Genomic DNA, 57,671 nt, shown 5'->3' with positions numbered 1-57,671 from the left:
CGCCTTCAGCTCCTGCATCAGGTCCTGGTTGTCCACCACCCTGAGCATCTGCTTGTGCTTTGTACATCTCTTCACTAGCTACTTTCCAAGCTTCATTGATTTTCTCAAGAGCAGGATCAATGACTGCGATATCTTTAGAGTCGAAAGCAGTTTTCAATTCTTCTAACGCTTCTTCAATTGGTTTTTTCTTATCATCAGATAATTTTTCACCAAATTCTTTCAACTGACTTTCCGTTTGGAAAATCATAGCATCAGCAGCGTTTAATTTGTCTGCTTTTTCTTTCGCTAATTTATCAGCATCAGCATTTGCTTCAGCATCAGCTCTCATGCGTTTGATTTCTTCTTCAGTCAGTCCAGAAGACGCTTCAATACGAATGTCTTGTGTTTTTCCTGTCGCTTTATCGCCAGCAGTTACGTGAATGATACCATTGGCATCAATATCAAACGTTACTTCAATTTGAGGCGTTCCGCGTTGTGCTGGTGGAATACCATCTAAATGGAAACGTCCAATAGTTTTATTATCGGCAGCCATAGCACGCTCACCTTGTAATACGTGGATCTCCACTGAAGGTTGATTATCTGCAGCTGTTGAGAATACTTGCGATTTCTTAGTAGGAATTGTCGTGTTCGCTTCAATTAACTTCGTCATCACATTACCCATAGTTTCAATACCTAGAGATAACGGAGTGACATCAAGTAATAAAACATCTTTTACATCTCCTGACAATACACCACCTTGAATTGCAGCACCTACGGCCACAACTTCATCAGCGTTTACACCTTTACTAGGTTTTTTACCGAAGAATTTTTCAACCGCCTCTTGTACAGCTGGGATACGTGTAGAACCACCAACCAAGATAACTTCATCAATATCTTCTTTTGAAAGACCTGCAGCTTTCATTGCATTTTGACATGGCTCAATAGTACGTTTTACCAAATCATCAATCAATTGCTCAAATTTAGCTCTGCTCAACGTTCTAACCAAGTGTTTAGGACCGCTTGCTGTAGCTGTTACATAAGGTAAGTTGATTTCAGTTTGTGCTGAAGATGATAATTCAATCTTAGCTTTCTCGGATGCTTCTTTTAAACGTTGAAGCGCCATAGGATCTTTACGCAAATCGATATCTTCTTCTTTTTTGAATTCGTCAGCTAACCAATCGATGATTTTCTCATCTACGTCATCACCACCTAAGTGAGTATCTCCTTCTGTTGACAATACTTCAAAAACGCCATCACCCAACTCAAGGATAGACACATCATGTGTTCCACCACCAAAGTCAAAAACAACTATTTTTTGATCAATTCCTTTTTTATCCAATCCGTAAGCTAAAGCAGCAGCAGTTGGTTCGTTAATAATACGACGCACCTTTAAACCTGCAATTTCACCAGCTTCTTTTGTAGCCTGACGTTGAGAGTCATTAAAGTAAGCTGGTACCGTAATAACAGCTTCAGTAACCGTTGTCCCTAAATAATCCTCAGCAGTTTTCTTCATTTTTTGAAGAATCATTGCTGATAATTCTTGTGGGGTATATAAACGACCGTCAATATCTACTCTTGGCGTATCATTATCTCCTTTTACCACTTTATATGGTACACGTTCTGCTTCTTTTTTAGATTCAGAATACTTATTACCCATAAAACGTTTAATGGAAGAAACCGTTTTTGTAGGGTTTGTTACCGCTTGTCGTTTTGCTGGATCACCAACTTTAATTTCACCACCTTCTACGAAAGCAATGACAGATGGTGTAGTTCTTTTACCTTCTGCATTAGGAATTACAACTGGCTCGTTACCTTCCATTACCGAAACGCAAGAGTTGGTTGTACCTAAATCGATTCCAATTATTTTACTCATAATATATGTTTTGTGTTGAATTATTAATTTTTTATTTCTCTTTGTATATGTCAATCATTGTGCCATGACAGAAAATGTGACAAGGTGTCATTTTTACAAAATATTTTGGCATAGTTATGAGCCTTTATCGCAATACATTCGTAATTTTACAATTCACCAAAAAAAAATCTCATGAAAAAGATCGCAACCTTATTATGTGTTATAGCCTTAACATTCACGGCCTGTTCAGGCGACCAAGGCCCTCCAGGACCTCCAGGACTGGATGGTATTAACGGCGGAATTATTACATCATCTGCTTTTGAAATAGATGTCAATTTTAATGCTGCTAATAATTTTTCAATCACTGAAAATTATGGCTTCGATGTCAAACCATCTGATGTTGCACTGGTTTATATTTTATGGGAAACCGATAACGGCACAGACATCTGGCGTTTACTCCCACAAAGCGTCGCTTTTGAAAGTGGTACTTTGGTATACAATTTCGACTTCACCCAAACTGATGTGCGTTTCTTTTTAGACGGCACGGTCGATTTAAATACATTGGATGCAGAATGGACCCAAAACCAAGTGTTTAGAGTGGTAGTCATTCCTGCTGATAATGTGGACGCCGTTGACGTTTCTAATCTAGACCAGGTCATGAAAGCGAATAACATCAAGAATTTTGATCTGAAATAATTTTAAATACATTATATATTAGTAAAGGATGTTTTTTAAAAGCATCCTTTTTTTTATACATATAATTTAAGGTCATAAAAGTGAATGTAATGATGATGATGCCAAATCACTAACTATTATTTAATTTTGGTAAAACCTTGTTCTTTCCGGCAGATTAAGCCTTTTCGCTTAAACTATATGGCGTTTATTTTTTACTATCTTCTCCTTAATAATGTCAGGTAAATTGACCTAATTTAAACAGTTTCAAGCAGATAAATTGTCTTCTTATTTCTGGGGCATTTCAATTCCGTTTTGAAGTAAAAAGAGGCTATCTTTGTACCTCTAAATCGTTTTCGTTAATGGAGTGTATTTCAGTATTCGACATGTTAAAAATCGGCGTTGGCCCATCAAGTTCCCATACTTTAGGACCTTGGCGTGCTGCGGAACGCTGGATTAAGGAATTAAAGGACAGCAAAAAATTTGATAAAGTTGAACGTATCACCGTAGACCTCTATGGCTCTTTGTCCTTGACCGGTAAAGGTCATGCCACCGATTATGCTGTTATTTTAGGTCTTTATGGCGCCGACCCTGAACGTATTCCCATCGATACTCTGGAATCCATCATCGCCACTGTAAAAAGCACCCATACCTTATTATTTAATAACGAAGTTGCTATTACATTCGACCCTGCAACAGATATCGTCTTCAACCGAAAGTTCTTACCCTTTCACGCCAATGGTATGAAGTTCACCGCTCTCATTGACGGTCGAAAAACAAGTTCGACTTTCTATTCCATTGGTGGCGGATTTGTGGTTAAAGAAGAACGCAAGGTTTCTAAAAAGAATCATAAGATTTTCGAAAACACCTTCCCTTACCCAATTCGGTTGGGGACAGAACTCCTCGCCTATTGTAAGGAATTAGATTTACCCGTGTCCAGTGTGGTCTTAGAAAACGAGAAATCCATCAGAGCTATGGACACGATCGATTTTGAGTTGCACCGAATTTGGGACACCATGTTGGAGTGTATGTATACTGGTTGTCACACTGAAGGGCATTTACCCGGCGGTTTAAATGTCAGACGACGCGCCTATGACATGTACGAAAACTTAAAAGGTGACATCCCCTATAACGATCCGCAGGAATGGTTGGAAACCATTAGACAAACAGAAGTTAAATTCAGACAGATTTTAAAATGGGTCAGCTGTTTTGCTTTAAGCGTCAATGAGGTCAATGCTGCCTTAGGGCGAGTAGTAACAGCACCTACAAACGGTAGTGCCGGCGTAATTCCATCAGTGCTCATGTACTATTTAGTTATTGAAAACCATGAAGGTGATTTTGAGCATATCAAAAAATTTCTTTTAGTTGCGGGAGAGATTGGTAGCATTTTCAAGAAAAATGCCACTATTTCAGCAGCTATGGGTGGGTGTCAGGCTGAAATTGGCGTGTCATCCGCCATGGCCGCAGCTGGATTATGTGAATTGTTGGGAGGTTCTCCTGAACAAGTTTTGATTGCCGCGGAAATTGCTATGGAACATCACCTCGGATTAACCTGTGACCCCATTGGAGGCTTAGTGCAAATTCCCTGTATAGAACGCAATGCGATGGGCGCTTTAAAAGCAATCAATGCTGCAGAGCTGGCGTTGAATACCGATCCTAAAAACGTAAAAGTGCCTTTGGATAAAGTGGTGCAGACCATGTGGGAAACTGCTAAGGACATGAATACAAAGTATAAGGAAACCTCCGAAGGCGGTTTGGCCGTAAGCGTGAATTTATCGGACTGTTAGTTAAATAAACCTAGTACTATTGGATTCTTTACACGAGTGGCTGTATGAATTCAAACTAGTTTGTAATTATTTTTACACTATATTTCGATCACCAAAAGCAGCGTTTCCCAAATACAGTTGATGAGTTACTCACCCTTTAAAATAGTGTTCTATATTATAGCCACCCTAGTGGTATTGTTTGGAGTGACTTATCTGAGCATCTCCAAAAGTCTCCCCAACGGAAAAACCCAAGAAGGGTTTTTTATGGGTGATGTTGATATCAAATTCCCCACACACAAGAGTTTTCTTGAAAACCAAGGTCAAGATCGTGCTAAGATTAAAAGTTTAGACAGCATCGTGACCAACGTAGAGAATTTGGTTAAAGATTTGGATAAAAATTCTAGTACTTCCAAACCAAGCATTCCTGATTTTAAAAAAATTGACACCTCTAAAGTACAGCGCATCAACTATCCTGATAACCGATCAGCTTTTATTTCACAATTGCGCGAAAATTTGACAAATAGCCGCGCCCGCATCATTCATTATGGCGATTCGCAATTGGAGGGCGACCGTATTTCTGGATATCTCAGGAATCGTCTGCAAAGTATGTATGGCGGATCGGGTCCTGGATTTGTGCCTATCGTTCAGGTTTATGAGCAAATAAGCGCTAAGGTGACGCCTTCTGAAAACTGGACGCGGCACGCTTATTTTGATCCCACCCAAGAAAAATTTTCACATAAAAAATACGGAGTGTATTCGTCGCTGTCACGTTTCACGGAAGCTTATGATTTTGTGGATGAGCTGCTGTTAGATTCCTTAACCACTAGAAAAGCCAGTATCACAATTGGCATTCCCAGCAAATCCTATGCACTGTTAAGAAATTTCACGTCTATCGGATTGCATTATGGCAATGCCTTAGCACCAACCACCATAAAAGTGTATAATGACGGCGCCTTAATTGCCTCAGAACACTTAATTGCGGACGGCGCTTACCATAACTTCAACATCCAACTCTCAAACACCCCTTCCAACCTTAAAATTGAATTAGAGAGCAAGATCAGCCCAGATTTTTACGGCCTCACTCTCGACGGCAATAGCGGGATCTCTTTGGATAACGTTGCCATGAGAGGCTCTTCAGGAACTATTTTTGCGGGAACGAATAGCGTCAATTTTCAAAACATGCTGCAGCAGTTACAACCCAAACTACTGATTTTTCAGTACGGCGGTAATTCCGTGCCTTATCTTAAAGATTCGTTAGCAGTCAATGAATACGCAGGATACCTTAAAAACCATATCAATTGGGTAAAACGTAAAAGTCCTAATGCCAGTGTTATTTTTATTGGTCCTTCAGATATGACCACAAATGACAATGGGCAGATGAAAACATACCCATTACTTCCTTATCTCAATGAAACTCTAAAAGACATTTGCACGACAATTGGCATTGCATTTTGGAGCATGTTTGACGCGATGGGAGGTGAAAATGCCATGCAACATTGGGTGGACCAAGGTTTGGCCGCCAATGACTATACCCATTTTTCGCCGTCTGGCACCAAAATCATCTCAGAATTGTTCTTTTTGGCCTTGTATTTAGATTTAAATGATCATCAATGAAACGTATCATAATTACCCTTTTTATAATCTTCACCTCAACTCTTTTCGGACAGAATTTTATTCTGGATAGTTTGACTCCCAAATTTGGGCACTTGATTAATTTTGAAGCGAATACTTTTAAAATGGCGGAAAACTCCCCGACATTTCATCAGTTCTTCGCTAAAATGGATTCCATTTATACCGGGAAAAAGCAAAAATTGCATATTTTTCATATTGGTGGTTCCCATATTCAAGCAGATATCTATTCCAATAAAATAAGGACTTACCTTCAAAACACCAATACAGTTTCTCAAGGCCAACGGGGCTTTGTTTTTCCGTATCATCTTGCACACACTAACAATCCCACCAACTATGAGATAAAAGCTACCAAAACAAAATGGCAAGGATACCGTTCTTCAATTAGAAAAGACAGCATTGCTTGGGGTTTGGCAGGGATAACTGCCGCATTCAGAGGGAAGTCAGATACAATTTATGTCAAATCCAATTACCGCAATTACACCAATCAACCTTATGAATTTAATAAGCTCAGGGTATTCTATAATACGTGGAAATCAGATTACAATTTGACCGTCCTTAACCCTGACCTGGTCATCTCTGACACTTTAAATCTCGATAAAATGTATCGGGAGTTTCGCTTTAATAAATTGATTGACGAAGTCGCTTTTTGTTTGGAATTAAAAGATTCCACCCAAACCGATCCTGAGTTTGCCTTAATGGGCATGGAATTCATGAATGACGATGAGGGCATTGAATACACCAGCATTGGCGTAAACGGTGGAAGTTTCGCTTATTTTAACCGAGCGGCCTACTTTGAAAAACAATTGCAACTTTACACACCGGATTTATTTATTATTTCTCTTGGCACCAACGATGCGTATATGCCTAAAAGCGAATTTGATCCCGAAAAATTTCGTGCCTATTACGAAGCTTTTATTCTAATGATCCAAAGAGCAAATCCTAACTGTGCTATTTTATTGACAGTTCCTAATGACGATTATTATAAGCGAAAAATTCCCAACCCCAATACTGCCTCCCAACAACAAGTAATCATGGAGTTATCGAAAAAATACAATATGGCGGTTTGGGATTTATACGATGTTATGGGCGGACTGGGTTCCTCAAATAAATGGTACCAAAATAAATTGATGCCCAAAGATCGGATCCATTTTACACAGTTGGGCTACAGCCTGAAAGCCGATTTATTTATGGAGGCCTTTATTAGTGCTTGGGCACAATCAACCCACAGAAACAAAGCGGAATTGTTGAAGCACTACAAAACATTAAATGAATAGGTTACAGGATATTTTTACGTTTTCGGAAGATTTTCCGCTGATTTTTACCCAAGCAAATTTTTGGATCTTTTTTGCCGTCGCCTATTTTTTGTTCGCACTGGTGCATAAAAAAATAACGCTGCGCAATTCTTATCTTTTCCTAATCTCGCTTTTCTTTTACTATAAAACCAGCGGGTTTTTTATCGGAATTCTCATTTTCAGTACGCTCGTAGACTATATCATCGGGCGGAGTATTTACAAAAGTGAACATCAAACCAAACGCTATATTTTGGTCACTATTAGTGTGGTAATCAACTTAACGGTGCTGTGTTATTTTAAATACGCCTACTTTTTCACCGATTCGTTTAATATGCTTTTCCAGACCAATTTTGAAGTGGTCAATTGGCTGGCCCATTGGGGTAATAGTTTTAACGATCAGAATTATTTTACGGTAGATAAAATTATTTTACCCGTAGGAATTTCGTTTTATACTTTTCAAACTATAAGTTATAGTGTCGATATTTTTAGAAGAAAATTAGTGCCTTTAAAATCTGTTCTCGACTTTGGATTCTATGTCAGTTTCTTTCCACAATTAGTCGCGGGACCCATAGTAAGAGCGGAAAATTTTGTCCCTCAAATCTCTCAGCCCACGGTGATTACCAAGGCAGATTTTAATGCTGGCAGCTTTATGATTTTAAAAGGATTGATCAAAAAAATGATCTTTGCTGATTTTATTGCCATGCATTTTTTAGACCGGGTATTTGATGCCCCTGAAATGTTTTCTGGCTTTGCAAATGTGATGGCAATGATTGGCTATTCGTTGCAAATTTATGGCGATTTTTCTGGCTATACGGACATCGCTATCGGCTTGGCCTTATTGATGGGCTTCAAATTGCCCATCAACTTTAATTCGCCCTATAAAGCCACTAATGCGGGCGATTTTTGGAAACGTTGGCACATTTCACTCTCTACTTGGCTACGGGATTATTTGTATATCCCGTTGGGTGGTAATAGGAAACGCACCGCTGCTTCCTATATCATCTTAAGTGTTATTTTATTGGGCGTGCTTTATGCCTATCAAGATTTAGTTGTGGTGGCAGTAGTCCTGACTACCGTTTTACTCATCTATATTTTATCGCTGTTTAACACCACTATAAAATCGCAAATTAATACTAATATCAATTTGATGCTCACCATGCTCATTGGCGGACTCTGGCATGGTGCGTCATGGAAGTTTGCAATTTGGGGCGGTTTGAACGGTTTGGGGATTGTGGTTTATAAATTTTGGCGAAAAATAAGTCCATGGGAAACAAATACCCAATGGTATGCCCGCTGGTGGAAAATTTTAGTCACCCTTACCTTTATCACCTTCACCCGAATATACTTTAGGGGAGAAAGCATGGATCATATTGCGAGGTGGTACAACCAGGTGGCCTACCACATGGATTGGCATTATGCTTTGGATATTTTAGTGCACTATCAAATGGTGTTTTGGGTCATGTTATTTGGGTATATAAGCCACTGGTTGCCGGAATCTACAAAAGCAACCATCGAAAGTTTATACGCCAAAAGTCCTCCAGTTGCTAAAGTGATGATTGCCGCCAGTGTGGGAATTATTTGTTATCAAGCATTTTCTTCAGATTTTCAACCGTTCATCTATTTTCAGTTTTAAAATTCGGCAACCATTTCTAGTTACAAAGGAGTGCATTTACTAGCGCTACTTGGGGATTTCCTTTCTAAATCTGATTTCATTTAAATAATCTCACTATTTTTACAGCAAGAAAACAAAATACTATGTCTGTAGCAAAAAAAGACTATAAAAGAATCACCGTGAAAACTTTGGTAGACATGAAAGCCAACGGCGAAAAGATATCCATGCTTACCGCTTATGATTATACCATGGCCAAAATTGTGGATGGTGCGGGAGTCGATGTGATTTTAGTTGGCGATTCTGCAAGTAATGTCATGGCGGGTCATGAAACTACCTTGCCCATTACCTTGGATCAAATGATTTATCATGCTGCAGGCGTAGTGCGTGCCATTGAACGTTCATTAGTGGTGGTCGATTTACCTTTTGGAAGCTACCAAAGTGATCCCAAGGAAGCCTTGCGTTCTGCAATCAGAATTATGAAGGAAAGTGGCGGCCATGCGGTCAAGTTAGAAGGAGGAAAAGAAGTGAAAGAATCCATCAAACGTATCCTAAATGCGGGAATTCCGGTGATGGGTCATTTAGGTCTGACTCCGCAATCTATCTATAAATTTGGAACCTATACGGTGCGCGCCAAAGAAGAAGAGGAAGCAGACAAACTTAAAGAAGATGCTTTGATGCTCGAACGCATTGGTTGTTTTGCCATTGTTTTAGAAAAAATTCCAGCCAAATTAGCCAAAGAAGTCGCCGAAAGTATTTCTATTCCTGTGATCGGGATTGGTGCTGGTAATGGTGTGGACGGACAGGTATTGGTATTGCACGATATGTTGGGAATGACCCACGAATTCCACCCGCGATTCTTACGCCGCTATATGAATTTATACGAAGATATGACCAGCTCTATTTCACAATATGTAAAAGATGTGAAATCGGTTGATTTTCCTAATGATGACGAACAGTATTAGGGTTTTTTAGTTGGCAGTTTTCAGTTTTCAGTAGGCAGTAAACAGTTTTCAGTTGGCAGTTTTCAGTAGGCAGTAGGCAGTAAACAGTTGACAGTTGGCAGTTGGCTGTAAGCAGTGGGTAGGTGATTGAGAGCTGGTGTTAGTGTAAATTGTCTTAACATAAAATCGTAAAAATATAGTGTCTAAAATACTTTCAAATAAAGATAATCTCCAAGTTCTTTACGAAGACAACCATATTATCATCATTAACAAGCGTGCAGGCGATATTGTTCAAGGTGATAAAACTGGGGACACGCCATTGAGTGAAGTTGTTAAATCCTACATCAAAGAGAAGTACAACAAGCCTGGCAATGTCTATTTGGGCGTTGCACACCGATTAGATCGGCCTACAACAGGTGTAATTGTGTTTTCTAAAACTAGCAAGGCATTACCGCGACTCAATAAATTATTTGCTGAAAAGGACGCCAAAAAAACTTATTGGGCATTGGTGAAGCAAATGCCTCCAAAAACGGAGGACACGCTGGTGCATTGGCTCAAAAAAAATCCTAAAAACAATAAATCTACGGCTCATACCAAAGAAATCTCTGATGGAAAAAAGGCCATACTCCACTACAAAGTTTTAAAAACGCTGGACAATTATTATTTAATTGAAGTGGCTTTAGAAACCGGACGTCACCATCAAATCCGCTCTCAATTATCGAGCATTGGCAGCCCTATTAAAGGCGATCTAAAATATGGTTTTGATCGCAGTAATCCGGATGCCAGTATTTCTTTGCATGCCAGAACCTTATCCTTTGTGCACCCTGTTTCCAATGACATGATTCATGTAGAAGCTCCGCTACCAAAGGATCCACTTTGGGATGCGTGCTTGTGATGCGCTGTATGAATTTAAATGCATCAGTATAAACCAAAAAAGGCTCGACATTTCTAACACTTTTTGTGCAATCAGATTAAAATCTTTAGCTTGACAAGGGAATCCTTACAGCAGTTCCAAAGCTTTTGATGCGCGTTTGGTGATGGGATATGAAATAGAAAGCACGGTGCCTTGATCCGGCGAAGAAATCAACTCAAAGTCCGATTCTACCAACGCTGCCCTACTCTTCATGTTTAATAACCCAGAACGCTCAGTAACAGCGTCCATCAAAAATCCCACCCCATTATCGGACGCCTTCATTTGCAACAGGGCGGGTTGATAATCTAAAGTAATGGTCAGTTGGCTCGCTTTAGAGTGTTTTACGGTGTTAGAGATAAATTCCTGTAAAATTCTGAATAAGATAATGCTATCCTTACTGTTTTCAAATGTTCTGACTTCACCAGTTACCATAAGATCAGCCTTGATCAATTTCAATTTATTGAGCCGCTTTAATTCATAGGCAATGGACTCCATAAAGCCTCTATTTTGAATCACCTCCGTATTTAAAGATTTGGATAAGGCTCTAACCTCACCCAAACTTTCTTTAATAATCTTTTGGGTTTCTATATATGGTTCTTTAATATCTGCACCAATTTTCACGCCCAACATTCCCAATTGCATACTGGCCAAAGACAGCAATTGCCCTATATTGTCATGAAGTTCCTGACCAATATATTTTAGAGTCTGTTCCTGTATTTCCACACGGGTTTGTGATACGGCTTCCTCAAATAGCTTCTGTTGTTTTACCTTATCCAAAAGCAATTTATTTTTTCGATGTTGAAAAATGATAAAAAAGACCACAATGAGTGTGGTTACAATTACCAAGACGGCAATCATATATATTAACAAATACCTTTGGGCATCTGTACTAATCAGTTGTTCTCCGGTTTGCACCATAATAAAGCAATAGTAAAAGATAAATACATACATATATTAGCGGCCAAATAAATTTGCCATTTTAAGATGACAAAGTTCCAATCGGCCGTGGAAAAATAAATTTCGTAAAACAACAACGGCGTCGTAATTAAATACCAGAGTAAAATGACGGAACTTATCCAAAAGTAGATGGATTTGTAAAAAGTCAATACTTTATCGCTCTCTAAAACTTCAATAAAATAAAAACAAACACATAACAATACCAAGAATGAACCTGCTACAAATATCCCTATCCGATTATTAGCGCCTAAAGTTTCTACATTTAAAAATAAATCTACTAATGCACCAATAAAAAACAAAGCCGCTGCCACACGCATAAAACGTTTTCTACCGGGATGACTCAAAATTTTGCTGTAAAAAAACATAAAAAATAGCGCCGTGCCTATACCCCATAATAGGGTATAATACAGATAGTTTTTTTCAAATACGGTACCTTCAATAAAATGATAGACATTTAAACGCGCAAAAATTACAGGGTAACTCCCCAAACAATCCACAAGGGCTGCATAAACTAAGAATCCAATAAAATAGCTTACAGCGGTTTTTTTATATTTTTTAAAACAAATCAGACCGGTCAACGCCGCTATTATTTCGACAGCATAATTGATTGTGAAATAATTTTGCCTGAAAAATTCATCCATTTTCTGATCTATTGAGGATAATTAGCACTTGGTGGATTGCCATTACCTCCCATATCTAATCCCTCTCCATCAGGTAAATCTCCGCTCCCATCAGCTATAGAGAAATTAAACATGGCGGCTTTAGATTTATGGGATATTCCGGTAGGTACAAAAAACATGGTCGTGTAGCCAGCTTCCCCATTGAGATCAGGATGTGCTCCTAAATAAATGCGGATACCATCCATCGTATGGCCTTGTTCCTTAGCCTGATTTTCAGCATAATTAAGATAGGTGCGCACTTGATCCAAGCCATACCATGACGACCGGTTATCACCTCCTTTTCTGTTTACAATGGAATCACTTATCAATTTGTAGCGGGTATTGTAAGCGGCATCCAAAATTTTTGCTTGTTCAGGAGAAATGAGTCCTTTAGGAGCATTGATGGTAAGATCGGTATCTGGTTTGGACAAATAAACATAGCTTACCAATGCGCCAATCAGAATTCCTATAATAAGTAAGAGTAAATTTTTCATATTTGGTTGGTTTAAGTTAGTTAGACACTAAAAATGAAATGAAATCGTAATATGGACCTCTAAACTATCAAGATTTACGCTTTAATCCTATTAATGAGCAATTTTAAATGTAAATTTTTCTCCTGGTGTTTTTTGTGATAACTGATTGATGGCCATTTCTGTAAGCTGTAAAATTCTTGGATATCCACCAGTAGTTTGACAATCGCGCATCAAAATTATCACTTGTCCTGCTGGGGTGAATTGCACCGTACCGGGTAAAACAGGCCCTGTTATGATGCTCTGCAATGAATTATCAAGAACCCCTTCTAATGGATAGGCCATTCTGTTACTATCTTTTGAAACCGTGAATTCTTGCTGTACTAAAACTTGCTGCTGGGATTTAGAAAGCTTTCCGAATTCCACGCCTTTAAAAACGTGGAGTTTATCAGTCTCAAAATGGGAAATCGGTGTTTTAACATGGGCATTTGAATGGTTATCTACTAAAGGTTGTGCAAGAATGTCTAGCTGATCATTTTTTGTAAGGCGCTGTTGCTGCGTGATGTGTTGGCACATGCTCCTACTCCCCATAATATTCGGAGATTGAAACCCTCCCAAAACAGCAATATAGCCTCTACACCCCAAAACACGTTGACCAAACGTGAGGACGTCTTGTTGTTTGATGTGGGTAACTGAATTATTCTCAATAGCCACTCCGTTTAATTTGGGGTAACTCTGCATTCCGGTGATGCAAATGGCAGTCGCGATGTGAAATTTCAAGGTTGGAGCCAATACTGTAAATTCTAAAACAGCAGCATGGTCCTGATTGCCTAAGATTGAATTTGCCAATGAAGCGGCATACTGATCCATGACACCAGAAGATGGCACTCCCAAATGTTGATATCCAAAACGACCTAAATCCTGAATGCTATCATATAAACCCGTTTTTAAAACCTCAACCATCATACACCTCGCTTTCTAGCTTATAATTGCCATTTTTAATACGTTCTATAATAGCAGCATGCCCCACTAAATCTATAGCTACAAACTGAATGCTATCTCCAGCATTTGCGAAACACGGATGTTCACTCTCAGGATCAAAAAATGTAATGGGCGAATTCCCAATAATGTTCCAACCTCCAGGACTTGCGTTTGGATAAATACCCGTCTGTTCACCACCAATACCAACCGCACCTTTTAAAACGTGAGGCCTCGGACGCTGACGCCTGGGCATGATAAGTCGGTTATCTAGGCCTCCTAAGTATAAGAACCCAGGTAGAAATCCTATAAAATAAACTTTGTATACAGCTTCAGTGTGCCATTGAATAAGTTCAGCTATTGAGCAATTTTTTGCGGCGGCTAATGCCTCTAAATCGAGCCCATATTTGACATCATAACAAACAGGAATCTTCCAGAGTTTAGATTGGAGCGGCTTACTTGCAATGACCTTATTCCTCAGCGATTTTAAGCGTTCAATCTCGTTTTTATAATCAAGTTCGAATGTATTATAAGCAAGAAGTAAAGCGTTGTAGGTGTTAATGACTTGAATAGTATCTTTAGAATATTTCAGAATATTTTCTTTATACCGCAGTAAATCTTTAAGAATTTTAGGATCAATTTTTTCCGGCCATTGAATCAAGATGGATTGTTCTGAAAAACGCGTATATGTCAGTTTATAAGAGCTCAAAATTTATACTATAGCAACATGATTTTGGGTTAGACATTCGGTCAACTGTTTTAAGTGGGACTCAGCATTAGGATGATCGCCATGAATGCATACGGTCTCCGCTTTTAGGGTAACCGTTTTACCCGTAATCGTTTTGACCTCTTTACGCAACACCATATCAAGCACCTGTTGGCAAACCTGATTTGAATCAGTAAGCAAAGCTCTAGTGTCAGATCGTGATACTAAGGTTAAATTTTCATTATAAGCCCTGTCTGCAAAGGCTTCCAAAACCACAGGAATACCTTCTTGAATGGCTAATTCTGCAACGCGCGATTGGTAAGGTGCATAGAGTTTGATCGTATTGTCAAATTGCTTCATTAAGTCCACCACTACTTTGGCATAACGCTCATCTGTATTGGCTAAATTATAAAGCGCTCCATGAGGCTTAATATGATCTAAATTTTCATTTTCAGCCTCTACATGTTTTAGAAGCTCTTGCACTTGATTTATTAAAGATTTTAACAAGGTAGTATCATCCAAATCCATAGGGACACGTCCAAAATTTTCTGTGTCAGGAAATGATGGATGTGCTCCAATTTTCACCTTATTTTGTTTTGCCAGAGCAATTACGGATAGCATTGTTTGTGCATCGCCAGCATGACCGCCACAGGCAATATTACACGAAGACAGAAATGGCATCAATTCCCTCTCATTATTTAGGCCTTCGCCAACATCTGCATTAATATCTATTGATTTTCTATTCATTAAAAAAAAACTAAGCCTTGAGACTACTTGATTCATAATTATCGATTCTAAATAATTTCAAAAACTTTTAAAATACTCTTTGCGCCTAAAAATAATGCCAATCCTAAAATGATGTAGCCAATAATATTCTGTACTACTGTGTTTTTATAGGCTCCTAAAATACTCGATTTGTTCATCACCCATAACAGAAACGCCGCAATAATTGGCAACAATAAACCATTGGTAATTTGGGCAAATTTGATAATTTCAATCGATTTGAAACCGATAGACGAAAACAAAACACCCAGGCCTAAAATACAAATCCAAACGGTTTTAAATTGTTTCGATTTCATATTGGTGGACCATCCTAAACAACCAGTTGTGACATAAGCTGCTGCTAGGGGTGCCGTAATGGCGCTGGTTATGCCTGCAGCAAATAATCCGATGCCCAAGAAATACTTGGCAAACTGCCCAAATAAAGGCTCAAGACCTATTGCCAAATCGGCCGCACTCGTTATGTTTTGGGCATCAATGGCGGCAGCTGAAATGATAATGCACATGGATACAATACCACCCAATACTACGGCTACGATAGTATCTTTACGTGCATATTTTAAATCCGTTTCATGATGCCATTTTTCCTTGACTAATGAGGCATGTAAAAAAAGATTATAAGGCACGACGGTGGTGCCAATTAACCCTATAATTGTTAGCAGGTTTGCCTCTGTGACTTTCGGAATAAATAATCCTTTAAAAATGGCGGACAAATCTGGTCTTGTGATGATCGCGGTGAGGAAAAACGCTACACTCATCAGAATAACGAATGTGACCAGCACCCGCTCCAAAACTTTATAATTTCCAATATACAAAACTAAAAATGCGATAGCACCGATAATCAGACTTAAAACATTTAAATTAAAATCGCCAATAGCTACTGACGGATTGCCCACAATGGTTTCCAACCCTAACACCCCACCACTAATATTTCCAGCCTCGTAGGCGGCATTTCCAATAACAATGGCGGATAGGATTAAGAGTATGGTGAGTCCTTTCAAAATAGGATTATCAATTTCCGTTCTAATAACCTCAGCGAGTCCTTTTTGAGTGACAATACCTAAACGCGCTGACATTTCCTGAAGCACTATCGTGGCTAAAATTGACAAGCCCATCGCCCAAAGCAATGCAAAGCCAAAATTAACACCTGCCAAGGTACACACCGTAACTGTTCCCGGACCTATAAAAGCAGCAGCAACAAGAGGACCTGGACCAATATTTTTGAACCAATTTTTAATCACGCGCTACGGTGTTTAAGGCATAAATGGCGAAACTACCTAACCAATGCCCGCCTTAATAACTGTCGCCTACTATACTTGGCAAGGAATACTTGATATGTGCATTTGCGGTGTTTTTTAGATGTGCATATTCTGGTAAATCTTTGGCTATTTCATACAAGCTCCACGCCCTAGAAAAATTAACGCCATCTAAATGCACCAATTTCCCATCAGTTCTGTCGCTCACAATCCCTGGTTCTAACTTAAAGTTCTTATCTTTTAGTTGTGGCAGAAAATCTGTCAACCAATGTTCAAATTCTTGTTTAGGCAACACCCGTTTCATTAATGCCGCTTCTTCAAAACATGGCGATAAAAAATCAAATCCGCTTGGTTCCCACGATAATGGACAATTAGCATCTTGTAAGTAAAAATCTTTCGCGCGTTGCACAATGAGCGCTATTAAAGTATCATCTCCTACCGTTACAGCATAATCATAGGCAAAAGACAATCCGAAAGCTGTATTAGGATGCTCGCCAACCCGAATTGGATAATTAAGCTTTGGCAAAAATTCGATGTATTTTTCAACGATTAGATCGGTTAAAGGTTGCAGATTGGACTCTAATTCTCTTGCCAATGGGGCATCCCAAGTATGTAATTCTTCAGCAAGTTTCAATAACCACGCCCAACCATAAGTGCGTTCATAACTTGTATTGTGCTTCCCAAAAAAATATTGGACTTCATTTTGAATATTTTCTTTTGAAATGTTTTGCTGAAGCATTGTTGCAATGTCTTCTGCATTCTCAAGCTCAGGAAATTGTTTTAATAAACTTACCAAACTCCAATGGCCATGTACAGCGGAGTGCCAATCAAAACACCCATAAAATGCTGGGTGAAGTGTTTTTGGCTCTTGTAAATCGTCCTTACCACCAATGGTTTGTCCAAGTTTATTAGGATATTCTGTCTGGATGCAATGGATTGGTAATTGCGCTAACCGATTGGCTTCTTCCAAATGAAGTGTAGGTGCAGTTACCTTTTCAACTTCTGCAGTAGTCGTTATTGATACATTTTCCTTTTGTTCTTCGGATTGTTTGCAGTTTAAAACTAATAAAAAAGGAATAGTGAGTAGTAATGATTTCATGAAGATTGTATGATTTTTAGTACAGTGCTTATAAGTTATGCTTAATAAAATATTTCAATTCATTATAGGTCAACCCAACCAGCCATCTCTATCCAAACTTCTATATTGAATGGCTTCACTAATATGAGACCCGTTCACCTCAGCCACACCTTCTAAATCGGCAATAGTTCTTGAAACTTTTAGAATCCGATCATAGGCTCGTGCTGATAAATTTAAGCGTTCCATGGCTGTTTTTAAGAAGTTTTTGGAAGCATCATCCAGAACACAATATTGTCGGATTTGCTTGGTATTCATTTGCGCATTATAATGCACGTTCTGATTGTCTTGAAAGCGTTCGGTTTGCCGTTCTCTAGCAGCTGTAACTCGTTTTCTGATATCTATAGATGATTCGCCCTTACGTTCATCAGATAATTTTTCGAAAGGGACAGGTGTTACTTCAATATGAATATCTATGCGATCTAAAAGCGGTCCTGAGATTTTACTCGAGTAGCGCTTCCTTTATATAGGATAATAACAATAATTTACAACATCGATTAATTTAAACTGAAAATAAATAACACACTTACTACTGACAATATAATTGGAATAATTACTAACCACATAACCATCATACTTGTGTTTTTTTTCATTTCTTCAAGAATAATTAATTGTTCCTTTTGTACTTTCAATATAAGTCTAATGACTTGATCATTATCCAAATTTTGCGAATTAAAGTCTATGCTTTCAAGTTCTGATGATATAGTTCCCTCTTTCAGAATAGTATTTGAAATAATATCCATCTTAAGTCCCTTTTCAGTGGGCATTTGTAAGATTCTATTCTTATCGTATGGACTTATTTTATTTTCTCTACTTAATTGATTAAGTTTTTGTACTAATACATCTCTATCACTCATATTTAAATAATTTTTAAGCTTAAACTTAAGTAGTTTTATGGTACAAATCAAAAATTATGAACGATTTCAAATTTTATCTTCTTAAATTTAATTAAAGTAAAATTCAATTTAAAAGACGTAATTATAATAAATATCTTAAAGAAATTAAATACTTTTTGGTTCTTAACTATTTAGACATTTATCTCTATAATAATTAAAAATCAGTATTACTTAACCCAACCAGCCATCTCTATCCAAACTTCTGTATTGAATGGCTTCACTAATATGAGAACCGTTCACCTCAGCCACACCTTCTAAATCGGCAATAGTTCTTGAAACTTTTAGAATCCGATCATAGGCTCGGGCCGATAAATTTAAGCGTTCCATGGCTGTTTTTAAGAGATTTTTGGAAGCATCATCCAGGACACAATATTGGCGGATTTGCTTGGTATTCATTTGCGCATTGTAATGTACGTTCTGATTGTCTTGAAAGCGTTCGGTTTGCCGTTCTCTAGCAGCTGTAACTCGTTTTCTGATATCTATAGAAGCTTCGCCCTTACGTTCATCAGATAATTTTTCGAACGGGACAGGTGTCACTTCAATATGTATATCAATGCGATCTAACAACGGTCCTGAGATTTTACTCAAGTAGCGCTGCATCTCTGCAGGAGAAGAAGTTACTGGCGCATTTGGATCATTAAAATAACCGCCCGGACTCGGATTCATACTCGCCACCAACATAAATGATGATGGGTAAGTTACGGTAAACTTCGCTCTTGAAATGGTCACTTCCCGATCTTCTAAAGGCTGCCGCATCACCTCCAAAACATCACGTTTAAATTCGGGTAATTCGTCCAGAAACAAAACGCCATTGTGAGATAATGAAATTTCACCGGGTTGGGGATAACTGCCTCCACCGACCAAAGCGACATTCGATATGGTATGGTGTGGACTTCTAAAAGGCCGTTGCGACATTAAGCCTGTATTGTCCTTAACGCGACCAGCCACCGAGTGGATTTTGGTTGTTTCTAAGGCTTCTCGCATGGTCATGGGCGGTAAAATGCTCGGTAAGCGTTTGGCCAACATTGTTTTTCCAGCACCTGGAGGACCAATCAAGATGATATTATGTCCGCCCGCCGCTGCAATTTCCATACAGCGTTTAATGGACTCCTGACCTTTCACATCGGAAAAATCAAATTCCGGAAAGTCTAGGTTTTTATAAAACTCTTCCTGAACATTAATAGTGGTGCGCTCAATCGGTTCGTTTTTATCAAAAAAATCAATGACTTGCTTTATATTTTCTACACCATACACTTCTAAATCAGAAACAATGGCGGCTTCTTTAGCATTTTGCATCGGTAATATAAACCCTTTATAACCTTCTTCTTGAGCCTTAATCGCTATGGGCAACGAACCTTTGATGGGTTGCAAATTACCATCCAAAGCCAATTCGCCCATAATTAAATACTTGTCTAAATGTTCTGCTTGAATTTGCCCAGTAGCCGCTAAAATCCCAATAGCTAAAGTCAAATCGTAACTGGAGCCTTCCTTGCGTAAATCGGCGGGCGACATGTTAATGATGATTTTTTTTCCCGGAATTTTAAAGCCGTTGTTTTGTAGTGCAGCGGCAATACGATAGTTGCTTTCCTTAATCGCATTGTCCGGAAGCCCAACCAGATGATAGCCTACGCCATTATCGACGTTCACCTCAACGGTAATTGTTGTGGCCTCCACGCCAAAAACGGCACTTCCGAAAACTTTCTTCAGCATAAAGTATTGATTTTGTTAAATGTAGGAAGAATGCTATTAACTACAAAGTGGAAAATAGCTGTCGCTATCAAAATATCTCAAGAATCATGAATTTTATGCATAAAAGTCATGCTTATTTTATTTTTAATCAAAGTACTAAATAGCATATCTTAGTTGTACCAATCAAATACTATGAGCACTATTAAACGCATCGGGTTTCTCCTAGGACCATTAGCTTTTATCCTGATCCTACTCTTTTTTAAACCTGAAGGGCTTTCTCCAGAATCCAGAGCTATTTTGGCCTCCACGGCTTGGGTAGCCATTTGGTGGATTACTGAAGCCATTCCTATTGCGGTGACGGCCCTCTTGCCAATAGTATTGTTTCCGTTATCTGGCGGATTGGACCTTGGCACCACTACGGCATCCTTCGGACACAAGTATATTTTTCTATACATAGGCGGCTTCATCATTGCCATTGCCATTGAAAAATGGAACCTTCATAAGCGCATTGCCCTGAACATCATCAATTTTATTGGTTCTGACATTAAGAAGATTATTCTCGGCTTCATGCTCGCTACCGCGTTTTTGAGCATGTGGATTTCAAATACAGCAACGGCAGTCATGATGTTGCCTATTGGCATTGCCATCATCACCCAATTAAAAGACAATCCTCAAACGGTAGCAAATGAGACGGATCTATTTGGAAAAGCCTTGATGCTGGCGATAGCTTACAGTGCTTCCATTGGCGGTATTGCGACCTTAATTGGTACGCCCCCAAACTTGATTTTAGTGGGCGTCGTATCGAATATTTATGATTACGAAATCACCTTTTTACAATGGTTTATGTTTGGATTGCCTATTTCAATAGTGTTACTGTTTATCAGCTGGAAATACTTAACGTCTTACGCCTTTAACTTTGATCAGAAGGAATTTCCGGGAGGCAAGGCAGAAATTAAACGTTTGATGACATTGCTTGGTAAAATAAGTTATGAAGAAAAAATGGTCGGGATAGTTTTTGGAACCACAGCCTTCTTTTGGATCACCCGGTCCTTCCTATTTGATAAACTCATTCCGAAATTGGATGATACTATCATTGCCATTATATTCGCTATTGTGCTGTTCTTGATTCCTGCAAAAAATAAAAAGGAAAAACTAATGTCTTGGGAAGATGCCGTTAAATTACCTTGGGGCGTGATCCTATTATTTGGCGGTGGTTTAGCCATTGCTAGCGGATTCGAATCGAGCGGCTTGGCAGTATGGATCGGCAATCAAATGACCACGTTTGCCGGATTATCGACTATTATTTTAATTCTTCTACTGATTGCGGCGATCAATTTTTTAACTGAAATCACCTCAAACACAGCAACCACGGCCATGTTATTACCGGTATTGGCACCCATGGCCGTCATTGTAGATGTTCATCCTTTTGTACTAATGGTAGGCGCTGCAGTTGCCGCCTCTTGTGCTTTTATGTTACCAGTGGCAACGCCGCCAAATGCGGTGGTTTTTGGGTCTGGGTATTTAAGAATCCCAGATATGGTCAGCAAAGGCTTTGTGATGAATGTTATTTCTATTATCATCCTCACCTTGTTTGTCTATTTTATGTTGCCCCTGCTTTGGGATTTGACGGTGGAAGGGTTTCCGGAGGCGTTGATAAGATGAGTTTTTGAAGACACGAATTTCACGAATTCACACGAAATTATCAGTAATTTCTTTGGATTGACTTAAAATGTGTTATTACTGAGATTATTTTTTTTCAAAAGTTGTTAATTAGAATGCTCCTTCACAAACTCTAATGCACGTGTTTCGGTATAATAGAATCCCCCGCGCTGTACAAATCCCACGTGACCACCATGTTTTGGCATTTCTAAATACAAATTTGGATTGTTTTTGGCCGCTTTTACCGGAAAACATTCTGGGGTTAAAAAAGAATCGTTGAGCGCATTTATGATTAAACTCGGGATTTTAATATGAGGCAAAAACTGCAAACAGCTGCTTTGTTCGTAATAGTCTAAAGCGTTTTTAAATCCGTGGGCTTTTGAAGTGTACACCTCATCAAATTCAGTGAGTGTGGTAATGGAGTTTAAAACATCATCTGATAATTTATCGGGAAAAAGTTGTTGTTTCTCCTTTAAACTGGTCACCAATTTCTTTTTAAAACGGTCGTGAAACAATTTATTTTTCAAGCTATGCAATTGTTTGGCCGAATGCTGTAAACTACAAGGCACGGAAATACCAATGCACGCTTTAATCTGAACAGGATGGTCCTGTCGTTCTCCCATATACTTTAAAGCGAGATTCCCACCCAAACTAATGCCATAAATATATATTTCAGCGTAGTGTTTATCAGTAATGGCGTGCATTACAATATCATGCAAATCTTGAGTGGCACCCGAATGATAGGCATAGTATTTCCGATTCGGTTCGCCACTACAGCCTCTAAAATTCACACTGACGGCATCAATACCATTCTGATTGAACAATTTTGCCGTTCCTGTAAGATAAGGGCGTTGCCCGTTGCCTTCCAATCCGTGGAGCAAGATAATCACCTTATCCGACTTTTTCTCGGAATAGCTCCAGTCCAAGTCGATAAAATCGCCATCAGCCAATTCTAATCGCTCCCGATTTTGCTCTAATGCTACGGTTCTGAACAATCCGGAATAGACAGTGGCTACAAATCCTTTTCGGAATAAAAATGGTGCTTTAAATGAAGAATCTATAACGGGCATTTTATAATGTTTTAAGAATTAAGTATTTCAATTGACACTAAAGATTTGAGACGTCGTCAACGCTCGTAAATTGGAATGTTTTGCCATTAAAGAGCCCTTTATCGCTGAGTTTCAAGGCAGGAATTACCAAAAGGGCCATAAATGATAAGGTCATATACGGGGCATGCAAGGTGCTTCCTAAGGTCTTGGCCATGACATCTAGATTGGCATAGGCTTTCCCAACCGTTTCCCCATCCTTATCGCTCATAATTCCGGCAACAGGCAATGGTAAGAGTTGTTCTTCAGTATCAGACACCGCACAAATGCCGCCTTTATGTTCAATTAAAAGGTTAACTGCTTTGCAGATGGCGGCATCAGAAACGCCTACGGCAATGATGTTATGGGAATCGTGACCCACGGAACTCGCAATGGCGCCTTTTTTTAATCCGAAATTTTTGATAAAAGCAATGGCTGGCGGTTGATTTTTGTAGCGATTGACCACCGTCATCTTCAAAACATCAGTTTCAATATTCGATACAAGATTGTCATCTTCAATTAAACTTTCTGCAATAATCTGATTGGTGACTAACTGACCTTCTAAGGCTTCAATCACCCGGATTTGTGTTGAAGATGATGGGAATCTAAAATCGCTGATCTCTTTTTTAGACGTATTAAAATTATTCAGATTTTGAAATGTTACTGTGTTGATCAACGATGTGCCTTGATCAAAAACCAATTCGCCATCACTATAAGTTTGTAAGGTTTTAAATACTTTTAAATCCTCAACTACAATCATATCGGCAGCATCTCCGATATGTAGGGTGCCAACATCCAATCCGTAGTGTTTTACCGGATTGATACACGCTACTTGTAAGATTTTAAAAACATCCATGCCTTTTGCAACCGCTCGTGCGCAAAGTTTATTGATGTGATGCAGTAGCAAATCGTCAGGGTGTTTGTCATCACTACAAAACATCATATGCTCAAAATGCTCGGGGAGTAAATCGATGAGTGCTTCAAAATTCTTGGCTGCACTCCCTTCCCGAATCAAGATTTTCATCCCTTTTTGGAGCTTTTCCAACGCCTCATCATAGGTAAAGCATTCGTGGTCTGTAGTAATGCCTGCATTGATGTATTTCGAAATATCATCACCTACAATTCCTGGAGCGTGACCGTCTACCGGCTTCTTAAAGTGTTTTGCCCATTCTATTTTTTTCATCACTTCAGAATCATCAAACAAAACCCCGGGATAGTTCATCATCTCGGCCAAATATTTGATATCCGGATTTTCGAGAAGTTTTTTAATGCCATCAGAATCGATAATAGCACCCGCCGATTCAAAATTGGTAGCCGGCACACAAGAAGGAGCCCCGAAATTAAATTTGAAAGGCACTTTTTTACCATTGTCAATCATAAATTCGACACCGGCTACACCGAGCACATTAGCAATTTCATGTGGATCTGATACAGTGGCTACAGTACCATGGGTTACTGCCAAACGGGCAAATTCGCTAGGCACCAACATTGAACTTTCTATGTGAATATGCGCATCTACAAAACCAGGAAGAATATAATGTTCAACACTGTGGTCTTTCTCGATAATGTTGGCGATTTTGCCATTTTCAATGGTGATTTCCCCTTTAAATATGCGTCTGTTTTCAATGTCGACGATCTGTCCTTGTAATGTCATTTACTGTAGTTCTATTTTTAAAATATTAGTGGTGTTCTCGGTGACTTTAAATCGGTCATCTGCACGTTTCCCCACAACCCAAACCACATCGCCAGCAGATTCTAGAATCCACACCTGCTCTTTTTCAATCAAGGATAGTTTTTCATCCTTAAAATATTTGCTCAACTTCTTCTTTCCTTTCATCCCTATTGGATAAAACAAATCGCCTTCCTCCCATCTTCTTAATATTAGTGGAAATATCAATTTTTCAGCATCTACATAAATAATGTTTAAAGCTGTTTCAGAAATCGTATCAATCTTCTCAAAAAATAATGTTCCGAAAGGTCCTATAACTTCATTCTCGTTTGTTTCAATAACTATAGCTTGTGCTTGAGTTTCAGAATCAATCTCACTCAACAGCAAAAAATCGCGGTCCTTGAGCAGCCTATGGGTTGATGAAAACACCTGTTTTCCTGATTGTGCATCTAATAAATTGACCACATCCGTCCAGGCCGTAAAATTAAAATCCTTTAAAAGTTGGTAGAGGTACGCTTTCGGATTGGATAATTTATTTAGTTTATGAACGTCCAATTTAATTTGACCGTCCTCAGCAACGGTCATTTTCTTCTGAATTCTTACCACACTATCGTCAATCAAGTCTTGACTGTCCTGCAAATTAGAGATGGTTGTTTGAAAGTTTTGGAGCAATTGCGGATTCATTTGTTTCAATATCGGGATGATATCATGACGCAATTTATTCCTTAAGTATTTCGTTGAGGCATTACTACTGTCTTCACGCCACGCGATGTTTTGGCCAATGGCATACACCTCTAGTACCTCTCGAGAAAACGGCAATAATGGCCTGATGAGCTTCCCCGATATTTCGGGGATTCCGGTTAAACCCTCCAAACCTGTGCCGCGGGTAAAGTTGATTAAAAACGTTTCCAAATTATCATCTGCATGATGCGCCGTAAGGATATAATCAAAATTAAGTTGCGCTGCCAATTCTTGAAACCAAGCATAACGCAATTCGCGAGCAGCCATTTGAATGGACAACCCCTGTTCCTTGGCGTAGGTTTCTGTTTCAAAACATTCGATAAACACTTCCATATTAAAATCTTCAGCCATCTGCAAGACAAACGCTTCGTCAGTATCACTCTCATCACCTCTCAAATTAAAATTGCAATGTGCCAAGGACACTTTTAAATTCAAATTTTTGCACAAATGCGTCAAGACCACACTATCCAATCCACCAGAAATAGCTATCAAGAGTTTACCGTCATGAAGCATATTCAAATTGGTCTCAAGATGTTTTTGAAAAGTTTCTAGCATCGGTTTTAAATATTAGGAGTTATAAATTTGGAATGGAGAACATCAGAATGCTTTCTCAGCACTGGTGCTCTCTAAATATAATTAATTTTCAAGCACTTCCTTCATTGCTCTCGCTTTAATCAGGCATTCTTCGTATTCTTTTAAAGGGTCACTTTTTGAAGTAATCGCGCTGCCTACAGAATAGGATACGTATTTTTTATCCACATTATAAAGAATACTTCTAATAATCACGTTAAAATCAAAATCGCCAGAAGGTGTAAAATAACCGATGCTACCAGAATATAAGCCGCGCTTAGTCTCTTCTAGGTCTTCAATAATTTCCATAGCCGAAATTTTTGGCGCTCCCGTCATACTTCCCATAGGAAACGTGGTTTTTAGAATCTGCACCGGCGGAATGTTCGCATCAACTTTAGAGGTAATGGTCGATATTAATTGATGCACTTGTTCAAACGTATAGAGGCCACATAACTCTTCAACGCTAACACTCCCTTTTTTAGCAGTACGGGATAAATCATTGCGCACCAAATCAACAATCATAATGTTTTCACTGCGCTCTTTCGGATTCTTCTGAAGTTCAGTTTTCAGAACATCATCCACAAGTTGATCTTTATGTCGGGTAGCGGTCCCTTTAATAGGCTGGGAAATGATCTTTTGATCTATTTTCTTTAGATACCGTTCCGGAGATGCTGATAAGACATAGTGCTGATGGTTCTTGAAAAATGCAGCAAATGGCGCTTTTGAAATAGAATTCAGTTTGGTATAGGTTTCTAGCGGATCAAGTTGCGCCTGTTTAGCATAAAATTCATGACAAAAATTAGCTTCATAGATATCGCCTCTATGGATGTGCGCCAACATGGTATTCACTTTATCAACATACTGCTCCTGCGTCAATCTCATTTGTATGCTGACCTTTTTTGATGGTTCCTCTTTCTCACAGAATTCTAGCGCAGCAATATCTTTTAAATCGGATTCAAATTCATCATCCACCATATTTAAATACTGCATCTCAACCACATCATCTTTTATAAGAAACAATTTTTTTGGTTGAAAAAAGAAGAGTTCAGGAAACTCTAAACCATCAGCATGTTCCGATGTCAGCTGTTCCAAATCATTTTTTAAATCGTAAGTCAAGTAACCAAAAATCCAATCCTTAGTGATGGTTTGGTATTCCTGCAATTGATCGAAAGCCTGATGACTATCCGTAGACATACAGGTAAACGCATCTACTGCCAGCACAACATCATAAGTGCTATACTGTTGCTGATGACTATTGGAATCCAACCAAACCACTTCCTCAAATTGCTGACTCCATTGCAAGAGTTGCGCTTTAAAGTTCGAGTTGGTACTTGTAAAAGTATGTCGTGTTCTCAAGGCTTAATTTTCCGAAGTAAAGTTAATCACATTCTGCAAACTTATTAAGAACTTTGTACTTTAGTTGAAAATATCAAGAACATGTTGAGCTTAAAAAATAGCCTGTTACAACTCACCATCAGCCCAATTGGCGCCGAGTTGCAAAAAATTTCTGCGGTACAGAATTCTCTAGAATTTATGTGGGACGGAAATCCTGAGATTTGGGCGAGTCATGCCCCTAATTTATTTCCTATAGTGGGCGCCTTAAAAGACAATACCTATATTTATAAAACCCAATACTATACGTTACCTAAACATGGATTTGTAAGGCACAATCCTGACTTTGAGGTAGCACATCAAAGTGAGCAAAAGCTGAGCTTGAAATTGATTGCTTCTGAAGCATCCCTAAAGAATTATCCCTTCAAATTTGAATATGGTGTTAGTTATGAATTAGTGGACAATACCATAAAAATCACCTATACCGTCAAAAATACGGATGACAAAACGATGTACTTTTCAGTTGGTGGGCATCCGGCATTCAAATGTCCGCTGTATCCGGATGAAGCTTACAATGACTATAGGTTAGATTTTGATCAAGCAGAAAATTCGGCCACACATCTCATTAATATGGACAATGGCCTCTTAAATTTAGAAACCGAGCCTGCTTTTAATACACCACACAGCATCCAACTTCATGAGCATATATTCGACAAAGATGCGCTGGTGTTTAAGGACCTGAAATCGGACAACATCAGTTTAACCAGCAAAACTCATGGTAAGATTCTTACGGTGCATTTTCCTGATTTTCCTTTCTTGGGGATTTGGGCCAAACCAAAAGCCAATTATGTTTGTATAGAGCCTTGGCAAGGCGTTGCAGATTCCGAAAACAGCAACCAACTGTTAACAGAGAAAGAAGGCATTGTAGCGCTTGCTAACCATAAGACTTACAGCGCTTCCTACACCATTGAAATACATAAAGCGCATTTAGTATAAGTTATTAATTAGCTTTAACTTTGCCGCTTGCTAATAAAAGTCTTAATGTGACCATTTCACGGTTACTTTGATGGCACAATTTGAACACTTTATAAAACCGAACACCTTGAGCTTTAAAAACCTGAACTTAAACACTCCATTATATAACGCCCTAGACGATTTAGGGTTTACAACTCCTACACCAATTCAGGAAGAAGCCTTTAATGTGGTGGCTTCAGGTAAAGACATGGTAGGTATTGCACAAACGGGTACTGGTAAAACATATGCTTATATGTTGCCAATTTTAAAGAATCTGCCGTATTCTACACAAGACAATCCGAGAGTGCTGATTATGGTCCCAACACGCGAGTTGGTCGTTCAAGTAGTGGATGAAATTGAAAAACTTACCAAATACATTAATGTCCGAGTCTTAGGAGTTTATGGCGGGGTAAATATTAATACCCAAAAACATGCCGTAGCGCAAGGTTTGGACATTGTGGTGGCCACTCCTGGTCGTTTGTTCGATTTAGCCGTGAGCCATGTTCTACAATTAAAATCCATTCAAAAAATGGTTATTGATGAAGTAGATGTGATGCTCGATTTAGGGTTTAGACATCAACTGCTCAACATTTTTGATATTCTACCGGAACGCAGACAAAATATTATGTTTTCGGCCACCATGACTGATGATGTAGATGAATTGATAACCAATTTCTTTATTGAACCTCAAAAAGTGACCATTGCCGTTTCAGGAACGCCGTTAGAAAATATCAGTCAAGTACGTTATAATGTGCCTAACTTTTACTCTAAGGTGAATGTATTGAAGCATCTTTTAGCCGATAAAGAAACCTATAACAAGGTGCTGATTTTTGTGGCTTATAAAAAAATGGCCGATTTGCTGTTTGATAAAATTGAAGAACATTTTCACGATGAAAGTTGCGTCATCCACTCCAATAAAACCCAAAATTACCGACTCAGGAGTATTGAACAATTTAGGGAAGGGACAAACAGGATCTTAATTGCTACAGACGTTATGGCACGCGGATTGGATATCGATCATATCAGTCACGTTATTAATTTTGATACGCCTAATTTCCCAGAAAATTACATGCACCGTATTGGACGTACTGGTCGTGCAGAACGCGAAGGACAATCCTTTTTGTTTTCTACGGAAGCTGAGCAGGAATTGGTAACGGATATTGAAGATTTGATGCAGATGGAAATTCCGTTGCTAGAATTGCCAGAAGGTATTGAAATGTCTACGGAGCTTCTTGAAGAAGAACGCCCACAATTTAAAGAACGTAATAATCCTTTAAAACGACGCGACGAAGATGCTCCGGGACCTGCTTTTCATGAGAAAAAAGAAAAAAATCAAAAGGAAAACTTAGGAGGTTCATACAGACGGGAAATCGTTAAAAAGTACAAAAAGCCGAAAACGAGAGGCGATAAAAACTATAACAGACGCAATAAAAAATAATAGGATAAGAGAATTATGAGACCAATTCCAGTACTTATATTAACCTTGGCACTCCTTTTTAGCCTACAGAGTTTTTCTACTAAAAAATGGGGCGCTACAGGTCACCGCGTTGTGGGTGCTATTGCAGACGATTATACCTCCAATAGAACCAAACGTCAGCTTAAAAAGTTACTCAATCATCAATCTTTAGCTTTTGTATCAACCTTTAGCGATGAAATAAAATCAGATCCCCGTTACAGGGAATTTGGAGTGTGGCATTACGTAAACATGTCTTTTGAGGATACTTATGAAACTTCGAAAAAAAATCCTCAAGGCGATTTAGTAACCGGAATAGCAGAGTGTAAACGCATTATTACAGATGATAATTCATCCGATGACGATAAGGCGTTTTACTTAAAAATGCTGATTCACCTGGTTGGCGATTTGCATCAACCGATGCATGTTGGTCGTTTAGAAGACAAAGGTGGCAATGATATTAAAGTGAAATGGTTCTACAAAGACACTAATCTGCATAGAGTGTGGGACAGTCAGATGATTGAATCTTATGGGATGAGTTTTAGTGAACTGTCAGAAAATGCAGATCATTTATCGAGAGCCCAAGTGAAATATTTACAAAAAGGCTCCATTGTTGATTGGGTGAATGAGACTCAAGTTCTTACAAAAGATATTTATAACGCCACTGAAGAAGGAAAAAACTTAAGTTATGAGTACTCTTATAAATATTTAAATACGGCCCGAACCCAAATGCAAATTGCGGGCATCCGATTGGCTAAAGTGTTGAATGATTTGTTTTAATTAACATTTTTGTGATGTGGAAGGTAATGAGACATCGCATCATCTTTTTGTCATAGGGCTTCCACGATTATGGGATTACTCCTAACCTCGAAATGATACTGCTCATTTTTGTCATGTTGAATGTAATGAGACATCACATAACGCTTCTCCCAAAAAGTACTCTCAATTATAGGATTACTCCTAATGTCGGAATGACAAATTGGAATGGAATGACAGGGCGTTTAAATCCCACAACTTTTTGACTTGATCCCCTCTCGCCCTACAAGATAATTTCAACATTAGGCACAAAAAAAGCCCTCAAATTGCTTTGAAGGCTTATATTCTGGGTGGAAGACCGGGCTCGAACCGGCGACCCTCGGTACCACAAACCGATGCTCTAACCAACTGAGCTACAACCACCATGTAGCCGCATCTTGCGATGCGTTCCTACCTATGCCGGTAGGACGGTGCAAATGTATATTATTTACTAATGTTTACAAAGACTTTTTGAAAAAAAATTACACTAAATCGAATAAACTTTTGACGGCTGGGTAACGTTCTACCGTAAAGCCCTCAGCGTGTTCAGTTCCTATCAATCGGCCTAAATCACGAGCCCTATAATCAATACTATCTGTAAAGTTTTTACTACTAATTGGCGTTTGAGGCGCTTCACTCTCAGGGTCAAAGAATTGCGTTTTGTAGGCATGCACCGCGGCAATCTTTTTATCTATAAATCCGGTGACATCTACCACCACATCTGGTTCAATGTTTTTCCATTGTATGTAATGGTATACAAATTTTGGACGCCACTGCGCTTGAGGCTGGCCATCCAATCCTGTTTCAATTTTCATCAGGCCGCTTAAAAAACACGCATTACTTACCAACTGACTGCCTTTACCATGGTCTATATGCCGATCATCAATGGCATTACATAATACCATTTCCGGTTGGTACTTCCTGATCATTTTAATTAATTGCAATTGGTGTTCTTGATCATTATTAAAAAAACCGTCGGCAAAGCCCATATTTTCTCTTACCGCCACCCCTAAAATTCGAGCGCCCTCTTCAGCTTCGGATTTTCTGGTTTCAGCCGTACCACGAGTGCCTAATTCGCCACGCGTCAAATCAATGATGCCAACTTTTTTACCATGATGTACTTCCTTCGCTATCGTCGCCCCACAACCCAGTTCTATATCATCAGGGTGTGCACCGAATGCTAATATGTCTAATTTCATTTCTTTAATTTTTATTCCAATCGTTTTGCTCTTCTGTGCTTAAGAAACTCCAAGCCACTATCCTACTTACCTTGTTCCCTTGAATCATATCCACTACCTGAAATTCTGTAGCGCCTAATTTTTTTAAAGAGGCCCGCATCGATTCGACATGGTTAACGTTAGATACCAAACTTGTAAACCAAAAGCACTGTTGTTTGTACTGTGAACTTTCGTATAAATAGGTATGCAAAAAAGCTTTCTCGCCACCGGCATAACATAACTCTGTTGGCGTACCACTGAAGTTTCTCACCACTTTGTCTCCCTCCTTGCCTAATCCTTTCAGTTTGATTTTAGTGGCTTCAAAAGCGTCGGCTTGGCTCTTATAAAATGGCGGATTACACACCGATGCCGTAAACCGGTCGGAAGGTTTGATAATCCCCTTCAAAATATGTTGGACATCAGGTTGTAATCGCAATGTAATAGCCGCAGCCAAATTATTTTTATCGATAATGCGTTGCGCAATCGGAAAAGATTTTTTATCAATATCCGTCCCTACAAAATTCCAATTGTAAATAGCATGGCCCAATAATGGATAGATGGCCGTGGCACCGGTACCGACATCCAAAATTGTAATGTCAGTATCAAGATCACTTCGTCTTAAAAGATCTGCCAAATGGTGCATATAATCTGCCCGACTCGGAATGGGTGGACACAAATTCTCGTCAGGAAATTCCCAAAACTTGACATTATAATGTGTGGCTAGCAATGCGGTATTCAAGGCTTTTACGGCCTCAGGATTAGAAAAATCGATAGTTTGGGTTTGATAGTCGTTTGTAAAGACATGAGCTTGAAGCGCTTGGTGGTTTTTAACGAGTTCATCAAAATTATATTTGGTGTTATGAAGCGAGTTTTTATGCAACTTTTTTAATTTTAAAGGTTTATGATGGTGATGAAATCTTTAATGTACCTATTAGGCGTTCTTCACCTTATTGATGGCTTGTTCAAGATCAGCAATCAAATCTTTATTCGATTCTATACCTACTGAAAAGCGAATCAGATTGTCGCTAACCCCAATGGCATCACGTTCGTCTTGGCTCAATAAGGAATGTGAGGTTTTATGCGGCGATAAGACCGTGCTTTCTACACCCGCCAAACTCATGGATGATTTAATCAATTGCAATTCTTTTTGAAAAGCCATGGCATCTAAACCGTCGGCTAATTCAAATGACATCATACCTCCAAAGCCTTTCATTTGAGATTTTGCCAAGTCGTATTGCGGATGAGATTTCAACCCTGGATAATATACCTGTTTCACAGCATCGTGATTGGATAAATATTTTGCCAACTTTTTGGCGTTTCGGTTTTGGGCCTTTACGCGCAAGGCTAAGGTTTTCATGCTGCGTTCTAACAACCAAACGGTCAAATCACTCAAACTACCGCCTAAGTTTTTAGCGACATTCCAAATAATTTTCATGTGGGCATCACTACAAGCGACGGCTCCCGCTAAAATATCTGAATGTCCACCTAAATATTTGGTGGCCGAGTGCATGACAATGTCAATTCCAAAATCGATCGGATTTTGATTTACCGGACTGGCAAAAGTATTATCGATAGTGGTGATTAGGTTTTTAGATTTTGCCAAATCGACCACCGCTTTAATATCCGTAATGGTCAGCAGTGGATTGGACGGCGTTTCAATATGGATGAGCTTGGTGTTGGGACGAATCGCAGCTTCAAAATCGGCCACCTCATAGCCATCCGTAAATGTGAACTCGATACCGTATTTAGGAAATTCTTCCCTAATAAAATTACTGGTGCCACCATAAAGGGTGTTTTGCACCACAATATGATCGCCATGTTTTAGAAACGCTAGGAACACAGTGCTGATAGCGGCCATACCACTTCCAAAAAGCATTCCAGCTTCGGCGTGTTCTAAGGCAGCAATCTTTTTTGAAGTAAATTCTTGATTGGGCGTATTAAAATAGCGCGGGTAGCGCTTGACGTCTACATTTTCAAATTCGTAAGAGGTTGACATATAGATGGGAGACACGGCGCCTTTAAACTGTTCATCCTTAATTTCGCCGATATGGGTACAAATAGTATTTAATCCGTAAATTGTTTGAGACATAAGATTTGACATTTAGTATGGTTTAAAATTACAAATAAAAGGCAACACATGCATGCAATGGCAGCTCGCTTTTTAAAGAAATAACAATTTGTTTACCTTGATAATTAGCGCTATCCCTTCCTTAAAACGTTGATTCCTTACTTATCATCCAAAACTATCTATCAATTTTAGGCATTGCAGTCCTTTTCCCATATATTCGTAATGCTATTAATTAATTACTTTCCAAATGCTTAAAGCCGTACTATTCGATATGGATGGGGTTATCGTGAACACTGAACCTCTCCATCGCAAAGCCTATCACCTCATGTTTGAAGATGTGAACATCAACGTTTCTGAAGCTCTATATACGTCCTTTACAGGGCAGTCCACAAGAGCTATTTGTGAAACTTTGGTTGAGCATTTCAATTTACCAATCAGTCCGCAAACCTTGATTGGTCTTAAACGAGATCATTTTAAATACCTCTTTGAAAATGATGAGGCTTTGGCACTTTTACCTGGAGTTTTTGATTTAATTAAGGACTATTATAATCGTGGACTGACCTTGGTATTAGCCTCTAGCGCATCTATGGAAAATATTAACAATATTTTTAACCGCTTCGAACTCAACCCTTATTTTGTAGCTAAATTGAGTGGTGCCGACTTAAAAGCCTCCAAACCACATCCTGAAATCTTTGAAAATGCAGCCTTCATTTCAGGCTATAATCGCCACGAGTGTATGGTGATTGAAGATTCCACCAACGGCATTAAAGCCGCTAAGGATGCAGGTATTTTCTGCGTTGGTTACGATAGTCTTCATTCTGAAGATCAAGATTACTCGCTTGCTGATTTGGTGGTGAGTGATTTTAAAGACCTTGCCTACCCTAAAATTTTAAAACAATTTAACGCTTTAGTGGCGCAAAAATAAATGAGCTTGATGATACAGGCATGACAAAAGGTTACTCCTGCTCTTAATCAAAACATCAGTCAAATACTTTTAGTCTAAATAGTTTTGAATTAATTTTCCTGACTGCTTCTGTTTTTCAGTAAGCGGTTTTGTTCTTCCATCAGCTCAGTAAGGTGAGACAACAACTCTATATCTTTAGGAGTTTTAACGGTTTTATCTTTAGGATCTTGCGCTTTATTTTTAAGGCTATTTAAAAATCGGACCAAAATAAAAACAGTAAATCCGATGATTATGAAGTCTAAGAAAGTTTCAAAAAGTTCACCATACCCTATAGCTACTTCATCAGCAATTAACTGGCCCTGTGCATCGGTTACTTTATCTCTTAAAATAAAACGTCGATCCTGAAACTTTAACCCATCTGTCATTAAAGACAAGGGCGGCATCAGCACCTTTTTTACTAAGACATCTATTACTTTATTAAATGACGCGCCAATGATGATTCCGATGGCCATGTCCATCATATTTCCCTTTACGGCAAACTCTTTAAATTCTTTAAAAAATTTCATCTGTTTCTAATACTATTTATAAACAATGTGAGTGTTTAAATGGTTGAACGTGAACAGCCACAAACAACAGTATGTTTATGGCTGATTCCTGAACTCTTTATATTTTAGTCTTTATTTTTTATAATAAATAGCGTATTTTCTATAAGCTAATATGGCCAATACCGCTACGATACCTAAAGTAATTGCGATAAATTTTAAACTTACAATCTGGTCGCCACTGGCATAAGCATGCAGGCCGGACAAATAGAAATTCACTCCAAAATAGGTCATCATAATACTCGCAAAAGCAATGATGGACGCTAAATTAAATCCGAAACGGCCTCGAAGTCCAGGGACCAATCGCATATGGATGACAAAAGCATAGACCATAATACTAATTAAGGCCCAGGTTTCCTTTGGATCCCAACCCCAGTAACGTCCCCAACTTTCATTGGCCCACATTCCTCCTAAAAAGTTTCCGATGGTCAGTAACACCAATCCGGTGGTTAAAGCCATTTCATTGATAATGGTCAGCTCTTTAATGCTGAGCAACATCTTGTCTTTATTCTTTTTATTGGTCACGATCATCAGGATTAAACTTACCGTTCCTAAAATCATTCCCAATGCGAACGGTCCATAACTCATCACAATTACTGCGACGTGAATCATTAACCAATAACTATCCAATACAGGTTGTAACGTGGAAATTGCAGGGTCCATCCAATTCCAATGCGCCACCATTAATATAATTGCAGTCACAAAGGCCGTGGCAGCAATGGTAAGGTCACTTTTTCTTCCAAAAGCCAATCCAAAAAACATTGTTGCCCAAGCCACATAAATCATAGATTCATAGGCATCACTCCAAGGTGCATGACCTGATAAGTACCAACGTACACCAAGGCCGGCGGTATGCAATATAAACAAGCCTAAGATGATAAAAGCGAACACCTTAACACCTATATTAATTATTTTATTATCACCTTTAAATATTTGAATAATCAATATAATAAACATTAAAGTACCTGCATACATGTACCAACTGAACAGATTTTTAAAGATGTCATATTTATTATAGGCAATTTCAGTTTTCACCTTTTCATCAGAAAGCATGACTTCACTGCCGTATTTTTCTTGCGTCTTTTTAATGCCCATCAACACATCTTCAGCTTTAGAAAAATCGCCATCATATTTCGCTTTGTTCAGTGTTAATAGATAAGCACTGAATCCATTATTCATAAAGTTACCTAAGAGCGAATCTTCAACCTTCTCTCTATAATTTCCATCCCTAAATTCTTTAGATGAAATCCATTTGTTGTTGTCATCGTTAGGCACTGGGAAAATCTTCATCGCCCGGCCTTCTAAAGCATTATGCATGAGATTGACCCGCTGATCAGCTTCTTTGAATTCCTTTTGCGACCCATTAGGCACCTGTGCTCTATAGGCATCATTCAGGTATGGTTCTAATTTGTAAGTCCCATCTGGGGTGAAAAAGTCAATAAAGGCAACGTGCTTTATATCTGTCGAGACACCAATAATACTTCTAATGGTATCCGCCTTGATGGGTGCTAAATATATAATCGGAACATTATACCACAATAATGGACTTTCCTGAATGGAGAGCATGATTTGGTTGGCATCAAATTCTTCATAAGTGTCGTGCTTACTTAGTTTTCTCAACAGCTCTGAAGCATAGGTATCCATTGGCATCATACGCCCACTATAATCCTGAACTACCAAATGTGCAAATTTATCAGCATGCGCTTTTGGCGTTATATTTGCCCTAAGAACAGAATCTATTTGCGCCTTACTTGGTCTGCCATGATCATGTCCATCATCAGGAGAATGTGTTTGTGAAAATCCGACAGTGGTAAACCCTAAAACAAGAATGGTGATGAGTTTTCGTTTTTGCTTCTTCACTTTTTCGAGCATCTTATTTAAATCAGCAAAACGGGTGTTTTTATCAAACCAGATTGCCATCAACCCTATATACAGCAGAAAATAGCCAATATAAGTGATCCAAGTACCCCAGAAATCGTGGTTTACAGAGAGAATTGTTCCTTTCTCGTCGGGATCAAAACTTGCCTGGAAAAAACGATAGCCTCTATGGTCTAAAATATTGTTCATGTAGATATGGTAATCAAAATCACCCTGCTCCTTGTCCAAGACAGTGACTTTACTTTCATATGAGGAATAACTTTTCTCGGTACCAGGGAATTTCTGTGCAATAAAATCGTTCAACTTAACTTCAAACGGCAGTTCTATTAATTTAGAACCATACTTTAAAGCCACAGTAATATTTCCGAATTCAACTTGTTCAAAAGGGTTGTTTTTAAACGGGCCACCTAAAACATTTACGCGCTTTGTTTCGCCATTTACGGTCACTTTCATTACAACACCATCTTCATCACCTTTCAACATTTCAGATTTCTTAACCACATCAAAAACACCTTTAACAACAGGCTTAGGAAACACCATTGACATGTTGCCAATTTGATAACGCGATCTCAAAATGAGGGGTTGCACACTGTCTTTCACCACAATGCCGGTAGCGCGTGTCGCCATGGTCATGTATTCCCCTTCGTAAGGCGATTCTATAGTCAATCCGTCAGGAGTGCTCATAATATTAATCGCACCCGGAGTTGGCTTATCTAATGCCACTAAAACATTGTGTAAATTCTGAACTTCACCAGCCTTTAAAAAGTGATTGTGGGGTTGACCTTCTCCGGCTTCTACAATCTTCAGATATGATTCGCCAGATTCGTCAGGAATCACGTCAGTCTCTGCACCTTTAATATATTTTTCAAGTTCTATAGAAACTGGAATATTATTATAGTCGGTCTCTGCTTTAAATTTATTGTTCAATCGGTATGAAAAATCGACTTCACGCTCAATAATCTTGCGTTGGGCCATCCCGTCTACCATAAAATCGCCGTCGATATATGCCGTGACGTAGGTTTTTTGTGATAGGAATTGTTTTTCTGTTTCCCCTTCTCTAATAGCAATCATCCCTTCATAACCAATGTATCGGGTCACAAAAGCACCAAAAATGATCAGAACGAAAGATAAATGCAGGGTTAATGTGGCCCATTTTTTCCAACGCAGCAGTCGGTAGCGGAACATATTACCAATAAAGTTGATCATAAAAACTCCCATAATGGCTTCAAACCACCATGCATTGTAAATCAAATGTCGGGTGTATGGCGTTGGAGAGGTCTCTTGGTTGGCATCTAAAAAGGTTCCGATGGCCATGGCTAAGGCAAACACAACAAATAAAATGGCTGTTAATCGGGTGGAAAATAGAATATTAGCTAGTCTTTTTTGCATGGTAGAAGGACGGTTTTTTGGGCTTTCCTTTAAGCAGTGCAAATTTAGCCATTTAAGTTGATTGGGTAAGAATATAAAGATGTTAAAGTTGAACTATTTTAGAGGAATGTCACTGAGACTACATAATAATAAAGACACAGAGAAAAGGATTTTTTCTCTAATTTATTGGTACTAAGTAGAGACCTGAAAAAGTACAATAATTTTTAATGGATTAATTCAAAACTTAGTCCTGTCGCGCCTGGAAGATATTGATATACATAAAAGTTCCCATTTTACGAGCCCGATTTTTGGCGTTTTCTGCGTATTCGCCTTTAAAAAGCTTGTCTATGGTGGCAAACCAAAGATTCATCCAAAGTCCAAAATGTTCTTGAGTGATGGCGTGATGGTTTTCTTTGTCTACTTTAATATGCACTTCCAAAGGATTTCCCAAATAACGCTTCTCCAACTTTTTGGTCATAAATAAGCTGCTCTCCCAAAAGGTGGTCAGCCGCTCAATATGCGCCTCCCAATCTGTAATCACACGATTAAAAAATGGTCCTAAAACCTCATCTTTCCGTACTTTTTTATAAAATTCTGAAACGAGTAAAAAAACGTCATCCCGAGTTTCAATATCTTTCATGTTCCTATTAATTTATGCCAATCGCAACAAATTTATGACAATAAATGTCATGTGCACCAAAACTGTGGCGATGAATAAATTGAAAATAATTTTTGGCTTCATTTGCGCATACAAAGATCCATTGTAAGCCATAGCGAAAATAACCACCATGGTCAAATCTAAAAAATGAAATGTCCTGCCACTATTCATCATAATTAGCATCGCGGCAATAGAGCCAATGCAGCTTTGAAAAATGATACTCAATGGGACGTATAAGGTAAGGTGCTCTCTGAAATCGTCTAATCCTTTAGTATATAATGTCATCATCCTTTATTTTAAGGTTTATACAAAGTTCCTAAACCATTCTTCGTATTTTTATGATTCAAATCATAAGACCATGATTCCGGAACAGATCATCCAAACCTTTGGGGCCATTCTAAAGACCTATTCAAAAGATCGGGCCATTTTTAACGAAGGTGAACATGCTCATTTTTATTACCAGATTAAAATAGGTCAGGTAAAAATGTTTAATCTGACTGAAGACGGCAAGGAGTTTGTTCAAGGTTTTTTTGAAAATGGCAATTCGTTTGGCGAACCTCCCTTATTCGGTGCTTTTAAATATCCAGCAACGGCGATGACCTTAATAGATTCCGAGGTTTACTTACTATCCAAAGCCTCTTTTTTTGATCTTTTAAAAGCGCATCCTGACATCCATTTAATCTTTACGCAAATGATTTGCAAACGGATGATTTACAAGGCAAAAATCGCGCGAGAGGTTTCTATTTACCCCCCGGAACACCGCATTTTAACCTTGTTGCATCACTTAAAATCTAATGCTAAAGTAACTTCCGATTTTGAAGTACCTTTAACGCGGCAACAAATATCGGAACTCACCGGATTACGGGTAGAAACTGTTATTAGGGCCATAAAGAAGCTCGAAAAAACGAAAGCCTTGGCCATTATCGATCGAAAAGTGGTCATTTAAGACAGAATCTAAACTCAAACTTTCTAATGAACGGCAATTGCAGAACCCAATTTTCCGAATGAAAATTGCCTTTTCTTGATTCCTATGTCTTATTTCTTCATTAATTTAGCGGCATGATTACAGTAACTATTCTTGGTGCCGGCAACGTCGCCACCCATTTATTTAAGGCTTTTGACACCGCTGAAAACGTGCAGGTAAAACAATGGTATAATCGCTCCCTTAAAAGCATACAGACTTACAAAAATAAGGTGGCTCTAACCGATGATCTTTCGCAATTAGAACAAGCAGACGTTTATATCATTGCCATAAGTGATGATGCTATTGCTAATCTATCTAGCAAATTGACCTTTACAGACCGTCTTGTGGTGCATACTTCGGGCTCGGTAAACGTGCATGATTTGGATAAAAAAAACCGACGTGGGGTATTTTATCCTTTGCAAACCTTTAGTAAAGCAGCGGCCATCGATTTTACCAATGTGCCAATTTGCCTTGAAGTATTGGAAAAAGCGGATCTAAAAACCTTAAAGGTCTTGGCAAAAGCAATCGGGAGCAAAACACATAAGCTAAATACGGACCAGCGAAAAGCCCTGCATTTAGCAGCGGTTTTTGTGAACAATTTTACCAATCAACTCTATCGCGTGGCTCATGAAATCACCGAAGCAGAAGGCGTAGAATTTGATATTTTAAAGCCCTTAATTTTAGAAACTGCCAATAAGGTTCAGGACCTATCGCCGTATATGGCCCAAACTGGTCCGGCAAAGCGCAACGATAAAAAAACCATTTCTAAACATTTACAATTGCTGAAAAGTGAACAGCATAAAGCAATTTATGAACTTTTAACATCAAGCATTCAACATACCCATGGAAGAAAAAAGTTATAAAGAATATCTAAAACACATTACCACCTTTATTTTTGATGTCGATGGCGTGCTTACAGATGGTACCATCGCTTTGACTACAAGTGGCGAAATGCTTAGAACCATGCACACCAAAGATGGTTTTGCTATGAAGACCGCCTTATTAGAAGGATTTCACCTTTGCATCATCTCCGGAGGCAGCAATGAAGGCGTGCGCCAGCGTTTACAAGGTCTCGGCGTAACCGATATCTATTTAGGTGCTCATAACAAGATTGAACAGATGGAAGCCTATATGGCGTTACATCAGATTAAACCGGAAAACGTATTGTATATGGGCGATGATATTCCGGATTATCCGGTAATGACGCGTGTTGGCCTACCGACGTGCCCGCAAGATGCGGTTCCAGAAATTAAGGCGATTTCCAAATACATTTCCCATAAAAATGGCGGCCAAGGCTGCGTTAGAGATGTGATTGAACAAGTGCTAAAAGTGCAAGAAAAATGGAATGGCAACTTTAGCGCAAAATATGATTAGATAAGAGGGGATTGTTGATTGGTGATTGATGATTGTTGATTGGTGATTGTTGAAGTTAGAAGTTGGAAGTTGGAAGTTGGAAGTTGGAAGTTGGATAAAAGAACCAAGAGTCAAGACTAAAGATTGGGGATTGGTGATTCGTGATTGGTGATTGTTGAAAATGAATACCGAATAACGAATACTCTCAATACTGAAGACTGAGTACTGCCAACTGATTACTGAATTCTCAATACTTAATACTTGATTCTTAATACTGAATACTGCCAACTGATTACTGAATTCTCAATACTTAATACTTGATTCTTAATACTGCTTACTGAATACTGCTTACTGAAAATTGCCAACTGAAGACTGCCAATTAACCCAACCAACACCATACACCTTGCACATACTCAACTTAATCCGCTGGAAAAATTTATTAATGATTGCCTTGGTGCAGTTACTAATGAAATATGCACTTTTTGAACCATTTCTCGAATCGACCAATCTGACTATGACCCTTAACGGTTTCGGGTTTGGATTGTTAGTGGTTTCTACACTGTGTTTGGCTGCTGCCGGAAATATTATCAATGATATATATGATGTAGAAACCGACCTCGTTAACAGACCTGAAAAAGTGATCATCGGCTCTAAACTATCCGAAAAAACAGCGAACACTTTATTTATAATATTGAATGTCATTGGAGTGCTGATAGGGTTTTACTTATCCAATTTGGTAGGACGCAGCGGGTTCTTCGCCATTTTCGTGATCATTTCAGCCTTATTATATATCTATGCCTCCTATTTAAAACCAATTCTTTTAGTAGGAAACATTACCATTTCAGCTTTAGTGGCCATGAGCATTGTGATTGTTGGGGTGTTCGAATTGATTCCTGTAATCACCGCAGAGAATCAGGCCACCCAATTCACCTTCTTCAAAATAGTGTTAGATTATGCCCTTTTCGCATTTTTAATAACCTTGGCCCGTGAGATCATCAAAGATTTGGAAGATGTAGACGGCGATTACAAAACAGGCATGAACACCTTGCCCATTGCTATAGGACGCGCGCGATCTACCAAAGTAGCGTTTGCAATAACGCTTATACCGCTTTTTGGATCAATTTATTACGTTACGACCTATCTTTTTAAATATGAACTATTTATAGGCTATTTCTTAATGTTCATTAGCGCGCCACTTATTTACACCACCTTTAAAACGTTTAACGCAAAATCAAAAAAAGACTATAGCCATATCAGTAATATGCTTAAATTAGTGATGCTTTTTGGTATGCTCTCTTTGCTCTTGTATCCGATTGTTTTAAAATGAGATAAGATTGTTGATTGGTGATTGGTGATTGTTGATTTGGAAGTACGATTTTTGAATTACGAATCGGCCAAGAGATCTTTAAGAGAGTAGAATTTAGATTTGAAAATAAAAACCCATGCTTAACGAAACCCTGAAAGACTACCATATCATTTTGGCCTCTAAATCGCCGAGACGGCAACAATTCTTTAAGGATTTGGGAGTAGATGTGGAAATACGTTTAAAACCGGTGGTTGAAGAGTATCCCCAACGTTTAAACCATTTTGAAATCAGCGATTATTTAGCCCAACTCAAGGCACTACCCTACAAAAAAGACCTGAATCCCAAAGACATTCTCATTACGAGCGATACGATTGTCTGGCACAATAAAAAAGCATTGGGCAAACCCAAAGATGCTGCTGAAGCTTTTAAACTTATACAATCGTTGAGCAATGCTACCCATGAGGTCATTACCTCAGTATGCTTCACCTCCACAACTACTGAAATCACGGTAAATGCCGTGACCAAAGTCACCTTTAAAAAATTATCTGAAGAAGAAATCCACTATTACATCAACACCTACAAACCCTTTGACAAAGCTGGTGCTTATGGTATTCAAGAATGGATTGGTCAAATTGGAGTTACCAAAATAGAAGGCTCTTACTTTAATGTGATGGGCTTGCCCACACACCTAGTGTATCAAACCTTAAACGACATGGTTAACAGCAGGCAACTTTAAAAGTTAATATAAAACACACATTATGAAGTCCGTAACCCAGTTCCTTTGCATCGCGTTTTGTTCTCTTTTAATTGTTTCATGTAAAGATTCCGCTTCATCATCACAAATTACTGATGTAAAGGTAGATACCCCTAAAAAATCCTTGAAAAAGGCAGAGCCGCTTTCTGAAGATTTTAAGGCCTATTGGTATCAGGGCGAAGCAGAAATTACCAGCTACACCTTGGAGCAAGCACGCTACGGCGAAATCCGTAAAGGAACCGCCGTATTGGTCTATGTTACGGAACCATTTTTAAAATCAGAGCAGGTCAAAGCAGATCAAGATGCCTCTAATAATATTCCCGTCTTAAAACTAAATGCTACAAAAAATTTCACCACCGGCATTTATCCGTATAGCATCATGCAAAGTGTATTTTATCCTGTAGCCAACAATCAGCATGCTCTTAAAATTGCTTGTTCAGTGCAAGAATGGTGCGGCCAAGTGTACGCCCAACTTAACAACCGCTCAGATTTTGAAGTACGCTCGCACTCCTATTTTGAAGGGGAGGCTGATGAAACGTTTAATTTGAATAAAAACATTCTCGAAAATGAACTTTGGACACAACTGCGGATCAACCCAAAAAGTTTACCCACGGGATCTCTTGAAATCATCCCTGCTTTCGAGTTTCTACGCTTAAGGCACATTCCGTTTAAGGCTTATAACGCTTCTGCAGAATTGTCCGAAAATCGCTACACGATCAGTTATCCAGAATTAAATCGGACCATTAGCATCACTTATAATCCACAGTCACCGTTTGATATAATATCATGGGAAGAAACCTTTATTAGCGGGCAGGGCGATAAAGCTCAGGAACTCACCACCAAGGCCACGAGAATTTCCTCTATCAAATCAGATTACTGGAATAAAAACTCGAATGCGGACAGTGGTTTAAGAGAAAGCCTTGGATTAGAATAAAGCACTAGTTTTCTACGTACCTTTGCGCTTCACCAATTTTTATAATAATTTATGTCTATTCTAAACTTTCAGGAAGGTTTTATTTATACAGGTTTTCTCCTGCTTTTTTTACTAATAATACGGTTTTTTGTAAACAAAGTAATCAGTAAAGTTTCAAGGAAGAAAGGGATTAATATTGCCAGGATCCACCTTATGCAACGCTATGTCAGTGTGGCTTTAGTGATCATTGCCCTATTATTCATCCCATTTAATTTCGGGGCAAAAGTTAAAGATTTAATTCTGCTGTTTTCCTCTGTTTTTGCCGTGATAGGGATTGGTTTGTTTGCCATTTGGTCCATCCTCAGCAACATCACTTCGGGCATTATTATGTTTTTCTCGTTTCCTTATAAAGTAGGTGATAAAATTCAAATTCACGATCACGATTTCCCTTTAGAAGGCATAATTGAAGACATTAGGGCATTTCAGTTGCATTTACGCGTCGCCAATGGCGATCTGGTCACCTATCCGAATAACTTAATGCTCCAAAAACCAGTGACCCTGATCAAAAAAGACGCCATTGCCGAGTATTTTGGAGATGGGACAGATTTGGTTTAAAAATAGCCTTTGCCTCTCCAATAAAAGTCGTAGATACTCGCATTTTTGAGCGTGATTCTCTTTTAATTTGAAGTTAAATAAAAACTAAAAGTTAAAATTGCGATGCTTCTTTTTTATATTTGAAGTTCAAGCTAATGCACTACCCATGTTCAGATCTTTTTTATTGCCTTTCTACACCTTTTTGTATTGTTTTTCAATACACGCCCAACAACCAAAAAAACCCACAAGTTCAGAACTGTATCAAGCTATTGAAAAACTAAATTTCCTAGGATCTGTACTCTATGTTGCAGCCCATCCTGACGATGAAAATACGCGACTCATTGCGCACATGTCCAATTCCGTAAAGGCCAGAACTGCTTATCTTTCGTTAACGCGAGGCGATGGGGGTCAAAATCTCATCGGACCAGAACTTAGAGAGCTTTTAGGCGTGATTCGAACTCAAGAATTAGTGGCTGCTCGGCAGATTGACGGTGGCGAGCAAATTTTTACCCGCGCCAATGATTTTGGATATTCTAAACATCCGGATGAAACCTTGAGCATTTGGAATAAGGATGTTGTATTAAGTGATGTGGTATGGGCCATCCGAAAATTTCAACCAGACATTATCATTAACCGGTTCGATCACCGCAGTTCTGGGTCTACCCACGGCCATCATACCAGTTCAGCCATGTTGAGCATTGAAGCGTTTGATGCCGCTGCCGATCCTACTAAATATACCGAGCAACTTAAACAAGTTGAAGTTTGGCAACCAAAACGCGAATTTTTTAATCCGTCGTGGTGGTTTTATGGCAGTCAGGAAAAATTTGATGCCGCTGATAAAACAAACTTTTACGAATTGGAAGTCGGCAACTACTACCCTGCTCTCGGACTTTCCAATTCAGAGATTGCGGCATTGAGCAGAAGCGCCCATCAATCTCAAGGTTTTGGAAACACCGGATCTCGCGGTAGTGAGACCGAATATTTAGAATTGGTAAAAGGGGAATCGTCCACGGACAAAACCAATATTTTTGAAGGCATAGACACCAGTTGGAACCGCGTCAAAGGCGGAAAAGCTATAGGTGAACTTTTAAAAAGTGTTCAGGAACATTATGATTTCAATAATCCATCAGCTTCAATTCCAAAATTAGTGGAAGCCTATAAGTTAATTCAAAAAATAGAAAATGAGCATTGGAAACAAGTAAAGTCTGAAGCCATTAAAAAAGTAATTGCTGGTTGTGCAGGTTTATATCTAGAAGTTGCTGCAGCCTCCAATACCGCAACCCCAAATAATACTATAAAATTAAGCGTAGAAGCCATCAATAGAAGTGCGCAAGATATGTCCTTAGTATCTGTAGTGTTTTCAGACGGATCTATTAGTAATTCTACTAGAGTTTTAAAAAACAATGCCTCCCACCGCTTCAACGCGGATTTGACCATTGCCCCCAATACCGCCTATTCTACACCGTATTGGTTAAATGAAAAAGGCAGCTTGGGGATGTATGAGGTCGCGAACCAGGCGCTTATAGGATTGCCAGAAACGCCTCGAACCGTTACGGCAACCTTCAATATTTCAGTGGCAGGGGAAATTATCCCCTTTGTGAGACCCATTATATATAAAACCAATGACCCTGTAAAAGGAGAAGTTTACAAACCTTTTGAAGTGATTCCAGCTGTTTCAGCCCATATTTCAGAACCGGTCATCATTTTTGCAGATGAGCAACAAAAAGACATTCAGGTAATTATCAAAGCCAATCGTGAACATATGGAAGGCTTTGTACAGTTGGAACATCCTAAAGGATGGCAAGTATATCCAGAGAAACAAAAAATTGCGATATTGAATAAGGACGAAGAACAAACATTTTTATTCACCGTAATTCCTCCTAAAGCACAAAGCGAAGGCGTATTAAAACCAATGGTACACATTGGTGACGCCGTTTACAACAAACAATTGATTGCCATAGATTATGAGCATATCCCTTATCAGATGATCTTAGCACCGAGTGAAAGCAAGGTTGTCCGTTTAGACATTCAAAAAAAAGGCGACTATATTGGATATATTGAAGGTGCCGGTGATGTGGTCCCGGAAAGCCTAAGACAAATTGGCTACAGCGTGGTGCTAATCAAACCTGAAGAAATTACTGCTGACAATCTTGCTCGTTTCGACGCTATAGTGATAGGAATCAGAGCTTATAACACCTTAGATGCACTTAAATTTAAACAAAATCAGCTGTTTGAATTTGTAAAGCAGGGCGGTAATTTAATTGTACAATATAATACGAATGGCGGCTTGGTGGTAGATAACTTGGCGCCATACCCTTTAGAATTGTCCAGAGACCGGGTGACGGATGAAAACTCTGAAGTGCGGTTTTTAAATCCGCAGCACCCACTACTCAATACCCCAAATAAAATCAGCCAAAAAGATTTTGAAGGATGGACCCAAGAACGTGGTCTTTACTTTCCGGATTCCTGGTCTGACGAGTTCACCCCTATCTTATCTATGCACGATAAAGGTGAATCTGCAAAAGAAGGCAGTTTGCTCGTGGCTAAATACGGAAAGGGATACTATATGTATACAGGCTTGAGCTTTTTTAGAGAATTTCCGGAAGGTGTTGCGGGCGCATTTCGATTGTTTGCCAACATGCTTTCTATAGGTAAGGCATCACTTAACAAGGAACCGGCATTGAAAAATTAGCGAGTTTAATGAAGAAATTCAATTTCTAAACCGTAAAAAAAACCGATTTAACTTTTGATCACATTAATCAACCACACATGAAGCAAGAACCACCAAAAGAACATTGGAAAAATTCGTACACCTGGGTCCTTGTGGCCAACGCGCTCTACATCGTTTTGTTTTATTTTATCATGAAATCCTTCTAACATGCAAGTATTAGATTGGATTGTACTTATCGGAACGCTCTTAGCTATCGTGATTTATGGGACATGGAAAACACGGGGCAGCAAGAATGTAGAAGATTATTTAAAAGGTGGTAACGAAGCCAAATGGTGGACGATTGGATTGAGTGTGATGGCTACACAAGCTAGCGCCATCACTTTTTTATCTACGCCAGGGCAAGCATTTCATGACGGGATGGGATTTGTGCAGTTCTACTTTGGTCTGCCCATTGCCATGATTATCATCTGTTTAGTGTTTATTCCGCTGTACTACCGCCTTCAGGTGTATACGGCTTATGAGTTTCTCGAAAATCGTTTCGATATCAAGACCAGAAGCCTGACTGCTATTTTATTTTTAATCCAGCGTGGGTTGGCGGCTGGGATTACCATATATGCACCGGCCATTATTCTTTCGGCAGTATTAGGCTGGAATCTTAATTTGCTCATCATTATTATTGGCGTTTTGGTCATTATTTATACAGTTTCAGGAGGCACAAAAGCGGTCAGCATCACCCAGAAACAGCAAATGGCGGTAATTTTTACGGGCATGTTCATTGCCTTTTTTCTGATTGTCAGTTATCTTCCAGAAAACATCACATTTACTAAAGCCTTAGAAATTGCTGGGGCCAGTGGAAAAATGGAGATTCTCGATTTTTCCTTTGATTTCAATAATCGCTACACCTTTTGGAGTGGGATTATTGGTGGCTCCTTTTTAGCCCTCTCTTATTTTGGGACAGATCAAAGCCAGGTACAGCGGTACCTCTCCGGAAAATCAGTCAAGGAAATGCAAATGGGCTTAATTTTTAATGGACTTCTTAAAGTACCCATGCAATTTTTTATTCTTTTGGTTGGGGTAATGGTGTTTGTGTTTTATCAATTTAATACCGCTCCTATCAATTTCAATCCTGCCGCCACTGAAACCGTGATGAATTCTTCATACGCCGATGCATATACGCAACTACAACAGCAACAAAATGGCATTTTTGAGGAGAAAAAAGAAGTCATGTTGCAGTATGCAGATAACAAGAGTGAAGCGCTAGCAACGCAAATTGCACTCTATAATGATGACGATAGAGCCAATAGAGAGGCGGCAAAAGAATTGATCAACAAAGCCAATACTGAACGCGTTCTCTCTGTAGAAACAAACGATAAAGATTACGTCTTTATCCATTTCATCTTAAACAATCTACCGCGCGGCTTAATCGGCTTATTACTCGCCGTAATTTTAAGCGCAGCCATGTCGAGCACGGCGAGTGAGCTCAATGCCTTGTCGTCAACCACTACTATGGATTTGTACAAACGCAGCTACGCGCAAGATAAAAGTCCGCAGCATTACTTAAAAGCTTCCAAATGGTTTACCTTGGCTTGGGGCGTTCTGGCCATAATTTTTGCCTCCGCGGCCTACTTGGCGGATAATTTAATTCAGTTGGTTAACATTATAGGCTCCATTTTTTATGGCAATATTTTGGGCATTTTCCTGTTGGCCTTTTTCTTTAAACACGTTAGAGGCAATGCGGTATTTATTTCCGCACTTATTACCCAAGCGCTAGTGTTAAGTTTGTATCTTTTAGATGAGAACAATTACATTAACCTTCCGTATTTATGGTTGAATTTTGTGGGTTGCTTTTTAGCGATAATTATTGCCATGCTCATTGAGTTTAAAAAAATATCAAAAAATAACCGGCTTACATTACTATTTTTAATGAGCATCTTGGCCTGTTTTAGTTATTTAATTTATAAAAATTCCATGTCATGAAAACTATAAGATGGGGCATTATCGGACTTGGCAAAATTGCCAATAAGTTTGCCAAAGATCTACAAACGATTGACCATTGCGAGCTCTACGGTGTGGCCTCCAGACATCAAGAAAAAGCAAATTCGTTTGCCAAGCAATATAATGCCACAAAAGCTTACGATTGCTATGAAGCTTTAGCGGCTGACCCTAATATAGACGCCATTTACATCGCCACTCCGCACAGTTACCATAAGGAACATGCCATTATGTGCATGAACTACAAAAAAGCGGTGTTGTGCGAAAAGCCCTTAGCATTAAATCTTAAGGATGTTGAAGCGATGATTGCTAGTGCCAAGCAGAACAATGTCTTGTTTATGGAAGCCTTATGGACCTATTTTTTGCCACACTACCAATTTGTGCTGAACGAATTGAAATCTAATAAATATGGAGCCATACGAAAATTAGAGGCTGATTTTGGTTTTCAACCTACCATCGACATGGAGTCACGGGTGTTCAAAAAATCACTCGGCGGCGGTAGTTTATTGGATATTGGCATCTATCCTATTTTTGCAGCTTTATCTACCTTAGGACAACCGGTCGATATTGAAGCAAAAGCCACGTTTTTTGACAATGGCGCAGATGCTACTTGCGATGTGATTTTTAATTATAACAATGGCGTCAAAGCTTTTTTAAAAAGTACGCTTTTAGAAGAAACACCTACGGAAGCGCTATTTCAATGTGAACACGGTACTATTAAAATCAACACCAGATTTCACCAACCTTCTACTGTCACTACAACGCTTAAAGGAAGCACCAAGACACATGATTTTGATTATAAAACTATTGGGTACAATTACGAAACTGAGCATTTTAATGCGCTCCTACGAAACAATGCGCTTGAGAGCCCCATCATGACGCACAATTTCAGTAGAACCCTCATGTTTATTTTAGACGATGTGAGACATCTCATTAATTTAAAATACGATTAATCAAGCCGTTAGCTCAACCGTAAAGTGGCCGTTAGTTGTCAAAAACAAATAAGCCCCTCAACATATTGAAGGGCTTATTTGTTTATTTATTTATTTAGAAATTAATTGGACCTAGTTTGCGCCCCACTCTTTCAAAGAATCTTTGTTCATTTTAACATAATCCTTATTTCCAGCTGCTTCTGAAGCGGCTAATGATTTTTTAGCAAGTTCAATGGCGCCTTTCTTGTCGCCTGCTTTTGCATAAATTAAAGATTGTTGTCTTAATTGGTAAAACATAGGTTTTGGAGTCATTGCCATCGCTTTGTCAATCCATTCCTTAGCTTGTTTCATATCCTTTCCTTCCTGATAATAATATGTGGCCGCTGCGTAATAATCGCCAGCACTAGGTCCTTTCATGACTTTCTCAATAGATGAAGAGACAATTTTGTCTGTTGGTACTTCAAATTTAACTCCAGCATAAACGTTTGCCCACATCATACCAAGGGTGGCACCACCACTGGTTAAATCATCAAAAGACATGGTAAAAGTTTCAATATCCATTGGCAACGCAAAAGTTTCAGCAGTTACTTTGGCTGCCACTTTGGAGTCGTCCCATTTTTCTGGATTACCCCAATTGTTTGAATCGGTATAGAACATGACATCCCAAGACTTTTCATTTGGTGTCACGTATAAAGCATAAGTTCCTGCCTTTAAAGTTTTCCCAGCAACGGTTACATCTGTACTAAAAGTGATTTTTGTATTTTGGTTTGCTCCCAAACGCCATACCTGACCGTAAGGAATTAAATCTCCAAATATAGTACGACCTCGCATATTAGGACGGGAATATTCTAAAGACACATCCGTCAATCCCACCTTTTGTTCTATAGTCGAAAATGGACTTGGTTGTGGCGTATCAATCTGTGCATTAACTGAAAAGGTCATCCCAATAACAGCCATAAAAAGCATAATTTTTTTCATAATAATCTATTTTTTAGATGGTTATTTTATGTAATAGGTAAAATTACAGTTTTTAAAGCCCTCAAATGTTAATGAAATCTTAAATAAAATTAACCGATTTTGTTAGTGTGCTATAACTCATGGCATTACTAAAATAGTTCTTAATCACAATTAGCTGTTAAACTTTGTTTAACACAAACCAAAAAAAGTTAAACATTCCGTATCTTTACCTATATTTAAAAATCATGGCAAAAACAAATCATATTTCAGAGCAAAACATCATTTCCTATTATATGGATTATGTTTTAGAACACGGATCACAACCTAAATCGGTATATAGTTTTACTAAGGCTAACCACTTTGAAGAATCTAAATTTTACGAACATTTTGGTTCTTTTGAAGCGATTGAAAAGCATGTTTTCAAAGCTTTTTTTAACAATACAATAGCATTGCTCAATCAGAATGAGGAATACCAGTTGTTTGACGCTCGCAACAAACTGTTGAGCTTCTATTTTACGTTTTTTGAGAATTTAACCGCCAATAGAAGTTACGTGCTCTTTGCGCTTAATCAGCATAAAAACAAGTTGAAGGGACTCGCCTTATTATCAGAGCTCAAACAAAGTTTTATCCATTATATAAAGTCATTAGACATCGAAACCTTAGACCTTAAAGAGGAGCGCTTAGACAACTTGCAACATCGTGCCCTACAAGAGTCGGCATGGGTTCAATTGTTGATCACCCTTAAATTTTGGATGGACGACGGATCCCCTTCCTTTGAGAAAACAGATTTATTTATCGAAAAATCGGTCAATACCAGTTTTGATGTCTTCAATATAACGCCCTTAAAGAGCGTGATTGACCTTGGGAAATTTATTTTCAAGGAAAAAATACACATGCCTAAATGAAAACCATAAATAAGATTCCAGTATCAAAAATTCAACGTGCCTCCAAATTAGTGTCTACGGGTGCCAAAGTCGGGGTCAACTATCTTAAATATTACGGGGATAAATTGACCAAAACGGAACTTGAAGCCCGATCAACACTCAATGAAAATAATGCAGAAGACATTTATGACAGTTTAAAACAACTTAAAGGCAGTGCCTTAAAAGTAGCGCAAATGTTGAGTATGGAGAAAAGCATCATGCCGCAAGCCTATGTTGAAAAATTTTCTTTGGCCCAATTTTCAGTACCACCACTATCGCCAGCCTTGGTCTTAAAAACATTTAAAAATTATTTTGGTAAATTACCTAATGAGCTTTATGATTCCTTCAACACAACTTCCGTAAATGCTGCAAGTATTGGCCAAGTCCATATTGCAGAAAAAAACGGGAAGAAACTTGCTGTGAAAATCCAATACCCGGGAGTTGCCCAAAGTATCTCGTCTGACCTCGCTCTTGTAAAACCTATTGCCATGAAAATGTTCAATATTAAAGGGAAGGATTCTGACAAGTATTTTAAGGAAGTTGAAGGAAAGCTCATTGAGGAAACCAATTACATTTTAGAACTGCAGCAAAGCAAAGAAATCGCTGAAGCCTGCGCACACATTCCAAATCTGCATTTTCCTAAATATTACGAGGAATTATCGTCAGAACGCATCATCACCATGGATTATATGGAAGGTGAACATCTTTCTGAATTTACCGCACATAATGACGATCAATTAGTTGCCAACAGATTAGGCCAAGCCCTTTGGGATTTTTATATGTACCAAATCCATGTCCTGAAAAAAGTACATGCTGATCCGCATCCTGGTAACTTTTTGGTGTCTCATGAAAAGCAATTAGTAGCCCTCGATTTTGGTTGTATGAAAACAATTCCGGACGACTTTTACACGCCTTATTTTGAATTGGCAAAACCCCAACTGATAGCCAACAAGACCTTTTTTGTTGAGAAATTGTATCAACTAGAAATTCTGAGGGAAGACGATTCTGAAGAAGAAGTAGCGTTCTTTACGGAAATGTTTCACGAATTGTTGAGCTTATTTACCCAACCCTTTCACGCCGAAACCTTCGATTTTTCAGATGGAGAGTTTTTTGGGAAGATCACGGAACTAGGACAGCGCTATTCTAAAAATACTGAACTCAGAAAAATGAATGGCAATAGAGGCTCCAAACATTTTATTTATATGAATCGCACTTTTTTTGGTTTGTATAATTTGATGTTCGATTTAAAGGCAAAGGATATTAGCATCAATAATTTTACTACCTTTAAATAGCACATTCGGTCTCATTGATATCTGAGGGCCCAAACCAACATTATACCGTTTCATATGAAAATTCTCGTTACTGGGTCTACAGGCTACATTGGCAAACGCATCATTCCGATCTTAATCAATGAAGGCCATCACGTGGTGTGCGCGGTCCGCGACACATTGCGCGTCGATAAAATTTTGAGCGAGGATCCCAATGTCAGCATTGTTGAAGCCGACTTTTTAAAACCGGAGACGCTTCAAAATATTCCAAAAGACATAGATGTGGCGTATTATCTCATCCACTCGATGTCTAATACATCCAAAGATTTTGAAAAACTGGAAGCCACCTGTGCCGAAAACTTTGAAGCCTATTTTTCTACTACAGAAGTAAAGCAAGTCATTTATTTAAGTGGCATTACTAATGATAAAAATCTTTCCAAACATTTACAATCCCGTAAAAATGTTGAAGATCTATTGGCTTTTGACGCTTATGCTCTAACTATTTTTAAAGCAGGCATCATTGTAGGTTCTGGCAGCTCTTCCTTCGAAATTATTAGAGATTTAGTCGAAAAATTACCAGTGATGATTGCCCCAAAATGGCTGAATACCAAAACACAACCCTTAGCGGTTAGAGATGTGCTGGCTTTTCTGTCTAAGGCCAAAGGAAAGGAAATTTTATACAATAAATCCTTCGATATTTTTGGCCCTGAAGTATTGACGTATAAGGAGATGTTATTGAAATTCGCTGAGATCAGAGAATTAAAACGCTACATTCTCACAGTCCCCGTAATGACTCCAAAACTGTCCTCTTATTGGCTCTATTTTGTGACCTCAACCTCCTATAAACTCGCCTCTTCATTGGTGGATAGCATGGGCATTGAAATTATTGGTAATAAAAGTGACATCAATACCATTTTAAATGTGCAACCCATTTCCTATCGCGAAGCAGTTGAGTTGGCTTTTGAAAAGATTGAGCAAAACAGCATCGTGTCTAGTTGGAAAGATTCTATGGTGAGTAGTGGCCGCCTTCAAAATAACCTGCATAAATACATCAATGTGCCAACCTACGGCTGTTTTACCGATTTTAAGGAACGTAAAATTGTAGATATGGAGCGTACGGTAAACCGAATTTGGTCCATCGGAGGGACCACCGGTTGGTACTATGGCACCTATTTATGGAAAATTAGAGGCCATTTGGACAAGTTGTTTGGGGGAATTGGATTGCGACGTGGCAGAACCCATGTGTCGAAATTGGATGCTGGAGATGCCTTAGACTTTTGGCGGGTTATTTTCAGCGATCGCGAGGAACGCAAATTATTGTTGTACGCCGAAATGAAACTTCCGGGGGAAGCCTGGTTGGAATTTAAAATTGAAGACGGCCTGCTCAAACAAACCGCAACATTTAGACCTAGGGGTCTGGCAGGCCGATTGTACTGGTATAGCGTGTTGCCCTTTCATGGATTTATCTTTAGGGGGATGATCAATAAACTTGTAGAAGTAGAAGATCATCAGGTAGTCAGCACCTAATGCCAACCTAAAAAATAAAACTTTTATCAGAGCAATGTTATTAAGATCAAACGCTGAATTTAGAGCTTAAAAAATCACTTCTATTATCGGTCACCTAGAGCGCGATAATTCATTTCAAGTTTAGAATCAACCTAATAAAAATAATCCTTAAAATTTGTAAGTTTTAGCACGGTTAACCTACTAAAGCAAATGGTCTAACCGCATGCTGGAATTCAAATGTTAAAAATTGTTTAATCTTTAACCCCTAAACTTAAACAATCATTTAAATCTGCTATATTAGTCAAATGATTTTGGATACCACTCACACCAATAAAGACCACGACAAACTCATTAATGATTTGGTTGGCAAACCGTTCGGTTTAGTACATTCCATTAAGATGGGTGGCATTGGTTCTAAACGGATGATGGTAAAGGCGGTCAGTCCTAACATGCAACAGTATTTGAATGCGGTTGATGATGTTAATTATGCCAATTTGGAATTGCGTCCTAATGGTGTATTGATTCGGATAAATAAAGGGTTAAAAAATTTTACTTGGGTCATCCCCTATTACCAATTGGTTATTTATAAGACCAATGGGAGTAGCATTCATGCTCAAGGGAAGTTTATTCATTTTAGACAAAACACAACCTTTAGAGAAAATAAAGCTTTTTTCGATAAGCTTTTGGAAGAAAAAGTTAAGTATCATTCGCAATATGATGTGCTTCCATAATATCGAAATTAATAGGGATTCGGTTTTGAAGTTGCTTACGTGCACTCAGCCAAATTCAAAATTGTAAACGTTGCTTTGCTTTGACAATAAAATTGCCAAAGACAGCACTTATAAAAGACCATACATGATTACCGAAAAAAAAGTACCATCACCCCAAATTCAACAGCAACTAAATGGCATATGCCTTGAAGATATTGGCGATGATCATTTATATACCGGATTGGAAACCCCACTAAGACCGGATGCATTTCAACTCTCTGATGACGAAAAGAAAAAACGAATTGCGGTATTATTTGAAGAAATAATGAATGTGATGGGATTAGATCTTACCGACGATTCTTTAAAAGGCACGCCAAAACGTGTGGCGAAGATGTACGTCGACGAAATTTTTTCAGGTCTTAATCCCGCTAATAAACCAAAAATTACCTTGTTTGATAATAAATATCAATACAATCAGATGTTGGTAGAAAAAAATATTACTCTGTATTCCAGTTGTGAACATCATTTTGTTCCCATTTTTGGAAAAGCACATGTTGCTTATATTTCGTCAGGTAAAGTAATCGGGCTTTCTAAATTGAACCGCATTGTTCAATATTATGCCCAACGTCCCCAAGTTCAGGAACGTTTAACCAATCAGATTGCTGAAGAATTGAAGCATATTTTAGGCACTGAAGATGTTGCGGTTATTATCGATGCCAAACATTTATGCGTTTCATCACGCGGGATCAAGGATGAATCCTCAACAACTATTAGCTCATATTACGGTGGAAAATTTGGCACACCAGAAAAAATTGCCGAGTTACAAAATTATTTAAAAGATTAAGATTATGGACATTATTAATGAAGCACTTGAATTTGAAAAACGAAAAATGAAATCACTTTCAACTAGTGATCGTATCGAAATTTCTAGACAAGCCAAGACATTAATTTTAGGCTTGAATGAAATTTATAAACGCAAAAAAGATGAACAAATTATGGACATCATGAAGCGCCTGACTGCAATAAAGCGCAAAGTTGAAAAACGATTGAACGGAAGACCTCTTGTAGCGTAACCGCTGAACGGGCTCATTTGTTACTGTGCTTTTCATATTATCTGAAACACATAAGAAATTACAAGATATAATTAAAAGCTAAACAATGAAGACCATTATTATTATTGGCGGCAGTAAAGGTATTGGAAAAGCTATAGCTGAAAAACTGCTCCCCACGCATTTTATTCTTAATATCAGCAGAAGTGAACCAGATTATTCGCATGCAAATCTGACACACTATTTCTGTGATATTCTTAACGATCAATTGCCAGATATTGAAAATGCAGATGGATTAGTGTACTGTCCGGGAAGTATTAATTTAAAACCTTTTGGCAGGTTAACTTTAGACGACTTCAGGGCCGATTTTGAGATTAATGTTTTAGGTGCTGTAAAAAGTATTCAAAAATATTTAAATATTTTAAAGAATGGAAATCAACCAGTCATTTTGCTTTTCAGTACAGTGGCATCAAAGCTTGGCATGCCTTTCCACTCAAGTATCGCAGCATCAAAGTCGGCCGTGGAGGGTCTTGTAAAATCTTTAGGCGCCGAAATGGCTACAACCCTCAGAATTAATGCGA

General features: G+C 38.6%; 52 protein-coding genes, 1 tRNA gene and 1 pseudogene (2 of these 54 only partly in view). 29 read left to right on the top strand and 25 right to left on the bottom strand.

Features of this window, described 5'->3' with window-relative positions; all coding sequences use genetic code 11:
* Nucleotides 1–1,852: the 5' portion of a molecular chaperone DnaK gene (gene dnaK / locus ES711_RS02760; RefSeq protein ID WP_146889587.1), read on the bottom strand. The gene continues 56 nt to the left of window position 1, outside the view; only the first 1,852 of its 1,908 coding nucleotides appear in the window; its start codon is at nt 1,850–1,852; its stop codon lies beyond the left edge, outside the window.
* 171 nt (nt 1,853–2,023) lie between these two features.
* On the opposite strand from dnaK, the gene ES711_RS02755 reads away from it, so the two are divergent.
* The 7 genes from ES711_RS02755 (at nt 2,024) to ES711_RS02725 (ending at nt 10,641) form a co-directional block, all read left to right on the top strand.
* Nucleotides 2,024–2,527, top strand: coding sequence for a hypothetical protein (locus ES711_RS02755; protein WP_146889584.1), 504 nt, complete (start codon nt 2,024–2,026; stop codon nt 2,525–2,527).
* 338 nt (nt 2,528–2,865) lie between these two features.
* Nucleotides 2,866–4,290: an L-serine ammonia-lyase gene (locus ES711_RS02750; protein WP_146889581.1), complete on the top strand. Its 1,425-nt coding sequence runs from the start codon at nt 2,866–2,868 to the stop codon at nt 4,288–4,290.
* Nucleotides 4,291–4,410: 120 nt separating this feature from the next.
* Nucleotides 4,411–5,883 (top strand): GDSL-type esterase/lipase family protein, encoded by a 1,473-nt coding sequence (locus ES711_RS02745; RefSeq protein ID WP_146889578.1) that lies wholly within the window; start codon nt 4,411–4,413, stop codon nt 5,881–5,883.
* Nucleotides 5,880–7,175 (top strand): GDSL-type esterase/lipase family protein, encoded by a 1,296-nt coding sequence (locus ES711_RS02740; RefSeq protein ID WP_146889575.1) that lies wholly within the window; start codon nt 5,880–5,882, stop codon nt 7,173–7,175. Before ES711_RS02745 ends, ES711_RS02740 begins: the two co-directional genes overlap by 4 nt.
* Nucleotides 7,168–8,826, top strand: coding sequence for an MBOAT family O-acyltransferase (locus ES711_RS02735; protein WP_146889572.1), 1,659 nt, complete (start codon nt 7,168–7,170; stop codon nt 8,824–8,826). Before ES711_RS02740 ends, ES711_RS02735 begins: the two co-directional genes overlap by 8 nt.
* Nucleotides 8,827–8,948: 122 nt before the next feature.
* A complete protein-coding gene (panB, locus tag ES711_RS02730) occupies nt 8,949–9,767 on the top strand; it encodes a 3-methyl-2-oxobutanoate hydroxymethyltransferase (protein ID WP_146889568.1) in 819 nt (272 codons plus the stop codon).
* 178 nt (nt 9,768–9,945) lie between these two features.
* A complete protein-coding gene (locus ES711_RS02725; RefSeq protein ID WP_146889565.1) occupies nt 9,946–10,641 on the top strand; it encodes an RluA family pseudouridine synthase in 696 nt (231 codons plus the stop codon).
* A 105-nt stretch (nt 10,642–10,746) separates the two neighbouring features.
* Here ES711_RS02725 and ES711_RS02720 read toward each other — a convergent pair whose 3' ends face one another.
* The 11 genes and pseudogenes from ES711_RS02720 to ES711_RS02670 form a co-directional block, all read right to left on the bottom strand.
* Nucleotides 10,747–11,577: a sensor histidine kinase gene (locus ES711_RS02720; protein WP_246139107.1), complete on the bottom strand. Its 831-nt coding sequence runs from the start codon at nt 11,575–11,577 to the stop codon at nt 10,747–10,749.
* Nucleotides 11,553–12,257 carry a hypothetical protein gene (locus ES711_RS02715; RefSeq protein ID WP_146889562.1) on the bottom strand — a complete coding sequence of 235 codons (705 nt, stop codon included), beginning with the start codon at nt 12,255–12,257 and terminating at the stop codon, nt 11,553–11,555. The genes ES711_RS02720 and ES711_RS02715 overlap by 25 nt, the downstream gene beginning before the upstream one ends.
* 8 nt (nt 12,258–12,265) lie before the next feature.
* Complete coding sequence (locus tag ES711_RS02710; protein ID WP_146889559.1) at nt 12,266–12,769, bottom strand: hypothetical protein; 504 nt, start codon at nt 12,767–12,769, stop codon at nt 12,266–12,268.
* 90 nt (nt 12,770–12,859) lie between these two features.
* Nucleotides 12,860–13,711 (bottom strand): 5-oxoprolinase subunit C family protein, encoded by an 852-nt coding sequence (locus tag ES711_RS02705; RefSeq protein ID WP_246139106.1) that lies wholly within the window; start codon nt 13,709–13,711, stop codon nt 12,860–12,862.
* Nucleotides 13,701–14,432: a 5-oxoprolinase subunit PxpB gene (gene pxpB / locus ES711_RS02700; protein ID WP_170245226.1), complete on the bottom strand. Its 732-nt coding sequence runs from the start codon at nt 14,430–14,432 to the stop codon at nt 13,701–13,703. The genes ES711_RS02705 and pxpB overlap by 11 nt, the downstream gene beginning before the upstream one ends.
* A gap of 3 nt (nt 14,433–14,435) precedes the next feature.
* Entirely contained in the window at nt 14,436–15,176 is a 741-nt protein-coding gene (gene pxpA / locus ES711_RS02695) for a 5-oxoprolinase subunit PxpA (RefSeq protein ID WP_146889553.1), read from the bottom strand.
* 47 nt (nt 15,177–15,223) lie between these two features.
* Nucleotides 15,224–16,450 (bottom strand): Nramp family divalent metal transporter, encoded by a 1,227-nt coding sequence (locus ES711_RS02690; RefSeq protein ID WP_146889550.1) that lies wholly within the window; start codon nt 16,448–16,450, stop codon nt 15,224–15,226.
* A gap of 52 nt (nt 16,451–16,502) precedes the next feature.
* Nucleotides 16,503–17,564 carry a DUF2891 domain-containing protein gene (locus ES711_RS02685; RefSeq protein WP_146889547.1) on the bottom strand — a complete coding sequence of 354 codons (1,062 nt, stop codon included), beginning with the start codon at nt 17,562–17,564 and terminating at the stop codon, nt 16,503–16,505.
* A gap of 69 nt (nt 17,565–17,633) precedes the next feature.
* Nucleotides 17,634–18,059 (bottom strand): annotated as a pseudogene (locus tag ES711_RS02680) (magnesium chelatase subunit ChlI family protein); the annotation flags it as partial.
* A 38-nt stretch (nt 18,060–18,097) separates the two neighbouring features.
* Entirely contained in the window at nt 18,098–18,457 is a 360-nt protein-coding gene (locus ES711_RS02675; protein ID WP_146889544.1) for a hypothetical protein, read from the bottom strand.
* A gap of 210 nt (nt 18,458–18,667) precedes the next feature.
* Nucleotides 18,668–20,206, bottom strand: a complete 1,539-nt coding sequence (locus ES711_RS02670; protein ID WP_146889541.1) for a YifB family Mg chelatase-like AAA ATPase — start codon at nt 20,204–20,206, stop codon at nt 18,668–18,670.
* Between the two features lie 171 nt (nt 20,207–20,377).
* Here ES711_RS02670 and ES711_RS02665 point away from each other — a divergent pair, with 171 nt between their 5' ends.
* On the top strand, nt 20,378–21,847 hold the full coding sequence (locus ES711_RS02665; RefSeq protein ID WP_146889538.1) for an SLC13 family permease: 1,470 nt from the start codon (nt 20,378–20,380) through the stop codon (nt 21,845–21,847).
* A gap of 104 nt (nt 21,848–21,951) precedes the next feature.
* Here ES711_RS02665 and ES711_RS02660 read toward each other — a convergent pair whose 3' ends face one another.
* The 4 genes from ES711_RS02660 to ES711_RS02645 form a co-directional block, all read right to left on the bottom strand.
* Entirely contained in the window at nt 21,952–22,914 is a 963-nt protein-coding gene (locus ES711_RS02660; protein WP_146889535.1) for a YheT family hydrolase, read from the bottom strand.
* 37 nt (nt 22,915–22,951) lie between these two features.
* Entirely contained in the window at nt 22,952–24,583 is a 1,632-nt protein-coding gene (ade, locus tag ES711_RS02655; protein WP_146889532.1) for an adenine deaminase, read from the bottom strand.
* The gene (gene tilS / locus ES711_RS02650; RefSeq protein WP_146889529.1) at nt 24,584–25,894 is read right to left on the bottom strand and encodes a tRNA lysidine(34) synthetase TilS; all 1,311 of its coding nucleotides are present in this window, start codon (nt 25,892–25,894) and stop codon (nt 24,584–24,586) included. It lies immediately after the preceding gene.
* 81 nt (nt 25,895–25,975) lie between these two features.
* Nucleotides 25,976–27,265 (bottom strand): anthranilate synthase component I family protein, encoded by a 1,290-nt coding sequence (locus tag ES711_RS02645; protein WP_146889526.1) that lies wholly within the window; start codon nt 27,263–27,265, stop codon nt 25,976–25,978.
* An 81-nt stretch (nt 27,266–27,346) separates the two neighbouring features.
* Between ES711_RS02645 and ES711_RS02640 the strand changes: the two genes are divergently transcribed.
* From ES711_RS02640 to ES711_RS02630, 3 genes are all read left to right on the top strand, one after another.
* Entirely contained in the window at nt 27,347–28,237 is an 891-nt protein-coding gene (locus tag ES711_RS02640; protein WP_146889523.1) for an aldose 1-epimerase family protein, read from the top strand.
* Between the two features lie 106 nt (nt 28,238–28,343).
* Nucleotides 28,344–29,693, top strand: coding sequence for a DEAD/DEAH box helicase (locus tag ES711_RS02635; RefSeq protein ID WP_146889923.1), 1,350 nt, complete (start codon nt 28,344–28,346; stop codon nt 29,691–29,693).
* A gap of 15 nt (nt 29,694–29,708) precedes the next feature.
* The gene (locus tag ES711_RS02630) at nt 29,709–30,488 is read left to right on the top strand and encodes a S1/P1 nuclease (RefSeq protein ID WP_146889520.1); all 780 of its coding nucleotides are present in this window, start codon (nt 29,709–29,711) and stop codon (nt 30,486–30,488) included.
* 324 nt (nt 30,489–30,812) lie between these two features.
* Here ES711_RS02630 and ES711_RS02625 read toward each other — a convergent pair.
* From ES711_RS02625 to ES711_RS02610, 4 genes are all read right to left on the bottom strand, one after another.
* A tRNA-His gene (locus tag ES711_RS02625) sits at nt 30,813–30,888 on the bottom strand.
* 97 nt (nt 30,889–30,985) lie between these two features.
* Nucleotides 30,986–31,702 (bottom strand): bacillithiol biosynthesis deacetylase BshB1, encoded by a 717-nt coding sequence (gene bshB1, locus ES711_RS02620; protein WP_146889517.1) that lies wholly within the window; start codon nt 31,700–31,702, stop codon nt 30,986–30,988.
* 4 nt (nt 31,703–31,706) lie between these two features.
* Nucleotides 31,707–32,600 carry a 23S rRNA (adenine(1618)-N(6))-methyltransferase RlmF gene (rlmF, locus tag ES711_RS02615; RefSeq protein ID WP_146889515.1) on the bottom strand — a complete coding sequence of 298 codons (894 nt, stop codon included), beginning with the start codon at nt 32,598–32,600 and terminating at the stop codon, nt 31,707–31,709.
* 51 nt (nt 32,601–32,651) lie between these two features.
* A complete protein-coding gene (locus ES711_RS02610) occupies nt 32,652–33,809 on the bottom strand; it encodes a trans-sulfuration enzyme family protein (protein WP_146889920.1) in 1,158 nt (385 codons plus the stop codon).
* Between the two features lie 226 nt (nt 33,810–34,035).
* Between ES711_RS02610 and ES711_RS02605 the strand changes: the two genes are divergently transcribed.
* Nucleotides 34,036–34,713 carry an HAD family hydrolase gene (locus ES711_RS02605; RefSeq protein WP_146889512.1) on the top strand — a complete coding sequence of 226 codons (678 nt, stop codon included), beginning with the start codon at nt 34,036–34,038 and terminating at the stop codon, nt 34,711–34,713.
* Nucleotides 34,714–34,802: 89 nt separating this feature from the next.
* Here ES711_RS02605 and mscL read toward each other — a convergent pair whose 3' ends face one another.
* The 4 genes from mscL to ES711_RS02585 form a co-directional block, all read right to left on the bottom strand.
* On the bottom strand, nt 34,803–35,258 hold the full coding sequence (gene mscL / locus ES711_RS02600; protein ID WP_146889510.1) for a large conductance mechanosensitive channel protein MscL: 456 nt from the start codon (nt 35,256–35,258) through the stop codon (nt 34,803–34,805).
* Between the two features lie 111 nt (nt 35,259–35,369).
* The gene (gene ccsA / locus ES711_RS02595) at nt 35,370–38,561 is read right to left on the bottom strand and encodes a cytochrome c biogenesis protein CcsA (protein ID WP_146889507.1); all 3,192 of its coding nucleotides are present in this window, start codon (nt 38,559–38,561) and stop codon (nt 35,370–35,372) included.
* Nucleotides 38,562–38,784: 223 nt separating this feature from the next.
* On the bottom strand, nt 38,785–39,180 hold the full coding sequence (locus ES711_RS02590) for a group III truncated hemoglobin (protein WP_146889504.1): 396 nt from the start codon (nt 39,178–39,180) through the stop codon (nt 38,785–38,787).
* Between the two features lie 12 nt (nt 39,181–39,192).
* Nucleotides 39,193–39,486, bottom strand: coding sequence for a hypothetical protein (locus ES711_RS02585; protein ID WP_246139105.1), 294 nt, complete (start codon nt 39,484–39,486; stop codon nt 39,193–39,195).
* A gap of 70 nt (nt 39,487–39,556) precedes the next feature.
* On the opposite strand from ES711_RS02585, the gene ES711_RS02580 reads away from it, so the two are divergent.
* The 10 genes from ES711_RS02580 (at nt 39,557) to ES711_RS02535 (ending at nt 50,698) form a co-directional block, all read left to right on the top strand.
* The gene (locus ES711_RS02580; RefSeq protein WP_146889501.1) at nt 39,557–40,144 is read left to right on the top strand and encodes a Crp/Fnr family transcriptional regulator; all 588 of its coding nucleotides are present in this window, start codon (nt 39,557–39,559) and stop codon (nt 40,142–40,144) included.
* A 113-nt stretch (nt 40,145–40,257) separates the two neighbouring features.
* A complete protein-coding gene (locus ES711_RS02575; protein WP_146889498.1) occupies nt 40,258–41,025 on the top strand; it encodes a Rossmann-like and DUF2520 domain-containing protein in 768 nt (255 codons plus the stop codon).
* Nucleotides 41,006–41,536: a KdsC family phosphatase gene (locus tag ES711_RS02570; RefSeq protein ID WP_146889495.1), complete on the top strand. Its 531-nt coding sequence runs from the start codon at nt 41,006–41,008 to the stop codon at nt 41,534–41,536. Before ES711_RS02575 ends, ES711_RS02570 begins: the two co-directional genes overlap by 20 nt.
* 337 nt (nt 41,537–41,873) lie before the next feature.
* Entirely contained in the window at nt 41,874–42,842 is a 969-nt protein-coding gene (locus tag ES711_RS02565) for a geranylgeranylglycerol-phosphate geranylgeranyltransferase (protein WP_262713411.1), read from the top strand.
* 115 nt (nt 42,843–42,957) lie between these two features.
* Nucleotides 42,958–43,557: a Maf-like protein gene (locus ES711_RS02560; protein ID WP_146889492.1), complete on the top strand. Its 600-nt coding sequence runs from the start codon at nt 42,958–42,960 to the stop codon at nt 43,555–43,557.
* A gap of 22 nt (nt 43,558–43,579) precedes the next feature.
* Entirely contained in the window at nt 43,580–44,509 is a 930-nt protein-coding gene (locus ES711_RS02555) for a septum formation inhibitor Maf (protein WP_146889488.1), read from the top strand.
* A 192-nt stretch (nt 44,510–44,701) separates the two neighbouring features.
* A complete protein-coding gene (locus ES711_RS02550; protein WP_317129848.1) occupies nt 44,702–45,103 on the top strand; it encodes a mechanosensitive ion channel domain-containing protein in 402 nt (133 codons plus the stop codon).
* Between the two features lie 145 nt (nt 45,104–45,248).
* On the top strand, nt 45,249–47,774 hold the full coding sequence (locus ES711_RS02545; RefSeq protein ID WP_146889482.1) for a PIG-L family deacetylase: 2,526 nt from the start codon (nt 45,249–45,251) through the stop codon (nt 47,772–47,774).
* A 186-nt stretch (nt 47,775–47,960) separates the two neighbouring features.
* The gene (locus tag ES711_RS02540; RefSeq protein ID WP_146889479.1) at nt 47,961–49,730 is read left to right on the top strand and encodes a sodium:solute symporter; all 1,770 of its coding nucleotides are present in this window, start codon (nt 47,961–47,963) and stop codon (nt 49,728–49,730) included.
* Complete coding sequence (locus ES711_RS02535; protein WP_146889476.1) at nt 49,727–50,698, top strand: Gfo/Idh/MocA family protein; 972 nt, start codon at nt 49,727–49,729, stop codon at nt 50,696–50,698. The genes ES711_RS02540 and ES711_RS02535 overlap by 4 nt, the downstream gene beginning before the upstream one ends.
* A gap of 111 nt (nt 50,699–50,809) precedes the next feature.
* On the opposite strand, the gene ES711_RS02530 is transcribed toward ES711_RS02535, so the two are convergent.
* The gene (locus tag ES711_RS02530) at nt 50,810–51,655 is read right to left on the bottom strand and encodes a DUF2911 domain-containing protein (protein ID WP_146889473.1); all 846 of its coding nucleotides are present in this window, start codon (nt 51,653–51,655) and stop codon (nt 50,810–50,812) included.
* Nucleotides 51,656–51,879: 224 nt separating this feature from the next.
* Here ES711_RS02530 and ES711_RS02525 point away from each other — a divergent pair, with 224 nt between their 5' ends.
* The 7 genes from ES711_RS02525 to ES711_RS02495 form a co-directional block, all read left to right on the top strand.
* Entirely contained in the window at nt 51,880–52,539 is a 660-nt protein-coding gene (locus tag ES711_RS02525) for a TetR family transcriptional regulator C-terminal domain-containing protein (protein ID WP_146889470.1), read from the top strand.
* Nucleotides 52,536–53,849, top strand: coding sequence for an ABC1 kinase family protein (locus tag ES711_RS02520; RefSeq protein WP_146889467.1), 1,314 nt, complete (start codon nt 52,536–52,538; stop codon nt 53,847–53,849). Before ES711_RS02525 ends, ES711_RS02520 begins: the two co-directional genes overlap by 4 nt.
* Nucleotides 53,850–53,903: 54 nt before the next feature.
* Nucleotides 53,904–55,352: an SDR family oxidoreductase gene (locus ES711_RS02515; RefSeq protein ID WP_146889464.1), complete on the top strand. Its 1,449-nt coding sequence runs from the start codon at nt 53,904–53,906 to the stop codon at nt 55,350–55,352.
* 284 nt (nt 55,353–55,636) lie between these two features.
* Nucleotides 55,637–56,062, top strand: a complete 426-nt coding sequence (locus ES711_RS02510; protein WP_146889462.1) for a hypothetical protein — start codon at nt 55,637–55,639, stop codon at nt 56,060–56,062.
* Between the two features lie 124 nt (nt 56,063–56,186).
* On the top strand, nt 56,187–56,885 hold the full coding sequence (gene folE / locus ES711_RS02505) for a GTP cyclohydrolase I FolE (RefSeq protein WP_146889459.1): 699 nt from the start codon (nt 56,187–56,189) through the stop codon (nt 56,883–56,885).
* 4 nt (nt 56,886–56,889) lie between these two features.
* A complete protein-coding gene (locus tag ES711_RS02500) occupies nt 56,890–57,114 on the top strand; it encodes a hypothetical protein (RefSeq protein WP_146889456.1) in 225 nt (74 codons plus the stop codon).
* 85 nt (nt 57,115–57,199) lie between these two features.
* Nucleotides 57,200–57,671 carry the 5' portion of an SDR family NAD(P)-dependent oxidoreductase gene (locus ES711_RS02495; protein WP_146889453.1) on the top strand. It continues 212 nt past the right edge of the window, so 472 of the gene's 684 nt are visible here — the first part of the coding sequence; it begins with the start codon at nt 57,200–57,202; its stop codon lies off the right edge, out of view.

The organism is Gelidibacter salicanalis, assembly GCF_007997285.1.
In the GTDB taxonomy this organism is placed as follows: domain Bacteria; phylum Bacteroidota; class Bacteroidia; order Flavobacteriales; family Flavobacteriaceae; genus Gelidibacter; species Gelidibacter salicanalis.
Note: the sequence above shows the minus strand (reverse complement) of the source record. Positions and strands in the feature narration are given on the sequence as shown.

Coding starts and splice junctions, on each gene's coding strand:
- ES711_RS02710 (WP_146889559.1), bottom strand. CDS start 12,769: ATGAAAAATTTACTCTTACTTATTATAGGAATTCTGATTGGCGCATTG.
- ES711_RS02605 (WP_146889512.1), top strand. CDS start 34,036: ATGCTTAAAGCCGTACTATTCGATATGGATGGGGTTATCGTGAACACT.
- ES711_RS02550 (WP_317129848.1), top strand. CDS start 44,702: ATGCAACGCTATGTCAGTGTGGCTTTAGTGATCATTGCCCTATTATTC.
- ES711_RS02520 (WP_146889467.1), top strand. CDS start 52,536: ATGAAAACCATAAATAAGATTCCAGTATCAAAAATTCAACGTGCCTCC.
- ES711_RS02660 (WP_146889535.1), bottom strand. CDS start 22,914: ATGCCCGTTATAGATTCTTCATTTAAAGCACCATTTTTATTCCGAAAA.
- ES711_RS02585 (WP_246139105.1), bottom strand. CDS start 39,486: ATGATGACATTATATACTAAAGGATTAGACGATTTCAGAGAGCACCTT.
- ES711_RS02575 (WP_146889498.1), top strand. CDS start 40,258: ATGATTACAGTAACTATTCTTGGTGCCGGCAACGTCGCCACCCATTTA.
- ES711_RS02745 (WP_146889578.1), top strand. CDS start 4,411: ATGAGTTACTCACCCTTTAAAATAGTGTTCTATATTATAGCCACCCTA.
- ES711_RS02685 (WP_146889547.1), bottom strand. CDS start 17,564: ATGAAATCATTACTACTCACTATTCCTTTTTTATTAGTTTTAAACTGC.
- ES711_RS02535 (WP_146889476.1), top strand. CDS start 49,727: ATGAAAACTATAAGATGGGGCATTATCGGACTTGGCAAAATTGCCAAT.
- ES711_RS02675 (WP_146889544.1), bottom strand. CDS start 18,457: ATGAGTGATAGAGATGTATTAGTACAAAAACTTAATCAATTAAGTAGA.
- ES711_RS02560 (WP_146889492.1), top strand. CDS start 42,958: ATGCTTAACGAAACCCTGAAAGACTACCATATCATTTTGGCCTCTAAA.
- ES711_RS02735 (WP_146889572.1), top strand. CDS start 7,168: ATGAATAGGTTACAGGATATTTTTACGTTTTCGGAAGATTTTCCGCTG.
- ES711_RS02750 (WP_146889581.1), top strand. CDS start 2,866: ATGGAGTGTATTTCAGTATTCGACATGTTAAAAATCGGCGTTGGCCCA.
- ES711_RS02545 (WP_146889482.1), top strand. CDS start 45,249: ATGTTCAGATCTTTTTTATTGCCTTTCTACACCTTTTTGTATTGTTTT.
- ES711_RS02720 (WP_246139107.1), bottom strand. CDS start 11,577: ATGGTGCAAACCGGAGAACAACTGATTAGTACAGATGCCCAAAGGTAT.
- panB (WP_146889568.1), top strand. CDS start 8,949: ATGTCTGTAGCAAAAAAAGACTATAAAAGAATCACCGTGAAAACTTTG.
- ES711_RS02590 (WP_146889504.1), bottom strand. CDS start 39,180: ATGAAAGATATTGAAACTCGGGATGACGTTTTTTTACTCGTTTCAGAA.
- ES711_RS02610 (WP_146889920.1), bottom strand. CDS start 33,809: ATGTCTCAAACAATTTACGGATTAAATACTATTTGTACCCATATCGGC.
- tilS (WP_146889529.1), bottom strand. CDS start 25,894: ATGCTAGAAACTTTTCAAAAACATCTTGAGACCAATTTGAATATGCTT.
- ES711_RS02570 (WP_146889495.1), top strand. CDS start 41,006: ATGGAAGAAAAAAGTTATAAAGAATATCTAAAACACATTACCACCTTT.
- ES711_RS02630 (WP_146889520.1), top strand. CDS start 29,709: ATGAGACCAATTCCAGTACTTATATTAACCTTGGCACTCCTTTTTAGC.
- ES711_RS02510 (WP_146889462.1), top strand. CDS start 55,637: ATGATTTTGGATACCACTCACACCAATAAAGACCACGACAAACTCATT.
- ES711_RS02665 (WP_146889538.1), top strand. CDS start 20,378: ATGAGCACTATTAAACGCATCGGGTTTCTCCTAGGACCATTAGCTTTT.
- ES711_RS02670 (WP_146889541.1), bottom strand. CDS start 20,206: ATGCTGAAGAAAGTTTTCGGAAGTGCCGTTTTTGGCGTGGAGGCCACA.
- ES711_RS02500 (WP_146889456.1), top strand. CDS start 56,890: ATGGACATTATTAATGAAGCACTTGAATTTGAAAAACGAAAAATGAAA.
- ES711_RS02525 (WP_146889470.1), top strand. CDS start 51,880: ATGGCAAAAACAAATCATATTTCAGAGCAAAACATCATTTCCTATTAT.
- ES711_RS02530 (WP_146889473.1), bottom strand. CDS start 51,655: ATGAAAAAAATTATGCTTTTTATGGCTGTTATTGGGATGACCTTTTCA.
- ES711_RS02705 (WP_246139106.1), bottom strand. CDS start 13,711: ATGATGGTTGAGGTTTTAAAAACGGGTTTATATGATAGCATTCAGGAT.
- ES711_RS02715 (WP_146889562.1), bottom strand. CDS start 12,257: ATGGATGAATTTTTCAGGCAAAATTATTTCACAATCAATTATGCTGTC.
- mscL (WP_146889510.1), bottom strand. CDS start 35,258: ATGAAATTTTTTAAAGAATTTAAAGAGTTTGCCGTAAAGGGAAATATG.
- ES711_RS02555 (WP_146889488.1), top strand. CDS start 43,580: ATGAAGTCCGTAACCCAGTTCCTTTGCATCGCGTTTTGTTCTCTTTTA.
- ES711_RS02515 (WP_146889464.1), top strand. CDS start 53,904: ATGAAAATTCTCGTTACTGGGTCTACAGGCTACATTGGCAAACGCATC.
- folE (WP_146889459.1), top strand. CDS start 56,187: ATGATTACCGAAAAAAAAGTACCATCACCCCAAATTCAACAGCAACTA.
- ES711_RS02740 (WP_146889575.1), top strand. CDS start 5,880: ATGAAACGTATCATAATTACCCTTTTTATAATCTTCACCTCAACTCTT.
- ccsA (WP_146889507.1), bottom strand. CDS start 38,561: ATGCAAAAAAGACTAGCTAATATTCTATTTTCCACCCGATTAACAGCC.
- ade (WP_146889532.1), bottom strand. CDS start 24,583: ATGACATTACAAGGACAGATCGTCGACATTGAAAACAGACGCATATTT.
- ES711_RS02540 (WP_146889479.1), top strand. CDS start 47,961: ATGCAAGTATTAGATTGGATTGTACTTATCGGAACGCTCTTAGCTATC.
- ES711_RS02580 (WP_146889501.1), top strand. CDS start 39,557: ATGATTCCGGAACAGATCATCCAAACCTTTGGGGCCATTCTAAAGACC.
- ES711_RS02640 (WP_146889523.1), top strand. CDS start 27,347: ATGTTGAGCTTAAAAAATAGCCTGTTACAACTCACCATCAGCCCAATT.
- pxpA (WP_146889553.1), bottom strand. CDS start 15,176: ATGAATAGAAAATCAATAGATATTAATGCAGATGTTGGCGAAGGCCTA.
- bshB1 (WP_146889517.1), bottom strand. CDS start 31,702: ATGAAATTAGACATATTAGCATTCGGTGCACACCCTGATGATATAGAA.
- ES711_RS02755 (WP_146889584.1), top strand. CDS start 2,024: ATGAAAAAGATCGCAACCTTATTATGTGTTATAGCCTTAACATTCACG.